Origin of the sequence: Acinetobacter sp. Z1, assembly GCF_024296945.1 — a bacterium.
Classification (GTDB): Bacteria; Pseudomonadota; Gammaproteobacteria; order Pseudomonadales; family Moraxellaceae; genus Acinetobacter; species Acinetobacter beijerinckii.
This window is the reverse complement of record NZ_CP101115.1, coordinates 288,357-346,027: the sequence shown is the minus strand read 5'-3', so window position 1 is coordinate 346,027 and position 57,671 is coordinate 288,357. Positions and strand designations below refer to the sequence as shown.

At 39.4% G+C, this 57,671-nt stretch carries 49 protein-coding genes and 6 tRNA genes (2 of these 55 cut by a window edge); 20 read left to right on the top strand and 35 right to left on the bottom strand.

All coding sequences use genetic code 11. From position 1 onward, the window contains the following. The 5 genes in view from pilQ to NGC85_RS01585 are tightly spaced (at most 16 nt apart) and all read right to left on the bottom strand, a layout consistent with a single transcriptional unit that may run on beyond the window. On the bottom strand, positions 1 to 1,530 hold the 5' portion of the coding sequence (gene pilQ, locus NGC85_RS01605) for a type IV pilus secretin PilQ (RefSeq protein ID WP_254804634.1). Its footprint begins 648 nt before the window's first position; only the first 1,530 of its 2,178 coding nucleotides appear in the window; the start codon lies at positions 1,528 to 1,530; the stop codon falls past the left edge of the window. Positions 1,531 to 1,546: 16 nt separating this feature from the next. Further along, positions 1,547 to 2,074: a pilus assembly protein PilP gene (locus NGC85_RS01600; protein WP_169109293.1), complete on the bottom strand. Its 528-nt coding sequence runs from the start codon at positions 2,072 to 2,074 to the stop codon at positions 1,547 to 1,549. A gap of 2 nt (positions 2,075 to 2,076) precedes the next feature. Continuing rightward, a complete protein-coding gene (locus NGC85_RS01595; protein ID WP_005052213.1) occupies positions 2,077 to 2,811 on the bottom strand; it encodes a type 4a pilus biogenesis protein PilO in 735 nt (244 codons plus the stop codon). Continuing rightward, on the bottom strand, positions 2,808 to 3,452 hold the full coding sequence (locus tag NGC85_RS01590; protein WP_005059945.1) for a PilN domain-containing protein: 645 nt from the start codon (positions 3,450 to 3,452) through the stop codon (positions 2,808 to 2,810). The genes NGC85_RS01595 and NGC85_RS01590 overlap by 4 nt, the downstream gene beginning before the upstream one ends. Next, a complete protein-coding gene (locus tag NGC85_RS01585; protein WP_254804633.1) occupies positions 3,452 to 4,510 on the bottom strand; it encodes a pilus assembly protein PilM in 1,059 nt (352 codons plus the stop codon). Before NGC85_RS01585 ends, NGC85_RS01590 begins: the two co-directional genes overlap by 1 nt. 162 nt (positions 4,511 to 4,672) lie before the next feature. Between NGC85_RS01585 and ponA the strand changes: the two genes are divergently transcribed. Further along, positions 4,673 to 7,261, top strand: a complete 2,589-nt coding sequence (ponA, locus tag NGC85_RS01580; protein ID WP_254804632.1) for a penicillin-binding protein PBP1a — start codon at positions 4,673 to 4,675, stop codon at positions 7,259 to 7,261. Between the two features lie 14 nt (positions 7,262 to 7,275). Here ponA and NGC85_RS01575 read toward each other — a convergent pair whose 3' ends face one another. From NGC85_RS01575 to NGC85_RS01540, 8 genes are all read right to left on the bottom strand, one after another. Beyond that, entirely contained in the window at positions 7,276 to 8,094 is an 819-nt protein-coding gene (locus NGC85_RS01575) for a putative RNA methyltransferase (RefSeq protein ID WP_254804631.1), read from the bottom strand. A gap of 58 nt (positions 8,095 to 8,152) precedes the next feature. Next, positions 8,153 to 9,271 (bottom strand): phospho-N-acetylmuramoyl-pentapeptide-transferase, encoded by a 1,119-nt coding sequence (mraY, locus tag NGC85_RS01570; protein WP_005052225.1) that lies wholly within the window; start codon positions 9,269 to 9,271, stop codon positions 8,153 to 8,155. Continuing rightward, positions 9,272 to 10,681, bottom strand: coding sequence for a UDP-N-acetylmuramoyl-tripeptide--D-alanyl-D-alanine ligase (gene murF, locus NGC85_RS01565; protein WP_254804630.1), 1,410 nt, complete (start codon positions 10,679 to 10,681; stop codon positions 9,272 to 9,274). A 22-nt stretch (positions 10,682 to 10,703) separates the two neighbouring features. Beyond that, positions 10,704 to 12,203, bottom strand: coding sequence for a UDP-N-acetylmuramoyl-L-alanyl-D-glutamate--2,6-diaminopimelate ligase (locus NGC85_RS01560; protein WP_254804629.1), 1,500 nt, complete (start codon positions 12,201 to 12,203; stop codon positions 10,704 to 10,706). A gap of 7 nt (positions 12,204 to 12,210) precedes the next feature. After that, positions 12,211 to 14,040, bottom strand: coding sequence for a penicillin-binding protein PBP3 (gene ftsI / locus NGC85_RS01555; RefSeq protein WP_005052230.1), 1,830 nt, complete (start codon positions 14,038 to 14,040; stop codon positions 12,211 to 12,213). Between the two features lie 10 nt (positions 14,041 to 14,050). Then, positions 14,051 to 14,389: a cell division protein FtsL gene (ftsL, locus tag NGC85_RS01550; RefSeq protein ID WP_005052232.1), complete on the bottom strand. Its 339-nt coding sequence runs from the start codon at positions 14,387 to 14,389 to the stop codon at positions 14,051 to 14,053. Then, on the bottom strand, positions 14,389 to 15,312 hold the full coding sequence (gene rsmH, locus NGC85_RS01545) for a 16S rRNA (cytosine(1402)-N(4))-methyltransferase RsmH (protein WP_005052234.1): 924 nt from the start codon (positions 15,310 to 15,312) through the stop codon (positions 14,389 to 14,391). The genes ftsL and rsmH overlap by 1 nt, the downstream gene beginning before the upstream one ends. Positions 15,313 to 15,510: 198 nt before the next feature. Then, positions 15,511 to 16,506 carry a sulfate ABC transporter substrate-binding protein gene (locus NGC85_RS01540; RefSeq protein ID WP_254804628.1) on the bottom strand — a complete coding sequence of 332 codons (996 nt, stop codon included), beginning with the start codon at positions 16,504 to 16,506 and terminating at the stop codon, positions 15,511 to 15,513. Between the two features lie 410 nt (positions 16,507 to 16,916). On the opposite strand from NGC85_RS01540, the gene NGC85_RS01535 reads away from it, so the two are divergent. The 7 genes from NGC85_RS01535 (at position 16,917) to NGC85_RS01505 (ending at position 20,995) form a co-directional block, all read left to right on the top strand. Beyond that, on the top strand, positions 16,917 to 17,222 hold the full coding sequence (locus NGC85_RS01535) for a hypothetical protein (RefSeq protein WP_005052239.1): 306 nt from the start codon (positions 16,917 to 16,919) through the stop codon (positions 17,220 to 17,222). 105 nt (positions 17,223 to 17,327) lie between these two features. Further along, positions 17,328 to 18,836, top strand: coding sequence for a glutamate--tRNA ligase (gene gltX, locus NGC85_RS01530; protein WP_254804627.1), 1,509 nt, complete (start codon positions 17,328 to 17,330; stop codon positions 18,834 to 18,836). Positions 18,837 to 18,894: 58 nt separating this feature from the next. After that, positions 18,895 to 18,970 (top strand) — tRNA-Ala (locus NGC85_RS01525). A gap of 22 nt (positions 18,971 to 18,992) precedes the next feature. Continuing rightward, positions 18,993 to 19,068: transfer RNA gene (locus NGC85_RS01520), tRNA-Glu, on the top strand. 121 nt (positions 19,069 to 19,189) lie between these two features. After that, positions 19,190 to 20,596, top strand: a complete 1,407-nt coding sequence (locus NGC85_RS01515) for an amino acid permease (RefSeq protein ID WP_005052243.1) — start codon at positions 19,190 to 19,192, stop codon at positions 20,594 to 20,596. Positions 20,597 to 20,806: 210 nt separating this feature from the next. Continuing rightward, positions 20,807 to 20,882 (top strand) — tRNA-Glu (locus NGC85_RS01510). Positions 20,883 to 20,919: 37 nt separating this feature from the next. Beyond that, a tRNA-Glu gene (locus tag NGC85_RS01505) sits at positions 20,920 to 20,995 on the top strand. A gap of 42 nt (positions 20,996 to 21,037) precedes the next feature. Here the strand turns inward: NGC85_RS01505 and NGC85_RS01500 are convergent. Both NGC85_RS01500 and NGC85_RS01495 read right to left on the bottom strand, forming a co-directional pair. After that, positions 21,038 to 21,946 carry a hypothetical protein gene (locus tag NGC85_RS01500; RefSeq protein ID WP_254805524.1) on the bottom strand — a complete coding sequence of 303 codons (909 nt, stop codon included), beginning with the start codon at positions 21,944 to 21,946 and terminating at the stop codon, positions 21,038 to 21,040. Between the two features lie 208 nt (positions 21,947 to 22,154). Next, positions 22,155 to 23,774 carry a hypothetical protein gene (locus NGC85_RS01495; protein ID WP_254805523.1) on the bottom strand — a complete coding sequence of 540 codons (1,620 nt, stop codon included), beginning with the start codon at positions 23,772 to 23,774 and terminating at the stop codon, positions 22,155 to 22,157. Between the two features lie 207 nt (positions 23,775 to 23,981). Here NGC85_RS01495 and NGC85_RS01490 point away from each other — a divergent pair, with 207 nt between their 5' ends. Continuing rightward, the gene (locus NGC85_RS01490; RefSeq protein ID WP_005052250.1) at positions 23,982 to 24,320 is read left to right on the top strand and encodes a hypothetical protein; all 339 of its coding nucleotides are present in this window, start codon (positions 23,982 to 23,984) and stop codon (positions 24,318 to 24,320) included. Between the two features lie 30 nt (positions 24,321 to 24,350). Here NGC85_RS01490 and NGC85_RS01485 read toward each other — a convergent pair whose 3' ends face one another. The 9 genes from NGC85_RS01485 to ettA all read right to left on the bottom strand — a co-directional run bounded on the left by NGC85_RS01485 (position 24,351) and on the right by ettA (position 35,359). After that, a complete protein-coding gene (locus tag NGC85_RS01485; protein ID WP_254804626.1) occupies positions 24,351 to 25,298 on the bottom strand; it encodes a cation diffusion facilitator family transporter in 948 nt (315 codons plus the stop codon). Between the two features lie 126 nt (positions 25,299 to 25,424). Then, the gene (locus NGC85_RS01480; protein ID WP_254804625.1) at positions 25,425 to 28,589 is read right to left on the bottom strand and encodes an efflux RND transporter permease subunit; all 3,165 of its coding nucleotides are present in this window, start codon (positions 28,587 to 28,589) and stop codon (positions 25,425 to 25,427) included. Next, positions 28,579 to 29,811, bottom strand: coding sequence for an efflux RND transporter periplasmic adaptor subunit (locus tag NGC85_RS01475; protein ID WP_254804624.1), 1,233 nt, complete (start codon positions 29,809 to 29,811; stop codon positions 28,579 to 28,581). The genes NGC85_RS01480 and NGC85_RS01475 overlap by 11 nt, the downstream gene beginning before the upstream one ends. Positions 29,812 to 29,813: 2 nt before the next feature. Next, positions 29,814 to 31,226, bottom strand: a complete 1,413-nt coding sequence (locus NGC85_RS01470; RefSeq protein ID WP_254804623.1) for a TolC family protein — start codon at positions 31,224 to 31,226, stop codon at positions 29,814 to 29,816. A 55-nt stretch (positions 31,227 to 31,281) separates the two neighbouring features. Then, the gene (locus NGC85_RS01465) at positions 31,282 to 31,704 is read right to left on the bottom strand and encodes a cation efflux protein, CzcI-like (protein ID WP_254804622.1); all 423 of its coding nucleotides are present in this window, start codon (positions 31,702 to 31,704) and stop codon (positions 31,282 to 31,284) included. Positions 31,705 to 31,877: 173 nt separating this feature from the next. After that, a complete protein-coding gene (locus NGC85_RS01460) occupies positions 31,878 to 32,054 on the bottom strand; it encodes a hypothetical protein (RefSeq protein ID WP_254804621.1) in 177 nt (58 codons plus the stop codon). Between the two features lie 134 nt (positions 32,055 to 32,188). Then, positions 32,189 to 32,800 (bottom strand): isoprenylcysteine carboxylmethyltransferase family protein, encoded by a 612-nt coding sequence (locus NGC85_RS01455; RefSeq protein WP_254804620.1) that lies wholly within the window; start codon positions 32,798 to 32,800, stop codon positions 32,189 to 32,191. A 303-nt stretch (positions 32,801 to 33,103) separates the two neighbouring features. Beyond that, positions 33,104 to 33,511 (bottom strand): cation efflux protein, CzcI-like, encoded by a 408-nt coding sequence (locus tag NGC85_RS01450; protein WP_005403343.1) that lies wholly within the window; start codon positions 33,509 to 33,511, stop codon positions 33,104 to 33,106. Positions 33,512 to 33,697: 186 nt separating this feature from the next. After that, complete coding sequence (gene ettA, locus NGC85_RS01445) at positions 33,698 to 35,359, bottom strand: energy-dependent translational throttle protein EttA (protein WP_254804619.1); 1,662 nt, start codon at positions 35,357 to 35,359, stop codon at positions 33,698 to 33,700. Positions 35,360 to 35,655: 296 nt separating this feature from the next. On the opposite strand from ettA, the gene NGC85_RS01440 reads away from it, so the two are divergent. Both NGC85_RS01440 and NGC85_RS01435 read left to right on the top strand, forming a co-directional pair. Continuing rightward, positions 35,656 to 36,933 carry an O-acetylhomoserine aminocarboxypropyltransferase/cysteine synthase family protein gene (locus NGC85_RS01440; protein ID WP_254804618.1) on the top strand — a complete coding sequence of 426 codons (1,278 nt, stop codon included), beginning with the start codon at positions 35,656 to 35,658 and terminating at the stop codon, positions 36,931 to 36,933. Positions 36,934 to 37,182: 249 nt separating this feature from the next. Next, complete coding sequence (locus NGC85_RS01435; RefSeq protein WP_005052271.1) at positions 37,183 to 38,070, top strand: SDR family NAD(P)-dependent oxidoreductase; 888 nt, start codon at positions 37,183 to 37,185, stop codon at positions 38,068 to 38,070. A 141-nt stretch (positions 38,071 to 38,211) separates the two neighbouring features. Here the strand turns inward: NGC85_RS01435 and NGC85_RS01430 are convergent, their stop codons facing one another. Further along, entirely contained in the window at positions 38,212 to 39,309 is a 1,098-nt protein-coding gene (locus NGC85_RS01430) for an SDR family oxidoreductase (protein ID WP_254804617.1), read from the bottom strand. A gap of 94 nt (positions 39,310 to 39,403) precedes the next feature. Here NGC85_RS01430 and NGC85_RS01425 point away from each other — a divergent pair, with 94 nt between their 5' ends. Both NGC85_RS01425 and NGC85_RS01420 read left to right on the top strand, forming a co-directional pair. Next, positions 39,404 to 39,781, top strand: a complete 378-nt coding sequence (locus NGC85_RS01425) for a MerR family DNA-binding protein (protein ID WP_254804616.1) — start codon at positions 39,404 to 39,406, stop codon at positions 39,779 to 39,781. Positions 39,782 to 39,995: 214 nt separating this feature from the next. Next, the gene (locus NGC85_RS01420) at positions 39,996 to 41,288 is read left to right on the top strand and encodes an MFS transporter (protein ID WP_005059993.1); all 1,293 of its coding nucleotides are present in this window, start codon (positions 39,996 to 39,998) and stop codon (positions 41,286 to 41,288) included. A gap of 65 nt (positions 41,289 to 41,353) precedes the next feature. On the opposite strand, the gene NGC85_RS01415 is transcribed toward NGC85_RS01420, so the two are convergent. Together NGC85_RS01415 and NGC85_RS01410 are read right to left on the bottom strand one after the other, a co-directional pair. Continuing rightward, complete coding sequence (locus NGC85_RS01415; RefSeq protein ID WP_254804615.1) at positions 41,354 to 42,115, bottom strand: HD domain-containing protein; 762 nt, start codon at positions 42,113 to 42,115, stop codon at positions 41,354 to 41,356. A gap of 101 nt (positions 42,116 to 42,216) precedes the next feature. Next, entirely contained in the window at positions 42,217 to 43,101 is an 885-nt protein-coding gene (locus NGC85_RS01410) for a LysR family transcriptional regulator (RefSeq protein WP_254804614.1), read from the bottom strand. Between the two features lie 108 nt (positions 43,102 to 43,209). Between NGC85_RS01410 and NGC85_RS01405 the strand changes: the two genes are divergently transcribed. Next, positions 43,210 to 43,965 (top strand): SDR family oxidoreductase, encoded by a 756-nt coding sequence (locus NGC85_RS01405; protein ID WP_254804613.1) that lies wholly within the window; start codon positions 43,210 to 43,212, stop codon positions 43,963 to 43,965. 46 nt (positions 43,966 to 44,011) lie between these two features. Here NGC85_RS01405 and NGC85_RS01400 read toward each other — a convergent pair whose 3' ends face one another. The 3 genes from NGC85_RS01400 to NGC85_RS01390 all read right to left on the bottom strand — a co-directional run bounded on the left by NGC85_RS01400 (position 44,012) and on the right by NGC85_RS01390 (position 45,943). Continuing rightward, positions 44,012 to 44,329: an AzlD domain-containing protein gene (locus NGC85_RS01400; RefSeq protein ID WP_005052287.1), complete on the bottom strand. Its 318-nt coding sequence runs from the start codon at positions 44,327 to 44,329 to the stop codon at positions 44,012 to 44,014. Then, the gene (locus NGC85_RS01395) at positions 44,326 to 45,036 is read right to left on the bottom strand and encodes an AzlC family ABC transporter permease (protein ID WP_254804612.1); all 711 of its coding nucleotides are present in this window, start codon (positions 45,034 to 45,036) and stop codon (positions 44,326 to 44,328) included. The genes NGC85_RS01400 and NGC85_RS01395 overlap by 4 nt, the downstream gene beginning before the upstream one ends. A 76-nt stretch (positions 45,037 to 45,112) precedes the next feature. Next, positions 45,113 to 45,943: an AraC family transcriptional regulator gene (locus tag NGC85_RS01390; RefSeq protein ID WP_254804611.1), complete on the bottom strand. Its 831-nt coding sequence runs from the start codon at positions 45,941 to 45,943 to the stop codon at positions 45,113 to 45,115. Between the two features lie 226 nt (positions 45,944 to 46,169). On the opposite strand from NGC85_RS01390, the gene NGC85_RS01385 reads away from it, so the two are divergent. Genes NGC85_RS01385 through NGC85_RS01375 form a run of 3 tightly spaced genes read left to right on the top strand, consistent with a single transcriptional unit; the run spans position 46,170 to position 48,965 of the window. Beyond that, positions 46,170 to 47,042 carry a sce7726 family protein gene (locus NGC85_RS01385; RefSeq protein WP_254804610.1) on the top strand — a complete coding sequence of 291 codons (873 nt, stop codon included), beginning with the start codon at positions 46,170 to 46,172 and terminating at the stop codon, positions 47,040 to 47,042. Next, a complete protein-coding gene (locus tag NGC85_RS01380) occupies positions 47,011 to 47,913 on the top strand; it encodes a sce7725 family protein (protein ID WP_241339611.1) in 903 nt (300 codons plus the stop codon). The genes NGC85_RS01385 and NGC85_RS01380 overlap by 32 nt, the downstream gene beginning before the upstream one ends. Before the next feature lie 5 nt (positions 47,914 to 47,918). Then, on the top strand, positions 47,919 to 48,965 hold the full coding sequence (locus NGC85_RS01375; RefSeq protein WP_241334584.1) for an RES family NAD+ phosphorylase: 1,047 nt from the start codon (positions 47,919 to 47,921) through the stop codon (positions 48,963 to 48,965). Positions 48,966 to 49,019: 54 nt separating this feature from the next. Here NGC85_RS01375 and NGC85_RS01370 read toward each other — a convergent pair whose 3' ends face one another. Further along, entirely contained in the window at positions 49,020 to 51,377 is a 2,358-nt protein-coding gene (locus NGC85_RS01370) for a Tex family protein (RefSeq protein ID WP_254804609.1), read from the bottom strand. Positions 51,378 to 51,697: 320 nt separating this feature from the next. Here NGC85_RS01370 and ompR point away from each other — a divergent pair, with 320 nt between their 5' ends. The 3 genes from ompR to NGC85_RS01355 all read left to right on the top strand — a co-directional run bounded on the left by ompR (position 51,698) and on the right by NGC85_RS01355 (position 55,596). After that, positions 51,698 to 52,462, top strand: coding sequence for a two-component system response regulator OmpR (ompR, locus tag NGC85_RS01365; protein ID WP_004678831.1), 765 nt, complete (start codon positions 51,698 to 51,700; stop codon positions 52,460 to 52,462). 17 nt (positions 52,463 to 52,479) lie between these two features. Continuing rightward, positions 52,480 to 53,934: an ATP-binding protein gene (locus NGC85_RS01360; RefSeq protein WP_254805522.1), complete on the top strand. Its 1,455-nt coding sequence runs from the start codon at positions 52,480 to 52,482 to the stop codon at positions 53,932 to 53,934. 147 nt (positions 53,935 to 54,081) lie between these two features. Beyond that, positions 54,082 to 55,596: an acetyl-CoA hydrolase/transferase family protein gene (locus NGC85_RS01355; RefSeq protein ID WP_254804608.1), complete on the top strand. Its 1,515-nt coding sequence runs from the start codon at positions 54,082 to 54,084 to the stop codon at positions 55,594 to 55,596. Positions 55,597 to 55,650: 54 nt separating this feature from the next. Here NGC85_RS01355 and NGC85_RS01350 read toward each other — a convergent pair whose 3' ends face one another. The 4 genes from NGC85_RS01350 to NGC85_RS01335 form a co-directional block, all read right to left on the bottom strand. Continuing rightward, the gene (locus NGC85_RS01350; RefSeq protein WP_254804607.1) at positions 55,651 to 56,910 is read right to left on the bottom strand and encodes an OmpP1/FadL family transporter; all 1,260 of its coding nucleotides are present in this window, start codon (positions 56,908 to 56,910) and stop codon (positions 55,651 to 55,653) included. A gap of 192 nt (positions 56,911 to 57,102) precedes the next feature. After that, a tRNA-Phe gene (locus NGC85_RS01345) sits at positions 57,103 to 57,178 on the bottom strand. A 140-nt stretch (positions 57,179 to 57,318) separates the two neighbouring features. Then, a tRNA-Phe gene (locus NGC85_RS01340) sits at positions 57,319 to 57,394 on the bottom strand. Between the two features lie 104 nt (positions 57,395 to 57,498). Then, on the bottom strand, positions 57,499 to 57,671 hold the end of the coding sequence (locus NGC85_RS01335) for a GNAT family N-acetyltransferase (protein ID WP_005052309.1). Its footprint extends 205 nt past the window's final position; the window shows 173 of its 378 coding nt (coding positions 206-378); its start codon lies off the right edge, out of view; its stop codon occupies positions 57,499 to 57,501.

The following is a 57,671-nucleotide window of genomic DNA, read 5'->3' as shown; positions in this document are numbered from 1 at the left end:
TTTTTTAGGCTCCCTTAAATTCCACAGCGTCGTGTCACTCCCACCCACCAATAAATCATTATTTCTGCCAATCCCTTGCGACAAAATACCCCACTTCACCCCCATTTCTTTGGTAAAGTCAGTACTCGCACTTACAATTCTAGCTTCAATCATGACTTGCTTTACTGAAACATCAAGCAAATCCACCATTTTTCTTATTTTATCAATATTCTGAGCAGTATCATTTACAATCAAAGTATTTGTTCTTGTATCTGCGACAGCACTACCACGAGGACTTAACAAACTTTCCAAGGCAAGAGAATCTGAGTTCGATGTCCGATTTGCCATCGCCCCTTTACCATCACGAGAATCTTCAATTAATTTCAATATATCGGCTGCTTTCGCATAACTTAATTTAATATACTCAGATTGAATCGGCGCCAACTTGACACTCTGTGCAATGGCTTTGGCTTCTTCTTCTTCAGATTTTATCAACTCAGAAACTGGAGCAATCCAAATTACGCTTCCATTACGACGTTTATCCAAATTTTTGGTTTTAAGCACAATATCTAACGCTTGGTCCCAAGGCACATCTTTTAAACGTAGTGTAATATTACCCTGTACAGTGTCAGCAGCCACCATGTTGATACCGGTAAAATCAGCAAGTAACTGAAGAACTCGACGGACTTCAATATCCTGAAAATCTAGGGAAATCTTGTTTCCAGTATAGATTTGAGATTTTGCTTTTGCAGGCGACTTATCTTCAGGGCGTTTTAGGCTAATGGTTAATTTATTTTCAGCCTGATAAGCCATATATTCATAGCTACCTGCAGACTGAATAGTAATAACGCCATTACCTTTATCATTATAAGCATCAATACTGGCAACAGGCGTTGCAAAATCATTGGTATTCAAACGACGTGCAAGATGGGTAGGAATTTTATTTCCCATGGTTCGAACAACAATCTTACTACCTTGCTGCTGTACATCAACTGGTGTGTTACCACCCAATAAATCAATAACAACTAAACCTTCACCTTGATTTCCTCTCTGAAAACCAATATTAGAAACCCCTTGCTGAGACTGCCGCGCAATTGTCTGAGTTGCACTTGTTGCTGAAGGTCGAGCCGAATTGATTTTTAAAACAAAGGTATTACCTTCGACACGTGTTGTAAATGCACCCGCATCTTTCAAATTCACAATAACACGTGAGCGTTGATCATCAGCAGCTACCTCGACAGAACTCGCTTCTGCCGTAGATACAGGGATTGAACTTTGTTTCAATGTCTGTTGTGCTTTATCAAAATCTAAAATTAAGCGTGCAGGTTGTTCCAGTTGATAAGCTTGTGGCTGCGGAGGCAAGCCATTAAACATGACTCGAATTTCCGTTCCTTGCTCAGCTAAATTCATAGGTACAATATTCGTCATACTGACCTGTGCGGATGCTATTTGCATCATAGCAATAGCGACAGCACCCATAGAAAATTGACGGAATGCATGATTCATGGTCTTCGCTTCCCCAAATAAAGAATCTTTAAACTGTTTTTTCATTGTTATTCCCTTAATCTTACGGTGCTGGCCCGATTAAAACGAGTGTTCTTGGTCTCTCCACATAACCTTCTCGCCCATCTGGAACAATTTCAACCAAATCTATCTGAGTCGGGCTGATTTTAATAATTCGCCCTTGATTCATCCCCAAATAACTTCCGACCTGTACACGCTCAATTTGTCGATCAGGTGTTTGAATTAATGCAATCGTGTCATTTCCTTTGCCACGCATACTACCTTTCATATTTAATGATTCAAGAGCGTAGCTTTCAAGTGGCTGTGGTTGACGATTAAAATTCGGATAAACACGTTTTCCTGCCATGATTTTCAATTCTGCGGCTAAAGAGCTTGGCATAAATGGGCTTTTTAACTGATGAGCAGAATAATTAAATAACGGCACAGGAGTGAAAATTGGCGCAGGCTCAATCGGTAATGGCGGTTGATTACGAATATCAGCCATTTGTTGATTGACCGCATCAATACGCGAGTCACAACCAACCAAGCCAATCCCAACGAACAAAGCAAGTAATAATTTATTTTTATTCATTACTATTTTCCTCCTTGAGCAGGTGGATTTGTAGCAGGTTGAGCTGCAACATCAGCATTCGCTTGTTCATCAGCACCGACATAACGATAGGTTTTAGCTTTTATTGAATAATTAACAACTGGAATATCAGACTTTTTCTCTTTATCTGCTGATGCTTCAACAGTAAAGTCATGCAGAGTTACAATACGTGGTAATGCTGCAATTCCTGTCACAAAAGCACCAAAAGCATGATAATCACCTGTAGCATCAATACTAATCGGCTGCTCGATAAAAAACTCTTGCTTCACTTCATTTTCTAAGCGGATATTCTTAAATTTCAGCCCAGAATTAACACCTGTCAAATTAATGTCTTCGACTAAACTCGGAATCTCAGTTTCTTTAGGCAGCTGTTCGAGTTGCTGATTAAAGTTCGCTTCCATCTCTTGCAATTGTGCTTGATATTGTTGCAAATTACGCAACTTAGATTCTTTTTCACGAAACTCATTGAGTAAGCTTTGTTCTTTCGCTTGCGCGTTCGCAATTGATTCTAATTGCGACTTAATCACTACAAAATAACCGAGAGCGCCAACAGCTAAGAAAATAAAAATCCAAGTGGTAATTTTGACAGATAAAGGCCAACTGCCATAATTATTCATATCCAAAGTATTAAACTGTTGGAAGAACTGCTCCACCGTCATTTTCTTTTTCTTTGCAGCAACGGTGTCTTGATTTAAATCATCTGATTTATCTAGGTTCATTTCGCCACCCCTACTGTCCCTGATGCAACGGCTTCTAATGCAGGATCAGCTTGTTCCGTCGTACCGATCTCCCCCAAATCTACAGTGACAACAAAGCTTCCATAGTTTTCTTCGACGCGAGGAACCAGTGAGCTTGCGGTTTTATCTTTTTTCTCTTCCGCCGCTAAAAACGAGTTCATAAACGCATTACGATACCAAGGCGAAGCCTCTAAATTACGTAGTAATTCAGCGACTGTATTTGGACTTTCCGCTTTTCCTTCAATCGAAAATTTATCACCTGTCCGACTAAATTTCGTAATGTACATTGTTGGTGGTGTTACTCGAACCAACTCATCTACCAAACGAACAGTAACAGGACGTTGACCTTGTAAACCTTGGATTAATTTCATTCGCTCGATAATTGCATTACGACGTTCTTGCAAACCATCCAGCGCTTTTAATTGTGTATCTAAGTTTTGATTTGTACTGACAATCAGTTGATTCGCCTGCTCTTGATCATTCAATTTATGATCAAAATACATCCACCCAGAAAAGACAGATGCAACCCCTAATGCAGCGACCCCAACACAAAATGCGACAAACTGTTTCTTTCTTTGTTCTCTTAGCTCATCACGCCAAGGGAGTAAATTAATCTTTGCCATTAATCAAAACTCCTCAATGCTAAACCACATGCCACCATTAATGATGAGGCATCGTTTTCAATTTTTTTAATATCAATTTGCGGAGAAAAGCCCATTTGTAAAAATGGATTGGCAATCGTTACGCGGTAACCGAGTTTTTGTTGTAATAACTTCGCTAAACCAGGAATATTTGCATTACCACCAGCCAGCAAAATATGATCAATTTCATTAAATTGTGACGAGGAAAAGAAGAACTGTAGTGAACGGGCTGCTTGTTGTACAACAGCATCTAAAAAAGGCTCAAGAACTTCAGTATCATAATCATCAGGAAGCGTTCGTTCTTTTTTCGCTCGACCCGCTTCCTCAAAAGACAAACCATATCGAGTTTGAACATCTTGGGTCAATTGTCGACCACCAAAGACTTGTTCCCGCGTATAAATGATTTTGCCTTTCTGCATCACAGATAAGGTTGTCATGGTATGGCCAATATCTAGGATACCAACGGTATTGGCGCCCATTGGAAGTGTGTCTGAAAACACACTAAATGCGCGCTCCATGGCATAACTTTCAACATCAGCAATTTTAGCAGTCAATCCCGCAAGCTCTAAAACTTCTACTCGTGTATCTACATTTTCAGTGCGTGTTGCCACCAAAAGTACATTCACTCGGTTTGGATTGGCTAATTTGTCAGATAAGACTTCAAAATCAAGACTAACTTCATCTAATGGGAACGGAATGTATTGCTCGGCATCCATGCGAATTTGAACTTCTCGTTCATCTGCTGTCATGTCAGCATCCATCTCAATGATTTTATGAATCACCATTGAGGTAGGTACCGCAATCGCCACATTCATGGTGTGAGGATTCGCAAGATTCACCACTCTTTCAAGGGCATCACCTACTGCTTCTGGATTTAAAATGCTTTTTTCGACAACACTGTTTTCAGGCAGCGGCATCACAGCATAACTTTCAACCCAATATCTACCGTTCTTTACAGAGAGCTCCAATAATTTAACAGTTGTCGAACTAATATCGACCCCCACTAACCCCTTATTTGGTTTACGATATAACCTGAGCACAGTACTTTCCTATTTATTTTTTTATCCCCAAAAATACAACCCACTAATTTGTTTTGGTCTTTAATTAATACGGATACAATATCTCATCTAACAATCCGTATGTCTAAAGGATATACTGACCACAATTAGTTTGCCATTCGCTCTTATTAAAACTCACTTATTATGAAAAAGCTATCCAGTTCTGGTATTGTTCGCCCATTTTTTTTGATCATTATTATTATCTTAGTCTCACTTCCAATGGGATTTTATGGCATGTATCTCTATCTCGCGCCATCACTGCCAGATATGAGCTCATTAAAAAAGGCGCCTTTATTAAAACCATTACAGGTATACACGGCTGATGAGAAGTTAATTGCAGAGTATGGGGGAAAACTTTCTATTCCTGTCACCTATGAGCAAATTCCACCAACATTTATTCATGCATTCTTAGCAGCTGAAGATTCTTCCTTTTTTGAGCATAATGGCATTAGCTTTAAAGGACTCGGGCGGGCTATTACCGAATCAGTAACAGGTTCTGATGTCCAAACTGGGGGCTCAACCATTACCATGCAGGTGGCAAAAAACTATTATTTAAGCCCAGAACGTACATTACGACGCAAACTCACTGAAGTATTTCTTGCTCGAAAAATTGAACAAAATCTAACAAAACAAGAAATTCTAAGCTCATATGTAAATAAAATCTTTTTAGGTAAAAATGCTTATGGGATTGCGGCAGCTGCACGAATTTATTACAACAAAAATATTAATCAGCTTACGATTGCACAAATGGCAATGATCGCGGGTCTCCCTAAAGCACCCTCAAAATATAATCCTGTAGTTAATCCTGAAAGAGCGCTGGAACGACGAAATTGGATTTTAGGTCGCATGTTACAACTGGGTTATATTAATCAAGGGCAATACCAAAAAGCAGTCGCTGAACCTATTAATTTAAATATGATTGATCGCTCAGTCAGCAATGTGTTTCCTTACGTAGGTGAAATGGTTCGTTCTGAACTGGTTCAACATTTCGGTGAGCAAGCAATTGATTCTGGGTATAAAGTCTATACGACTATTGATAGTAATCGTCAACGTTATGCGGAAAAGTCTATACAGGATGGACTTGAAGCCTATGATCGTCGTCATGGTTGGCGTGGTCCTGAAGCACATGACAAACCCTTGAATGAGTTTATGGCGTATGCGAATACCTATCCTGCACAAGTGGTAAAAGTAAATAAAAATTCTTTTGATGCACTCATGCAAGATGGTTCAACTGTTACTGTAAATTGGTCTGGCATGTCATGGGTTCGCCCTTATCGCAATGCCAATAGTGTGGGTGGCGGTCCATCAAATGCATCCCAAATTGTCAAAGTAAAAGACATTATTCGCTTACGCCCAAATGAAAACAAAACAGTATGGTCTTTAGTTCAGGTTCCTAAAGTTCAAGGACAATTGATTGCCTTAAATCCAAATGATGGTGCTATAGAGGCCGTCGTCGGTGGTTATAATTTTTATCAATCTAAATTTAACCGTGCTATTCAAGGATGGAGACAACCTGGCTCAACCATTAAACCTTTCGTTTACGCATTGGCTTTAGAGCGTGGCATGACACCCTATAGCATGGTCAATGACAGCCCGATTACCATTGGGAGATGGTCACCAAGAAACTCAGATGGTCGCTATCTTGGCATGATCCCTTTGCGACGAGCTTTGTATTTATCTCGAAATACGGTTTCTGTTCGCTTATTACAAAATGTTGGAATCGAACGTACACGTCAGTTATTTATGGACTTTGGTTTGCAAGATGAGCAAATTCCACGTAACTACACAATCGCGCTAGGTACACCACAGGTACTTCCTATTCAGATGGCAACAGGTTATGCCACTTTCGCAAATGGTGGTTATCGCATTCAGCCACATTTTATTAAACGAATTGAAGACGCGGCAGGCAAAGTCATTTATGAAGCAAAACCTGACTATGCATGTATTCCTTGCATAAGTAATCCAGATGCTAATTCACAAGCATCTTCAGAATCAGAGCAAGGTACTGTACAAGAAATTACCAATCAAACATTAGAGGGGCAAGCAGCTGTTTCAGAGCCTACAATTACAACCTCTAGCATCGAGAATACCAATAAAACAAATAGCGACTATCGCCAAGCGCAACGCATTCTTAAATCAAGTTCCGCTTACGATATGGCAAATATTTTACGTGACGTGATTCAACATGGTACAGGTCGTGCAGCACTTAAAATCGGTCGTGATGATTTAGGTGGTAAAACAGGTACAACCAACGATGCAAAAGATGCATGGTTCGCTGGATTTAATGGAAAATTGGTTGCCGTTGCCTGGGTTGGATTTGATCAGCCTAGAACATTAGGTCGCAGAGAATATGGTGGTGTTGCTGCGCTCCCAATTTGGACAAATTTCATGGCGAGCTCACTCAAAGATACGCCTTCGGCATGGGTTCGCTTGGATAAAGATGCTAAAGATCCAATTTCTCGTGATCAAGTGCAAGTCCAACAAAATGAAGATAAAAAAGAATATCGTGCTTCACCACCATTGGCTCGCCCACTCTATCGTCCAGCTCCACCAATAGCACCACGCTCAACTGAAAATGACTTTTCAGATCTACCTGGCACAACGCCTTCTGCTAATGAAGAAATTATTGTCCCATCAAGAACCCAACCACCAACGATGGGATCTGGTGCTCAACCAACCAAACCCCAAAAAGAAAGAGATGGAATTGAAAATCTAATCAACGAAATCCAGTAACACAAAAAAAGCCATCAATTTGATGGCTTTTTTCTTTTTTCAAATACATAAATCTGAAATGCAGCAGTCACAGCAAATTGCTGCTTTTGCTCCAGTGCTTGTCTTTTTTCCAAACTCGCTTTGTATGCATACGGAGTCATTGCAATCAAATTATTTAAGGCTTGATGATCTAATAACAATTCCGCTTCGACCAGCTTGGATTGTTTGATTTCGAATTGGGCATCAAGCTGTTCTACAAACTTCTGTGGTTCATGTAAATTTACCTGTTCAAATAGCGCTTCACGAAGATGGAATAAATGTGCTGGCGCTGGTGTTACCACAATTAAATGACCATTTTTCTTTAGCACTCTGATAATTTCATCTTGCGGGATAGGGCTAAATAAACTGGTGCATACATCGATTGAATGATCTTGAACAGGTAGAGTTGCTCCTGTTGCCACAATCCATGTCACCTTTGAATTCAGCTTTGCTGCTCTTTGAACTGCTGTTTTTGCAATATCTACTCCAATACAATACTGGGTATGCTGCTGCATCGCATTGGTATAATAGCCCTCACCACAGCCAATATCTAAAACGGCATGAGACTTTAACTCTTGTAGCAATTCAACGATCGCATGTTGTAAAGGCTGATAAAATCCTGCTTGTAAAAATTCACGCCTTGCCAGCACAGACTCTGCCGTATCGCCAGGGTTCTTACTGTGTTTATGTTGAACGACATGTAAATTGACATAACCTTGTTTGGCAACATCATAATGATGCCCTTTTTCACATCGCCACGAATTTTCAATTAAATTCAATGTCTGGCGACAAACAGGACACATCAATAAACTCATCTATTTTCTCCAAACAAAAAAAGCTGGTGATCACCAGCTTCTTTTTATGAATCTTGGTTTAACGTAATTTTAAGGTCATTAACCCCAATACAACGAGGAAAATGGTAATAATCCAGAAACGAATAACGACTTGGGTTTCTTTCCATCCCTGTTTTTCGTAATGATGATGTAGCGGTGCCATTAAAAAGACACGCTTATTACGCATCCGCAATGAACCAATCTGTAAGAACACAGAAATTGCTTCCATCACAAATACACCGCCCATAATTGCAAAAACAATTTCTTGGCGAACCATCACAGCGATCGTGCCCAGCATAGCACCTAAAGCCAATGCGCCGACGTCGCCCATAAAGACTTGTGCTGGATGTGCATTGTACCAAAGGAATGCCAAACCTGCGCCAACCATTGCTGAACAGATAACAACCAGTTCAGAAGTGTATTTCACGTAAGGAATATGCAAATAATTGGCAAATCGAATATCACCTGAAAGATAAGCAAACACACCTAACCCAGCCGCAACCATGACAATTGGCATGATGGCCAGTCCATCTAGCCCATCCGTCAGATTGACAGCATTAGATGCACCGTTAATCACTAGATACGTAAAAACAATAAATGCAAGTCCGAATGGAACAACAGAAAGTGGTATCGATAAATTTTTAAAGAACGGGATGAGCAAATCCAACATATTGGCTGTATGAACCATACTATCTTGCTGTTTTGCAATAACATATAGCGCAACACCTGCGCCTAAAGATGCTACAGATGTCCAGAAAAATTTCTTACGTGCGGGTAAACCTGCGTTGTCCTTATATCGTACTTTAATCCAGTCATCTGCCCAACCAACTGCACCGAATACAACCATTACACCCAACACGATCCACACATAAGGGTTGGATAAATCAGCCCATAACAATGTACTAATCCCGATCGAGAGTAAAATTAAAATCCCTCCCATCGTTGGTGTACCCATTTTTTTGGCATGATTCTCTGGCGCAAATGAACTAACTGCTTGACCGTATTTCAGGGCTTGTAACTTACGAATCATCACTGGTCCTAACACCAGTCCAATCGCTAAAGCCGTCAATAGACTGAGTAAAGAGCGTAATGTTAAATAACGAACAACTTGGAATGAGCTGTTATAGCCTGCCAATTGTTCAAATAACCATAACAACATTTAAATTTTCTCCATCAAATCAGCCATCAACGTTTCCATATGGGTATAGCGAGAACCTTTAAATAGGAAACTCATGTGCTGTGGTTGATGTGTTTCTACTAAACTAATCAAAAACGACAAAGCTTGTTCCTGATTAAGAAAAGCCTGTAATTTTTTGCCGTACTGCGTACTTCTCGCACCTTCTTGTGTTGCAGGTGAAAATTCACCCACCGCAACTACAAAGTGAATTCCTTGAAGCGAAACTAAATCTCGACCTAACAAATAATGTTGCTGTGCAGCCGTATCCCCAAGCTCACCAATATCCCCAATGATCATGACTTTAATCCCCGCTTGCTGCGCGAGCACTTCAGCTGCGGCACGCATTGAGGTGGGATTGGCATTATAGGTATCATCAATAAACAGGTGATTTTGGTGCTGAATAAAATTTAAACGCCCCTTAGCACCCTGAGCTTGCTCTAAGCCCTGTACAATATCTTCCAGCGCAATTCCAATTGCTAAGGCAAACGCGGTCGCTGCTGTCGCATTCTGCACATTGTGCGCACCTGCAAACGGAAGAGCTACTGTACGCATACCTTGTGGAGTGTGTAAATTAAATTTTGCTGATTGAGGCTGCAATTCAACATCCGTCGCAAATACATCCCCACCCTCTCCGAAACTTAAAATGGAATGGTTTTGAGCATTTTCACGAATAACCGTAGTGAAATCATCATCCGCAGGAACAATTGCAGTACCTTGAGATAGTATATGTGCATAAATTTCTGACTTGGCGTGGCAAATTCCTTCACGTCCACCAAACTCACCTAAATGTGCAGTACCAATATTCAGAATACCTGCAACATGTGGTTGAACTAAATGAGAGGTATAGTCAATTTCACCTTGATGGCTCGCACCTAATTCCATCACGGCATATTGATGTTCTCGACGTAATTCAAGCAGCATCATCGGCACACCTAAATCATTATTTAAGTTACCACGCGTAATTAACGTCGGTGCTAAACGAGACAAGATACTGCCCAACATTTCTTTGGTGGTGGTTTTACCACTGCTACCTGTGAGAGCAATCACTTTGAGCTGTGAATTTTGCTGACGACGATAAGCACCCAGATGACCTAAAGCCAAGCGAGTATCTTTCACGATCAGTTGCGCAATATCAGCATCGATTGGACGCTCGACAATCGCAATTTGACATCCTTGTATCGCCACTTGTGCTACAAAGTTATGTGCATCAAAGCGCTCACCTTGCAAAGCAAGAAAAACATCTCCAGCTTCAGCATGACGCGAGTCAGTCAAAATACGCTTAATTTCACCTTGTGGAATATTCTGTTGATACCACTGCCCTTGAGTTGCTTGCTGTAATTGTTCTGCTGTCCAAGGTTCCAATGGAACGGTACTGGTGGTTGAAGTATGCATACGCTTTATTTACCTTTTAACCTTATTGCGCAGGATAAGCTGAATCTACAGAGTGCGGCTGTGCATCAATTGCAGATTGCACCTCAACCACATCATCAAACCAATGCCGAACCCCATCAATTTCCTGATAATTTTCATGCCCCTTGCCAGCAATCACCACAATATCACCCGCTTGAGCTTGCGCTACCACAAATTTAATCGCTTCACGGCGATCACGGATTTCATGCACAACATGATCTGCAAAACTGATACTATTTTTCATATCTGCAAAAATCTGTTCAGGGTTTTCAGTTCGTGGATTATCCGAGGTGAGAACAACAGGATTGGCATGATCTAGTGCTGCTTGAGTCATGAGCGGACGCTTGCCACGATCACGATCACCTCCACAACCAAACACTGCCCATAATTGCCCATTAACATGACGTTTCAATGTTGTCAGCACTTGAACCAAAGCATCAGGTGTATGTGCATAATCCACGACAAATAATCGTTCAGCATCTTGAATCACCTGCATTCGACCGGGTGCACCTTTCAATTGCGGAACAAACTCGACTAAATCAGCCAAGGCAAAACCGGTATATTCTGCTGCAATCAAACTTGCCAATAAGTTCTCTACATTAAAATGTCCCAATAAAGGACTTTGTACTGCATAAGAACCTGTCGGACTAATCAGTGTGAAACTTGCCCCACTCAACCGATATTGCAAATCTGCGATATGATAATCCGCAGTCGTCTTCGTCAATGAATAAGTCAAAATTTTAGGTTGTGATGGATTCGCTTGAGCCGCATTCAACATCAGATGGGCATGCGCATCATCCAAATTGATCACGACTACCTTTAAAGTGGTGAATTTGAATAATAAGGCTTTGGCTTCAGCATAAGCTTCTAAAGTACCGTGATAATCTAGATGATCACGACTTAAATTACTGTACACTGCAATTTCAAGCGCACAACCATTAAGGCGCCCTTGTTCCAAACCATGTGAGCTAGCTTCTAATGCGACAAAACTTGCGCCTTGTTTGGCATAGTCATGTAAGGCATGCTGTAATTGCAGCGCATCCAAAGTAGTATGCGTAGATGGCGTTAAATTCGGTAAAATACCGTTACCTGTAGTCCCCATCACTGCACAGCCTTTGCCTTGTGAGCTAACTAGCTCCGCAATCAGACGTGAAATCGTAGTTTTTCCATTGGTTCCTGTCACCGCAATACCACGTAATGGCTGAACAGGATCGGTCCCTTGTAAATATTGCTTTTGCCATTCGCCCATTTGATAACGGACATCAGCACAAACCCATTCATTTACGAGACCTAATGGCGTTTCACTAATCACCGCCAATGCACCCGCTTTCAAAGCATCTTCGGCAAATTGGCGCGTTTTTTCTGCTTGGCTATAACTATTTAAAGCAATAAAAATTTGCCCTTGTTCAACTTTACGACTATCCAAACAAAAGCCATGAAAAGGCTGTGTATACCAAGCCGTATCTATGCTGATCGGATGTATCTGTTGAAAACTAATCGACATAATTTACCTACGGTTTGGATTGTATAGAAGTATCTAATGGTCTATCTAACGGAACATTCAACAAGCGTAATGATTCTTGCATGATACGAGCAAACACGGGTGCAGCAACGAGACCACCGTAATAACGACCTTGTGGATTTTCAACAACAATAATTATGGCTAAACGTGGATCACTAATCGGTGCAACACCTGCAAAAAGTGCACGATATTCATTACTCGAATATCCTTTACGGTCAGCACGTAATTTATGTGCTGTGCCCGTCTTACCACCGACACGATAACCAGGAATGACTGCTTGTTTCGCTGTTCCCCCAGGCATGGTCACTTGCTCTAGCATTAATAAAACTTCGTCAGCAATCTTTGGACTAAGCACCTGTTTTCCTTCAGGTGCTTTATCTAACTTGCGCAAACTGAGTGGCATTTCCACACCATGATTTGCCAACATTGCATAGCCCTGTGCAAGCTGTAAAATCGTTGCGTTAAGACCATAACCGTATGCCATCGTACCCAATTGTGAGGGATTTAATTTATCACCAGAGTACAACAAACCAGCACTTTCACCGGGAAATTTTACGTCAGAACGATGACCAAAACCGACACGTCTAAAGAAAGAAGGAACCGTATCTTTAGGCAAAGACAAAGCAAGTTTTGCCGAACCGACGTTGGATGACTTAACAATAACGCCTGTCAGGGTAAGCGCGCCATAATTATGTGTATCACGAATCGTATGCCATCCAAGCTTCATAGAACCTGGTGATGTGTTCACAATACTATTTGGCGTGTATTTTCCACTTTCTAATGCAGCGGCTACCGTAAATGGTTTCATGGTTGAACCAGGTTCAAACATATCAATTGCGCCACGGTTACGCATCGCATCTTTATTGGCTAAACCATTTTTATCATTTGGATTATATGAAGGCCAACTGGTCATCGCTAAAATTTCACCAGTTTTCACATCAACCGTAATCGCTGTCGCCGAACGTGCATTATTTGCAACACCTGCGGCAGTAAGCTCACGATACATAATGTATTGCAAACGAGAGTCGATACTTAGGGTAATATTTTCGCCAGACTCAACCTCTTTGATTACTTCAGAAACTTTTAAACGGTTGCCTTTTTTATCGCGAATAATTTTCTGCTCACCATCCATCCCTGACAACTGTTTATTCAGCTGCATTTCCAAACCTTCGATGCCTGTACCTTCACTATTGGTTAATCCAATAATTTGAGCATTCGGTTGAGGTTGCGGATAGTAACGCTTATAACTTTTCTCAGCATAAACGCCTTGAAAGTTTCGCTTGGTAATTAAATCTGCTTGCTGTGGTGGAATCTCTTTTTGTAATACCAAATAACGTGAGCGCGGACGATCATTCATTTGTTTTTTCAAACTTTGGCGATCAATACCAACTGCATCGGCTAACTCATCTAAATTTAGATTTTTGTCAGGCAATTGACGCTTAAGTTTACGATTGGTGGGATCTTTTTTGAGTTCGGCTGTGATCTCATCGTATAAATGTTTAGTTTCCCAATAATCTCTTGGATCAATCACAATTTTCATGATCGGTGTACTAATCGCTAAAGGCACGCCATGCCGATCACTAATCACGCCGCGCATTGCTTCAAGGCGTTCTGTACGCAAAATATTGGCATTGGCTTTATTTTGCAAAAAGTCTTTATTCACAACTTGCACATAAAAAGCACGAGCAACCAGCACCACAAAACAAAGAAGCACCGTTCCCCAAAGCAGGTAAAAGCGCCACATATCCAAGGCAAGGGTTGGCTTTTCCGAAATGGACTGCTGTTTTTTTCGTATTGGTTTAGTTCTCTTATCAGCCATACAGCATGCCTTATTTATCTTGCTTTGAAGTCATAGGTAAAGAAATCACAACGGTTTGCGCAGCAGGTGGTGAAAACATCCGCAATTGCGTGACGGCGCGTGACCCAATCTGAGCAGTTGCACCAAACGTCTGTTGCTCGATCAATAAACGCCCCCACTCTGCATTTAAATCATCTCTTTCACGCATATATCCACTTAAATCACGATAGTCATGGCGATATTCAAACACCTGAAAAACCACCATCATCGCGCTGACAAACACCAGTGCAAGCAGTACAGCATAAACAATAACTTTTTTCAGTCCCTTTTTGCTGTTGGGTAAAACGTCGTCATCATTTTTATTGTTCATTATTTGCCTTTTTGCTCTAAACGTTCCGCAACTCGTAACCAAGCACTACGTGAACGTGGATTTGCTTTAACTTCTGCTTCACTCGCACGAATACGAGACACTTTCTTTAAACGTCGAGTATCCACCTGTGCTTGTGGCATTCCCCAACCATGATCTTCCGCTAAGCTAGATTCTTTTTGAATGAACTGTTTGATCAAACGATCTTCCAATGAGTGGAAGCTAATCACTGCCAATTGTCCCGTAGGTTTTAATAACTCTACAGCTTGCGGCAAAAAAACCTCGATATCATCAAGTTCTTTGTTAATGGCGATACGAATTGCCTGAAAAGTACGCGTTGCTGGATGTTTATGTTTTTCCCATTTTGGATGGGCTACTTTTACAATTTCAGCAAGCTGTGCAGTAGTGGTGATTTCTCCAGCAAGCTTAATCGCTTTGGCAATACGACGGCTATAACGCTCTTCCCCGTATTGATAAATAATATTCGCTAATTTTTCTTCTTCAATTTTGATTAACCACTCTGCTGCCGTTAAACCTTGCGAGTTATCCATCCTCATATCCAATGGACCATCATGCATGAAACTAAAACCACGTTCTGCTTGATCAAGCTGTGGTGAAGACACGCCCAAGTCAGCCATAATGCCATCGACTTCAGTGATACCAATCTGATTCAATTCAGTCTGAATATCTGCAAAGCTCGCATGAATAATTTTAAAACGTGGATCTTCTTGTTCTAATTGCGCCGCAACTTCAAGCGCTTGTGGATCTTTATCAAATGCATATACACGTGCGTTATCATCTAATTTTGAAAGCAATAACTTGGTATGCCCACCTCGACCGAAGGTTGCATCGACATAGAGACCAGTATCGCGACCTGCCAATACGCCATCAACGGTTTCATGAAGTAAGACAGAAATATGCGACATAAGAAATGAATCAACAGCTAAAAATGTAACTGCACATTATCACCTTGTTTTATGCCAGTACCAAACGACTTTTTGTAGAGAATTCTTAACTTTTCATAGATAAAACCGTTTTATTTTCATTTTTCATCCAATAAAAAAGCAAATACACGATGTATTTGCTTTTTAATCTCAAAACGTCGCCGTTATCGCTTTTTTTATCTAAGGTTTTTCAGCGTAAATCTGATCAAAGATCGCACCATTCACAAAGTGAGTTTTTTGTGCTTTTGCCCAACCTCCAAACACATCATTAATCTTGAACAATTTAATTTTTGGAAATTGTTTTGCATATTTCCCAGCAACTTGAGGATTTCTCGGACGGAAATAATGTTTAGCAGCTAACTCTTGACCAAGCGGTGAATATAAGAAGTTTAAATAGCCACGAGCCAAATTACGATTACCGTTTTTATCAACCGTTTTATCAACAATAGCAACTGATGGCTCAGCCAATATCGAAATAGAAGGATAAACAATATCGAACTTATCTTTGCCTAAACCTTGCGTTGCTAAAAGTGCCTCATTTTCCCAAGAAAGCAATACATCGCCGATGCCACGTTCAGCAAAGGTTGTTAATGAGCCTCGAGCACCCGAATCAAGTACTTTGACATTTTGGTAAAGCTTTTTCACCAATTCACGAGCCTTGGTATCATTGCCCCCTGGTTGTTTTAAGGCATACCCCCAAGCAGATAAATAAATCCAACGCGGTGCACCACCTGTTTTTGGATTTGGCGTAATAATTTCCACACCTTCTTTGGTTAAATCATTCCAGTCCCGAATATTTTTTGGATTACCTTTGCGTACAAGGAAGACAACCGTAGAGGTATAAGGTGCAGAGTTATCTTTAAATTGTTTTTGCCAATCTTTTCGAATAAGACCAGCATTGGCAATTTCATCAATATCATTTGCCAACGCCAAAGTCACAACATCAGCCTGCAAACCATCAATCACCGATCGTGCTTGCTTACCCGAACCACCATGCGATTGTTTAAAATCAACCTCTTGGCCTGTGCGTTGTTTCCAATATTGACCAAATGCTTGGTTGTATTCTTGATAAAACTCTCGAGTTGGATCGTAAGAGACATTTAAAAAAGTCGTAGCCGCCTGTGCCACACCATTTAACCCCAAAGCCAATAAAGCAGCCGCAATCACAGTTTTCATTTAATTTTGCTCATTTGTTACTCATAGAGTCCACTATATTTATTTAAAATTAATTTACAATCATGCACTTATATCAATATTATTTTTACTATTCGCTTTTTAAGATATGCAAATATTATGCTTTTATTGCAGAAAAAATGCTAAAGCTTATATTTCTTAGTCAAAAATAAGAGAAAACATCAAACTCCACTTTTTCTACACATTTGCTTGCTAAATTCAACTTGCATACAAAGTAGCCAAACAGTTATAAATAGTGAGTATTTATAGCTCAAAAACTTATGATTTTTGTAAAAAGTGTGACGTAGTTCTACTTTTTTATTAAGATTTATGTTTGAATCGTATTATTAAAGCAATAGTATGTTTGCTTAGTTAGTCTTGTAGACTCAGGGTCATAAAGGGGAATGTTGGCAATGCGAGCATTAAAATTGAAAAAAACATTATATTTAAGTTTATTTCTTGTATGTTCTGTACAAGTTGGACACGCTGCTGCGATTAAAGAAAGCAGTAATATCAAATCATTTGATAAATCTTCACCGAATTTGATTGTAAAAGCACTTGATCAACAAAAGCGTAACACTGCAATGTTGCCATCAAATGATGATGAATTGAAAATGCTGAATACGATTCGTACGAATCCAACACAAAACTTTTTTGCAAGCCAACACGAGCGTTTTTCACGTTTCGTGCAAACGATATTCCAACCTCATACCTCTTAAATTTAAATATGTATCCCCTCTCATGTTTAAATGAAGCCTAGTCATGCTGTGATTAGGCTTTTTCGTTATAATAAACCCAATTCTTATTTGCTCCCCTCATAATCTATGAAAGTTCGTACTCGTATTGCACCATCTCCTACAGGTTTTCCGCATGTAGGAACTGCCTATATCGCTTTGTTTAATTTATGTTTTGCTAAGCAACACGGCGGTGAATTTATTTTACGTATTGAAGATACAGATCAACTCCGTTCAACTCCAGAATCTGAAAAAATGATTTTAGATTCTTTACGTTGGTTAGGTCTCAATTGGTCTGAAGGTCCTGATGTCGGTGGTCCGCATGCACCTTATCGTCAATCAGAACGTATGGGCATTTATAAACAATACGCACTTGAATTGGTTGAAAAAGGTCATGCTTTTTATTGCTTTGCAACCGCTGAAGAACTCGATCAAATGCGAGCTGAACAACAAGCACGTGGCGAAACACCCAAATATGATGGTCGTGGCTTAAAATTATCACAAGAAGAGGTACAACATCGTCTTGCTGCGGGTGAACCACACGTCATTCGCATGAAAGTACCAGAAGATGGTATCTGTAAAATAAATGATTTACTCCGTGGCGAAGTTGAAATTCCATGGGTTCAAGTCGACATGCAAGTTCTTTTAAAAACTGATGGTCTACCGACGTATCATTTAGCCAACGTAGTCGATGACCATTTAATGGAAATCACTCATGTATTACGTGGGGAAGAATGGTTACCATCCGCACCAAAACACCAGTTACTTTACCAATACTTTGGTTGGGTTATGCCAACACTGTGCCATATGCCTTTATTGCGTAACCCAGATAAATCAAAATTATCTAAACGTAAAAACCCAACTTCGATCAATTATTATCGTGATATTGGGGTGCTGCCTGAAGCATTGTTGAACTATTTGGGTCGTATGGGTTGGTCAATGCCTGACGAACGTGAAGTCTTTACTTTACAGGACATGATTGAAAACTTTGATGTGCAACGTGTTTCGCTAGGTGGGCCTATTTTTGATGTTGAAAAACTCAATTGGCTCAATGGTCAATGGATTAAAGGCTTAACACCGGGGCAACTTTTAGACCGATTATTAACATGGAAAAGTGACCGTCAAACGCTTGAAGATATTGCAGCTGCCATTCAACCAAGGATTAATCTACTGTCTGAAGCAGTCAATTGGGCGGGCTTCTATTTCAACCATATGCCACAAATCAGCAAAGAGCAATTTGAAAGCAAGAAATTGACTGATGAGCAGGTTCGTCAAAGCTTACAATTTGCGATTTGGCGCTTAGAGAGTCAGTTTACTTGGAACAACGACACCGTGAGCCAAACATTGATAGATTTGGCTAATCAAATGGAAATCAAACTGCGTGACTTTATGCCAGCGTTCTTTATTGCGATTGCAGGCTCAACCAGTTCAACACCAGTGATGCAATCGATGGTGACTTTAGGGCCAGATTTAACTTTTGCTCGCTTACGTCACGCACTTGAGCTTGTGGGTACACCAAGCAAGAAAGAACTGAAAATTTGGGAAAAGTTAAATGAATCACTTAAATTGCCGAAAAATGATGCAAATAGTGAGACTTAATTCAGTTTAATCATTGACGTGTGAGCGCAATCCCCCTAATATTGCGCTCACACAAACTGGGGTCATAGCTCAGTTGGTAGAGCGCTACAATGGCATTGTAGAGGTCAGCAGTTCGATCCTGCTTGGCTCCACCAAACTTTTTGTGTTGCCTCACCTGTCCCTATCGTCTAGAGGCCTAGGACATCGCCCTTTCACGGCGGTAACCGGGGTTCGAATCCCCGTAGGGACGCCATATTCTTTATCTAATAACAATGAATAATTATATTTTTCTCTCAATCTTTCTCTTAATCAGATTGCACATTTCATAATTTTCCATAAAATAGCCGCTTCTCTATGCTTGGACAAATTGTCGTATGCAATCTTCCAACTCAAATGCGCATTCAGAATCTAAAACCTTAAAACGTGCAATGAGTACTCGCCATTTAGTTATGCTTTCCTTAGGCGGTGCAATTGGTACAGGTTTATTTTTAGGTTCTGGTGAAGTGATCGCACAAACAGGACCTATTGGTGCAATTCTTGCCTATATCTTAGGCGGTCTGATTGCATATATGGTGATGCTTTGTTTAGGTGAACTCGCAGTCCATATGCCTGTCGCTGGATCTTTCGGTGCATACGCTCAAAAATACATTGGTCCAGGTACAGGTTACATGATTTCTTGGGTGTACTGGCTGACATGGACAGCGACACTAGGAACAGAATTCACCGCAGCCGCGTTACTAATGCAAGAATGGTTCCCTCATATTTCGATGTGGATCTGGACCATCATTTTTGCTATTACAATATTAGGGCTTAATCTTAGCTCAACGCGAATGTTCGCTGAGTCTGAGTTTTGGCTTGCACTGGTCAAAGTGATTACCGTCATTGCCTTTATCATTTTAGGCTTAATGGCTATTTTTGGATTTATTCCATTCCACGGTTACGAATCGGCACCGCTTTTTCACAATCTCACTGCACATGGTTGGTTCCCACAAGGTTTGGTTCCAATTTTTACGACAATGTTGATTGTAAACTTTGCTTTCTCAGGAACTGAATTGATTGGGGTTGCCGCTGGTGAAACCAAAGATCCTGCTGAAAATGTACCAAAAGCCATCAATGCTGCGATTTGGCGGTTATTAATTTTCTTTGTTGGTACCATCATCGTGATTAGTGCCCTGCTTCCTTTCCAAGTTGCTGGCTTAGGTGGTGAAGGGGTTAGTAGCAGTCCTTTTGTTACTGTATTTAATTACATCGGTATTCCCTATGCCGATGATATTATCCGTTTCGTGATTATTACTGCATTGTTGTCTGCGGCAAATTCAGGTCTTTATGCTGCATCACGCATGATGTGGTCATTGTCAGATCAGCGTCAACTACCAAGTGTGTTCTCTAGACTCTCTAAAAGTGGCACACCAATCATTGCGCTTGTGGTAACAATGTTCGGTGCTATTCCTGGGTTACTCTCAGAGCACTTCGCTCCTGAAACAATTTTTAAGAACTTATTGGGTGTTGCTGCATTCACGATGGTTATCGTGTGGATGAGTATTTGTTGGAGTCAATTTAATTTTAGACGCCAATGGTACAAGGCTGGGCATACCGCAAAAGATTTAAAATTTGCTGCACCTCTTTATCCAATTGTGCCGATCTTAGGTTTTGTATTCTGTTTTATTACGGGTTTAAGTATGGCAGCAGATCCTGAGATGCAAGCTGGCTTTATTGGATGTTTGCTGTTTATTGCAGGCTGTTATTTAAGTCACTATGTTTTATATCGAAATCGCAAATAATAGTGCTTCATAAAAAATGCAGCGTTAGCTGCATTTTTTATCTCAACAAAAAACATTTTCAACATGATTTTAAACTTAAATCCTTATTTTTGATTATTTATTCTTCGATATGTTTTATTTTTAAACACTCACCCAGTTTTTTTAGATTTTCTATAGAAAAGTGTTTGACACCCTATCTAATTCACCCTAATATACGCCCACCTCTGAAACGTCCCTATCGTCTAGAGGCCTAGGACATCGCCCTTTCACGGCGGTAACCGGGGTTCGAATCCCCGTAGGGACGCCAATATTTATTATTGTTTTCAGATGTATGCCTCATATAAGTCCCTATCGTCTAGAGGCCTAGGACATCGCCCTTTCACGGCGGTAACCGGGGTTCGAATCCCCGTAGGGACGCCAAATTCTAAAAAGCCACTGCATTGACAGTGGCTTTTTTATTGCTTATTCAGTTCCAATACCAACTTGAACTTCTAGGCGTCCAGACTGTACCCGCAAGCCACGGATCTCAAATTGATCCACCAATTGCTGAACCAATTCACGACTTTCTTGCAGAATATTCAATCCAGGCAAAATACTAAAATCTGTCAGACTTAAAAGTTTATCGACCATCCATGAACGGTTATTAATAAAATCAATAAAGCCTGCTTCTTCGAGGTCGATATACCAGAGGCGATGTCCTTCTTTTTGAATCCCAGGGACATCACGAATTAAATGATTAATCAAGAATGGTATCGGTAATGAATTAATCACTTCGAAACTGACATTACCAACACGACGCGCAGCCCAATTGGTTAAGGTTCCACCATGACGAATTTGTAGATCAAGATGCTCATCGACCTGACGTAAACGCAGATATTTTTCCTGCCCAATACGACACTCTAAAACGTTAAATTCAAGTGAAAGACGATATAAAAACCGACGATAATGTCCATCTAATTCGATATGAAATCGATCATTACCACATTCAATTTTAATATCATCAATTTCAGAGCGATCCATGCGCTTACGAATTTGATTATTTAATAAGATTTCAGGCAAATATAAGGTTAGGCTACTTTTCCCCAAAGAAGCACGCGCCATAGCCAATGAAACTTGTCTCGCCGCTTCACTGGTCTCAGAAACCATATCTCGAACGGTATTTCGCATCCCCTCCACACCACGTTTGGTATGATGAGTCACCTGATCTAGAGCGTCTAAAGCTGCATCTGCCACACCTGCAATATTACGCGAGGTATCACTGGCAAACTCAACGGCATCTTGCGCGTGTTGCAGCGTTTTATTAATTAAACGGCGTGATAACGATGGTTTATCATCAGACGATTCTATGTCAGCTGGCATAATATCGAACATTGCCTTTTTATCATCTTGTCGATTCAAGATGCTCTCCCTCTTTCTCTTTCCTTACTTGCTCATGTTGATGTATGAGCTAAATCTACTTTCTGAACTTATTAGACATTTTTAACTAGATTAGCATGCTCTCTACAGCAATTTGCGTCTTTTTGTTGCTCACTCTCAAATTAATCAAACCCTAGCTTGATTAAATTTCACTCAAAAAATGTTACTTTTCATCTTCTTTATAATCCGATATTTCTTTCGAATCAAAACTTATTAAGATTTGATTATTTCGAATAGTTTTGTATTGCATTAGCGTATTCTGTAATGCATTGATTTTGTCTTGAGCCATTTCAGACTCAAAACCAGCAACTTCTCGTAATGCTACCCATGCCGCATTTACCCGATCAAAGTCATTTCCTTTTTCTAATTTTATTTTCATCCAGTTCGATAAATCTTGAGCTCTTTGTTGTATTTCATATTGATAGATGAATAATTGACTCGTAAATGCAATATTGTCCAATTGAAGCAATATAAGTTTCATTTGCTGAAAAAGTGCAGTTTGTTGATGTAAATAAGGTTGTAAGCATTCTTGATAAAACCAAGATGCAAACGCCGTCATTTCAGTAACAACCATATCTCTTTGCGCATACAATATATTTCTCTCTGCATGAAATTTGTCTAAACGTTCTTCTCCCAAATAATTCAGTAATCCATGTTCGAGTATCTGTTGAAATTGCGCTAAATTTAATGGTTTTTTAGTTTGGAAATACGTATTCGGCAACGTTTCAAACCACGCTTTAGACTGACTTGCTGTGATCAATCTTTTTAAAAGTTCTGGTTCAGTTTGCACAGACAACCAAAATTGTTGCAATGCTGGTTCAAATTCAATGGTAGTCGTCAATTCATTATTTTTCAGAAGCGCTTGCACAGCAGTGCGAATTGCTTCGTTCTGAGCAAGATGTTCTAAAATAATTTCACTATGCAATAATTGAGGTGCGTTGGCTATTACCTCTTTGCTAAAAGGCAAGTCAAACTGTTTCACTTTTAAAATATGATTTAAACTTTTCCCAAGCGAATTTAATCCTCGCCCAACATCAGCCAAAATATTGGTTTGTACCGCCCGTGTTTTTAAAATACTATCCGGCAGTAATGATTTAACACCAGCCTGTAATAGCTTTGCATAAGCTTTCTGATCAATTGGTTTCAAATACTGAATCAGCAAATGGATTGCATACTCCACATCACTCATCTGTGGCTTATATTCAAGCTGATTGCGGTGAATTAAACTTTCAATATAACCGAAAAACGCAACTTCATTGACTTGAGAGGATTGCTGAGCTGCCCATTCATACCATTCAATTGCTTTCGTGTATTCAGAAGCACCCGCATAAGATTTCGCAAGTGCATTTGCATGCTGAGCACTAGGATACTGCTGCTGAAAATGATGAAGTAGCTCAATTTTAGGCTGTTGGTCCAGACATTGATCCAACTGGCGCAAGTAACCATTAATTTGTTGCTGACTCGGTTGCAGTACAACAAAATTGAGTTGATACATCAAACATTGCTCATACCAAGCATACTTTCGCGCATGAAACTCATAAGCAGGAATAAAATCAGTTTCAATTAGTTCAATCAATTGTTTTGAATAATGGATATCTTCATCGTCCGCATGCTTAAATTTCCATTGTTTGGGTAATGAAACTTTAAATAATCGCAGCAAGAAATTTGCACTTAGGTCTGGGCTTTCCATTGTCACCAACATCAGTTTATCTTGTGTCGATAAATGCTCTTTTCCCTTCTGTATACGTAACAACCGTAATTTTAGAATTTTGGTAGCTAACATACGGTTCCTTGCGCGATATTCAGCAGATGTACTCATCAAATTATCATGACTGATTATCTTTGCGCGACTAGGTTTAGACGAACTGTATCGGCTTTATTAACACCGCATACAGCCTATGAACAAGTTGAATGATGCTTTTAAATCTTTCAAAATTTTAGCTTTTGCAAAAATTTCGCTAAAATAGCCAAAACACAACAGGAACCATCCATGCAATACCGTTGCCCTAAATGCCAAAGTGTGAAAATTATGCCTGCAAGCCAAGGCGCAAATAGCCCGCGACCAAATGTACCTAAAAGTTTAGTGCTCTTAGTTCCTGCTATTTTTATTCTATTGGTCTTGGTCTTGATTAGTGTTGCCTTGTGGATTTTTGGGAATGGTGCTGGTCAAGGTCTGCAAATCGCAACGATTGTAGTATTTGTTGTCTGTATCATTGCAGCTGTTTTATTTTGGCGCGATCTACCAGACTTTAAAATTTCCATGCAAGCTTTTATGCAAGCACAAAAGCATTGGAAATGCCGTGATTGTAATCATGAATGGCAGAATTAATTTATAAAAAGTACAAAAAATCACATCAGCTTAGTGCTGATGTGATGCATGATTATGTTCTGTTTCTGGTTCATATTGATGGGTATGTTGACAGTTCATTTCCGCATCATCTTCGATCTGGAGGGTTACCTCAGCAATACCATGTTCATGCGACAACATTTCTGTAGCCGCTAGATGTAGTTGTTTTCGATCTGCGTTGGGTGCAAATAAATGAACAGTTAGGTGAATATTTTTTGAAGTAATCGCCCATACTTTGAGTTGATGAATATTCTCAACACCTTGCAGTGACAATAAATCATTACGCAATTTTTCAATATCCACTTCTTCAGGTACGCCCTCCAAAAGAATATTGATACTTTGTCGAAGTAAAATCCATGTTCTCGGTAATACCCAAAAGCCAATGGCAACCGCAATAATCGTATCAACCCAATACCAGTTGGTATAATAAATAACGATTGCACCAATAATCACACCGACAGACCCAAGCGCATCACTGAGCACTTCCAAATAAGCGCCTTTCATATTCAAACTTTCGGCTGCACTCGACATCAAAATCTTCATGGAAATAAGATTAATGACAAGACCCAAAGACGCAACAATCAGCATTCCTACACTTTGAATTTCTGGAGGTTGCGTAAAACGTTGGTACGCCTCATAAAGAATATACATCGCAACGAAAAACAGCATTGAAGCATTAAATAATGCTGCCAAAATTTCAAAACGCTGATAACCAAATGTGCGTTTGTTATCTGCTGGGCGTTTGGCAATCTTGATCGCTGCTAATGCAATCGCTAAAGCTGCTGCATCGGTGAACATATGTGCAGCATCTGATAGTAATGCTAAACTTTGTGTCATTAAGCCTGCGATGACTTCAACGATTAAAAATGTTGATGTGAGCACCAGTGCAATCGTCAATTTTTTTGCGTTGCCTTCTGTGACCACAGCATGACTATGATCATGCCCTTGATGTCCACTCATGTTGGACTCCTTATCATTATCAGCATAAAACCCATCAGGTTTTACAAGTCAGCCAAAGTTGGGATACCTTGGCTGGTTCAGATTCTTCTTAGTAAAATGTCTTACTAAGAAGATACCATAGATAGATTAAATGGTGCTTTCCTGACTTTTGTTGTTTTTCAACTCATTCATCCAACGATAAACAATGGGCAAAATGAGTAAAGTCAGTAAAGTAGATGAAATAATCCCACCAATCACCACAGTTGCTAATGGACGTTGTACTTCTGCACCCGTACCAGTTGCAATTGCCATTGGAATAAAACCGAGCGAAGCGACAAAAGCAGTCATTAATACAGGACGTAATCTCAGAATTGCGCCCTGCCACGTGGCTTTATGTACATCAAACTGCTCACGGAGTTCTTTAATAAAGCTCAACATCACCAAACCATTCAACACGGCGACACCTGAAAGGGCGATAAAACCCACGGCTGCAGACATTGATAAAGGAATGTCTCGAAGCCAAAGTGCAACCAAACCACCAGACAATGCAAATGGCACACCGCTAAACACTAACAAGCTTTCTTTAAAGTTATGGAACACGGCCATCAGTAAAACAAAGATGGTAATTAAAGCGAGTGGAATCACAATCTGCATACGTGCCGCAGCAGAAGCCAAGTTCTCAAACTGCCCACCGTATTCCAACCAATATCCCGCAGGTAAAGGTTGCTGTTTAAGGCTTGCTTGTAACTCTTGAACAAATGAACCCAAATCACGCCCTTCTACATTGGCAGTCACAATGACACGACGTTTACCATTTTCACGTCCGACTTGGTTCATACCTGAAATGGTTTCCACCTTGGCAATATCTTGCAACTGAATCAAACCACCATTCGGTAGTTGGATAGGTAGTTGAGCAAGGTTTTGTGCTGTACGTTGACTATCAGGCAGACGGATTTCAAAATCAAAACGGCGGTCACCTTGTAAAATCTGACCGACATTCTGACCACCGACACTCGCTGCAACGACATCTTGAATCGATTTCACAGACAAGCCATATTGCGCTGCGAGTGCATTATTGATATCCACATTTAACACAGGTAAACCACTGGTTTGTTCAACTTTGACCGCTGTTGCACCTGAGATCTTTTGTACTTTCTGAGCGATCACTTGTGCTTGTGTATTCAGCACATCCATATCATCACCAAAAACTTTGATGCCGACATCGCTACGTACACCCGAAATCAATTCATTAAAACGAAGTTCAATTGGTTGTGAAAATTCACTATTATTTCCTGGGATGGTTTCCAGAAATGCCTGCATCCGCGTCCGTAATTCATCAATGGTTTCTTTTGGATCTTCCCATTGATCTCGTGGTTTTAACAGAATCACTGCATCGGAAATATTGGGTGGCATCACATCCGTTGCAACTTCAGCCGTACCTGTTCGAGCAAACACAGCTTTAACTTCAGAGAAATTCTTTAAGATCAGTTTTTCTGTATTTTCCTGCATTCTTAAAGATTGTTCCAAACCTGTACTTGGAGAGCGCATTTGCTGTAGGGCAAAATCTCCCTCACTCAATTGAGGTGCAAACTCACTACCAATTTGCGTGGTCAACACACCCGTTAAAACTAAAATACTCACTGCTAAAGCCACAACCACCATCTTAAATTGGTAAGCCCAATCTAGGATTTGTTGATATTTTCTTTTCAGCGCTTGCATCCAACGAGATTCTTTTTCTCTCACCTCACCTGTAATAAATAATGCGACTGCCGCAGGGACAAAAGTCACCGATAAAATCATCGCACCAAGCAATGCCATCACCACGGTCATCGCCATTGGATGGAACATTTTTGCTTCTACGCCTGTTAAAGCAAAAATCGGCAAGTACACCACCATAATAATCGCCTGCCCAAACAGGAGTGGTTTTCGTGCCTGTCTAGCTGCAAGAAAAACTTCTTTAAAACGTTCTTGTCTTGTTAATAATCGCCCTGCATGATGTTGGGCTTCTGCGAGCCGTCGAATACAGTTTTCGACAATCACTACCGCACCATCGACAATAATCCCGAAGTCTAATGCACCTAGACTCATCAAATTGGCACTAATATTTTGCTCAGCCATTCCTGTTAAGGTAAACAACATCGAAAGCGGAATGACACAGGCAGTAATTAAAGCCGCACGAAAATTACCTAAGAAAACAAAGAGAATCACGATGACGAGGATCGCACCCTCAACTAAGTTCTTTTGAACAGTTTTAATGGCTTTATTGACTAGACTGGTACGATCATAAACGGTTTCAATTTCAACCCCTTGTGGTAGAGTCGGCTGAATTTCTTGGATTTTTGCATCTACCGCTTGGGCAACGGTACGGCTATTTTCGCCCATCATCATCATGGCGATACCCAATACCGTTTCTTCGCCATTATAAGTTGCAGCGCCAGTACGTAGATCATGCCCAATCGCAACCGTTGCAATATCGGCTACACGTATGGGTAAACCATTTTTGACACTTACAGTAATATTTTGAATATCTTCAACAGTGCTCAACATGCCCGGAACACGGACAGTAAGCTGCTGACCATTTTCTTCAATAAAACCCGCACCACGGTTTTCATTATTTTCCTGTAGAGCTGTTTGAAATTCAGTCAGTGAAATTTGAAGCTGCTGCAAACGTTTTAAATCAGGAGAAACGATATAGGTTTTGTTATAGCCGCCAATACTATTGATTTCGGCTACACCTTTCACTCGCTGCAATTGTGGGCGTACAATCCAATCTTGAATTTCACGCAAATCCATTGCGGTATAAGGTGTACCATCTTCTTTTTTCGCATCAGGTTTAGCTTTAATCACCCACTGATAAATTTCGCCCAAGCCTGTAGAAACAGGTGACATGAGTGGATCAACTGCATCTGGCAATTGCCCATCGGCTTCTTGCAAGCGTTGATTAATTAACTGTCTCGCCCAGTAAATATCAGTTCCATCTTTAAAAATAATGGTGACTTGAGATAAGCCATAACGTGAAATCGAACGGGTTTGCTCTAAATTGGGAATCCCTGCCATCGCAGTTTCAATCGGATACGTAATCCGCTGTTCAACTTCTAAAGCAGTATAACCATTGGCTTGGGTATTAATTTGCACTTGGGTATTGGTGATATCGGGAACGGCATCAATCGGCAGTTTTTGATAACTCCACACCCCGACCGCAATCCATGTCATCGCAAACAGCATCACCCAAATCGCATTACGGATCGCAAATTGAATAATGCGATCAAACAAACCCTCAGGCTTTGGTAATTGAGAGGAATTAGTGTCCATGTGCAGCCTCTCCTTTTTCAAGCTCTGATTTCAGCAAGAAACTACCTTCAGCTACATAAGATTGACCTGCCGTTAAACCTTGAGTGATTTCAACCCATTGCCCATCCTGTGTACGCTGTCCAACTTGCACAGGGACTGCAACAAAATCAAAGCCTTTGTTTTGATTTGCTTTAGCAACAAAAACGTTATCTTTACCTTCAACCTGTTGAATCGCCTGTGCATTCACACGGATAGCTGACTGTTTTGAGCCTGCTTGTAACTCTACATTCACCATCAAATTTGGACGTAATTCGGCTGCATTTGACAGAACTTTAGCGCGCACTTGTAAACGCCCTGTTTGTGCATCGGCTTCAGTGGTGAGACTTTGAACTTGCGCGTTAAATTGATTACCTGTTTGCAGAGACTTGAAGCGGATTTGTTGATTTGGCTGAACATTGACGTTAGCGATTGTCGGCATAACAAACTCTAACCAAAGCTGATCAAGTTGATCTATGGTGAACAACTGATCGGCAAGCTGAACATTTTCTCCAATCACAATATCTTTGTTGCTGATCACACCATTCATTGGTGCTGTGAGGATATACCGTCCGTTAGAATTTGAACCAGCACCGAAAGCGGTTAACCGTGAGCGAGCAGCTTGTACCTGAATTTGCGCTTGACGATAGGCATTATATGCACGCTGATAATCTTGTTTTGCAGAAATGCCCTGTGACCACAAACTGCGTTCACGTTCATAATCTTGTTTCGCCAAATCCAAATTTGTTTGCGCAATTTGTAGATTGGCTTGTTGATCGACGAGATCTGGAACCAACAAATTGGCTAAAGCCTGACCTCGTTTGACTTGCTGACCCAGTTCAACAAAAACTGACTCCACACGCCCCGCAAAACTCGGCGAAACGTGTGCTTGACGATCTGTATTGACCACCAATTTGGCTGGAAATGTTTGAACTTGATTGACTTCACCTAATGCAACTTGCGCAAGTTTGACATTTTGCTGTTGCATTTGCTCATTGGTCAGGGTGAGTTTTCCCTCTTCTTCACCCTGCTCTTTTTCACCTTCATGCCCTTCTTTTTCATTTTCCTGATGAGCGTGCTCTTGCTCAGCATTCTCGGTATTTTCAGCTTTTGAACCCCATAACAAAGCACCTGCGAGAATCCCCGTGACAACAATAATGATGCTAATCCAAACCCATTGAGAACGTTTCTTTAATGTGTTGCCCATGTTTATTCTCCTAATTGGTTCGGAAATGAATTACTTTGTTGCCAAACACGTTGATTCAATTGCATCAATGCATCTTTAGCAGTGATTTGCTCGATAGGAAGACCCATACGTGCACTTTGAACTTCCACACTCAACTGCCATGCTTGTTTGAGGAGTTGCACTTTACGTAAGCGGACATCTTGTAATTGAGTAGTGGCTTGCTGCACGTCAGTCACAGCAAATTTACCGAGACGAAAACCTTCTAAGGTTTTTTGCTGAACTTGGATTGCCAAGGGCACTTGCTGATCATTTAACTGTTTAAATTGCGTTTGTAAGCCACGTATTTCTGCAAGGCGAACATCGATATCCATCTGATTTTGCTGACGGTAAAAGCGTTGCTGTTGTTGAATCAGTGTTTGTTTGGCTTCAGCGATTTGAATGCCATATTTTTGTGGATTAAAAATATTAAGAGGAATCTCAACACCTAAACGAATTTGATTTTCAGTATTTTGATCTGCTGATCGGGTCCGATTTACCCCTAAAGTCATAATGGGCTGAGGACGAGATTTTGCTCTGAGCTGCTCGATATTAGCCTGTTGACGTTGCGTTTCTAATTGCAAACTGCGTTCAAACAAATTTTCAATTTTTTGTTGATCAGTTTTCACTTGTGTTGCACGAGACCAAAGCTCATTCGCACTTGGAGCAATCACAAATTGATTGCTATCACTACCTACAAAACCTGCTAACTGCTTTTGTGCAACCTGTAATTGCAAATCTGCTTGCTGAAAAATGCGTTGATTTTCTAAATGAGCCATACGCACACGCTCAACGTCAACTTGAGCAATACTGCCAGCTTGATAACGTTTTACAGTGGCATCTAAATTTTGTTGACTCACTTGCAACTGTTCTGCGATCAATGACTTTTCCAATTGGAATAAAGCCACTTGTGACCATGCGTATTGCACAATCAAATCAAGTTCCGCATTGTAACGTTGCTGTTCAAGGTCAACTTGTGTTGAGGAAAGTTGAGCAACTTTTTGTGCTGCTCGACGCTGACCAAAAAGATCCAAAGCTTGCGAAACACCAATTGCTAACTCTTGATCTTTGTTACTTTGTAAGCCTGTTTGTTCAACAGAAATACTTGGATTCGCCCACAAAGCACTTTGTTTAAGCTGCGCACTCGCCATTTGTTGCTGTGTTTGCCAACTTGACTGATTCGTTTGATAGTTACGAATCTGTTCGAGAATTTGCTCAAAGTTAGCATTTGATTGCACTAAGCGTGCTGCGTTTTTATTTGCATTCAATGACGACTCAGCAGAAACAGCTTGACCAACAGCCATCACAGTTAAAGCTGTAGCCAATATCGACCATTTGAATGCTGACAATGAAACTTGATTTTTTAGCGCCTGAGTGCGCTGATTTAAACTTAAAGACATTTTAAGCCCCGCAAATAAATGAAGATTGCGGTGGGCTATTTTTCGGCTACCCCACCTATAGCGGGGTGTAGAGCGGCGGTGGATTTATTCCAGATAAATGCGGGGATTGATAAAAATTTGACCAATAATATTGTTGTTCTGACTGCTGAACTCGTAAAACAGGTGTATCAAGCAGTTGTTGTGCTTCAGTAACAACCACATGAAAACATGATGGTAAATGATCGTGATGATCTTGCAAGCTCAAAGGCATTGGTAAATCAGTCGTATCCTGGTTAATCGAATGAATATGCTGTTTCGTTACAACTTCAGCATTCGCAGGAAGATGATGACCAAAATGACTATCTAAGATTGACTGTTGACTAATATTTTCATGTCCACAATACGCAGCCGCCACATTCCAAAGACTTTGGAATATGAACAAACTCAGCAAGACGGAAATGAAAAGACTAGAACGGCGCAAAAGTTTCTCTTTAGACAAAAATTGCTCAAATGGACTATAGCAAGTAAGTTCGATGTAATAAAATTACATTTAGCAAGATAAAAATAGAAAACAAAGTAAATCTGACTGCTTTAAAAAATAATTTAACTCATCAATATATTTATCTTCATGAATAGGAAACTGATTATTTAAATAATCAGTTTCCTAAAAAATTATTTACATTCACAACTTAAGTGAGAATGATGATGCTGCTTTGTAGTCTTGGTTTTCATTTCTTGCTGAGACTGAATATTTTTTTCTAGAAAAATTAATCCGCCATCTGCATTTGCGAGGGTTGCAGAAAATAATAAAACCATTAAACCTAATTTTACATTTAATTGAATAGACATACTCATTACCTCATTTAAATATTTCAGATTTATTTAAGGATGTAATCCAAAATAAAATTAATTTGACTTATGCTTTCATCAACCGACCTAAGTACTCATTAAAAGGTCTAAAAAACATAAGGATATCTTTGTTACTAAAACCAACTGAACAATGAAGGAAGCACACCATGTAAACGTAGCTCTTCAAAAAGCTGAACTAAAGCTGCAACCCAGATAAACCAAACCACTTGCCCCAAAAAAATACGGAAATGTTTTGGAGATACTTGATAAAAATCAGGCTCTTTAAAGTTTTTGAAGCTTGGTAAAAAGCGAGGGGTTGTGCTTATATAATCTGAATATCTTGTTCCATATTTTTTACTCAAGAACACTTCTTCTTGACGCATAACATAATGGTAATAACCAAGAAAATAGATCGTAAATAAGATTGGGAAGACAAACGTCTCTGTCAGAAACATGATGCCAACGCCGCCTAAATAACTAAATAGATATAGTGGATTTCTACAAAGAGAATATGGACCTTCGGTCACTAATTTTGCATTCTTAAATCCTGAAATATAAAGACTGCACCATATTCTCCCCATCACACCAATGCCTACAAATAGCCATCCGAAGAACCATAAAATATGTTCTATAAATGAAGACTGGAAATGCCATTCACTAGAACTCAATGCAAGAATAATCGCCAATGTAAATCCAATAACTCTTGAACTCACAGTCCGAACACGTGGGGAAAATAAAATATTCATTTTATAAACCTCAATGACTGCAAATCATTAAAGATGAAATAGGAACTTCATTAAAATGATATTTTTGCTGATGAGGAATGGAGGATGAATACTGGAACAAATTGGATTCATGAATGAAGGAAACGTTCCGTAAAGATTTACAAAATCTTGATAAAACTGTAGATAGCATCGTCTTATCAGCATAAGGATGTGGACGTTTCAGTGAGTAATCTACAGAGAAGATCGTTGTACTGTATTTACAAGTATAATTAAGCATAGAATAACCCTTTGAAATAGATATATTTCTAGTGGGTTATTTTTTGGCTACCCCACTAATAGCGGGGTTGATTCAGGTGGTGGATTAAATTCAGATAAATAAGGGGATTGGTAGAAATTTGCCCAATAATACTTTTGTTTTAATTCATGTGCTCTGAAAATTGGCTCATTTAGTTGTTGTTCTGAAGCTAAAACGACTACATTCGTACAGGTTGGCAGATGATCATGATGATCGGTGACATTAATAGATTTCGATGTATCTGAAACCTTTAAAACAACCTCAGCATCACTGCTATTTTTGGTTGAGCTTTCAGAAAAATGATGACCAAAATGCGAATCTGAGATAATTTGTTCAGTTGGATTTTCGTGCGTGCAATAAGCTGCAGCCACATTCCAAATGCTTTGGAATATGAACAAACTCAATAAGACTGTCATAAATACAGCAGAACGTCGCACGTTTGATCAACTGTTCAAAATTTATTGAAGCATAGCAACGAAAGCTTATGTAATAAAATTACATTATTAAGTGAGATTGTTTTAATTACGTAACCAATCTTATAAATCCATTTTTTGTCCTTCAAATGATAATCTAAGCAATAAAAAAACCAGCCCGAAAGCTGGTTTCTTTTAGTTTACGGGCAATTAACCTGTAATCTTCTTATATTTGGTGCGTTTCTGGGCCGCATCTTCACCTAAACGTGACTGACGGTATGCTTCATATTCCGCATAGTTACCTTCGTAGAACTCAGGCTGTTCATTTTCAAACGACAAGATATGCGTAGCGATACGGTCTAAGAACCAACGGTCATGCGATACAACCATTACCGTACCAGGGAATACAAGAATTGCATCCTCAAGCGCACGTAAAGTTTCAATATCCAAATCGTTTGATGGCTCATCCAGTAAGATGACGTTTGCACCTAACTGTAAGATTTTCGCAAGTTGTAAACGGTTACGTTCACCACCTGACAATTCACCAACACGTTTTTGCTGATCTTGACCTTTAAAGTTAAAGCGACCGATATAAGCACGTGATGCAATTTCATAATCGCCGATTCTTAAGATATCTAAACCACCAGAAACTTCTTCCCAAACGGTTTTATTGTTATCCAAAGTATCACGAATCTGACCAACATAAGCCACTTTAACCGATTCGCCTAAAGTCACAGTACCTGTATCTGGTTGCTGTTCGCCTGTCATCATACGGAATAACGTGGTTTTACCCGCACCGTTTGGACCTACGATACCGACAATCGCTGTAGGCGGTACAGTAAAGGTTAAGTCTTTATAAAGTACACGACCATCAAATGATTTACTGATGCCTTCAACTTCTACAACCTTATTACCTAGACGCGGACCAGGTGGAATGTAGATTTCAGAGGTTTCATTACGTTGTTGGAACTCACGCGAGTTAAGTTCTTCAAAACGCTCCATACGCGCTTTGTTTTTCTTTTGCTGACCTTTGGCATTTGAACGAACCCATTCCAGTTCTTTTTTCAATGCTTTAGCAAAAGATTCTTCTTGCTTGTTTTCTTGCTCTAAACGCGCATTCTTTTGTTCTAACCAAGAAGAATAGTTACCCTGATAAGGAATACCCATGCCACGGTCAAGTTCAAGAATCCATTCAGCCACGTTATCCAAGAAATAACGGTCATGCGTAATTGCAACAATGGTACCTGGGAAATCTTTCAAGAAGCGCTCTAACCAAGATACAGATTCTGCATCCAAATGGTTCGTCGGTTCGTCAAGAAGCAACATATCTGGCTTAGAAAGCAATAAACGACATAAGGCAACACGACGACGCTCACCACCAGATAGCAATGATACATCTGCATCCCAAGCCGGTAGATTTAATGCACCTGCTGCTTGTTCCATTTGGTTATTAAGGTTGTGTGCATCCCAAGCATGGATGATTGATTCTAATTTTTCTTGCTCTTTTGCAAGTGCATCAAAATCTGCATCTTCCGCTGCATATTCAGCAAAAACTTCATCTAAACGAGCAAGCGCATCAAGCGGCTCACGTAGACCATCTTCAACGTTACCACGAACGTCTTTGCTTGGATCTAATGGCGGTTCTTGTTCTAAGTAGCCGATTTTGATTCCTGGTTGTGCACGCGCTTCACCTGAGAAATCTTTATCTACGCCAGCCATAATACGGAGTAAGGTAGATTTACCAGCACCGTTCAAACCAAGCACACCAATTTTTGCACCTGGGAAAAATGATAAAGAGATGTCTTTTAAGATTTCGCGCTTCGGCGGAACCATTTTAGACACTCGATTCATCGTATAAATATATTGGGCCACGCAGGACTCCTCAATTGAAAAACCAATAAATCGCAAAAAGCGAAAAATAATCGCACGTATTATACGCTGAAAACCCGATTAACATGAAGTTAAGATCATATTTGTTTAGCTTAATCAAAGGATTTTCTTTTTCAATGGTTTAGCGTATGCAGAAAAATTCCATAACAAAAAATAGAAACAATTCCGCTTTTTCTGTATATGAATAAAAACGCAATAAATCGCATAAATTATGCACCATTATGGATAACTTTTAAGCTACACTCGACTACGATTTAACTCACGTAGATGATGTAAACATGACCTATAAAGATGAAACTTTAGCTATTCATGCGGGATATTCACCAGAAGCCACCACCAAAGCAGTGGCTGTACCTATTTATCAAACCACGTCTTATGCCTTTGATAATACGCAACATGGCGCAGATTTGTTTGATCTCAAAGTTCAGGGGAATATTTATACACGTATCATGAATCCAACCACAGCAGTGCTCGAACAACGCATAGCAGCACTTGAAGGTGGTATTGGTGGATTGGCTTTAGCATCAGGGATGGCAGCGATCACCTACTCGATTCAAACCATTGCCGAGGCAGGCGATAATATTGCTTCTGTTTCAACTTTATATGGGGGCACCTATAATTTATTTGCCCACACACTGCCGAAACAAGGCATCGAAGTTCGTTTTTTTGATTATCAAAATCCAGAAGCACTACGCTCAATTATCGATGACAAAACCAAATTGGTTTTTGTCGAGTCGATCGGCAACCCTCTAGGCAATATTATCGACTTAGAAGCGATCTCAAAAATTGCACATGAATATGGTGTACCTGTGATTGTCGATAATACCGTGGCAACCCCTGCATTGCTTAAACCATTTGAATTTGGTGCAGATATTGTCATTCACTCCCTCACTAAATACATCGGCGGACATGGCAATAGTATTGGCGGTATTATCGTCGATAGTGGCAAGTTTCCTTGGGGTAAATATCCAGAACGTTTTAAAGCATTAAATACACCAGATCCGAGCTATCACGGCGTAAATTATGTTGAGGTTCTTGGTGAAGCGGCATATATCGCTCGTGCTCGTGTGGTGCCATTACGTAATACTGGCGCGGCGATTAGTCCTCTGAGCGTGTTCCTCATTTTACAAGGTTTGGAAACTTTAAATCTGCGAATGGAACGTCATACTGAAAATGCCATCAAAATTGCAGAATACTTAAAGCAACATCCAAAAGTAAAATGGGTGAATTATGCAGGACTCAAAGATCATCCACAGCATGATTTAGCTCAAAAATATGTGAAAGGTAAACCTTCTGCAATCCTCTCCTTTGGCGTTCAAGATGGAATCGAAGGGGGAACACGCTTTATTGATGCATTACAACTGTTTACTCGCTTGGTGAACATTGGCGATGCGAAAAGCTTAGCTTGTCATCCTGCAACAACAACGCATCGTCAACTTAATGCCGAAGAGCTAAAATCAGCAGGTGTAAGCGAAGACCTAGTCCGCTTGTCTATTGGGATTGAGCATATTGACGACTTAATTGCTGACCTTGGGCAAGCCCTCGCTCAAGTTTAAATTCAATAAAATCAGAAAGCCTCTCATGTAGAGGCTTTTTTTTATTCAAAAAGATATAAATATTATTGCATTTTCAACTATTACAATATCTTATTTTAGAGTATTTGCTCTAAAAATATTATTATATTTCAAATATTTACACTAGACAAACAAAAAAAATCGGTTAATATTAGTACAAAATAAAGTGCAGTGTTTAAGCGGAATAAGAAGGCATTGCAAACAACAGCTTGATTAATGTAGGTAACTTACATGAACGCAAAACTCAAAAAACTTTTTCAACAAAAAGTCGACGGGAAAACTATCATTGTCACTGGTGCTTCAAGTGGTATTGGTTTAACGGTTTCAAAATACCTTGCTCAAGCAGGTGCACATGTCTTATTACTCGCTCGTACTAAAGAGAAGTTAGATGAGGTTAAAGCTGAGATTGAAGCTGAGGGTGGAAAAGCAACAGTATTTCCATGTGATCTCAATGATATGGAATCGATTGATGCAGTTTCGAAAGAAATTTTAGCTGCTGTTGATCATATTGATATTCTTGTGAACAATGCTGGACGTTCAATTCGTCGTGCCGTACATGAGTCAGTTGATCGTTTCCATGACTTTGAACGTACTATGCAACTCAATTATTTTGGTGCTGTTCGTTTAGTCTTGAATATTTTACCGCACATGATGCAACGTAAAGATGGTCAAATCATTAACATCAGTTCGATTGGCGTACTTGCAAATGCAACACGTTTTTCAGCTTATGTTGCATCTAAAGCTGCACTAGATGCATTTAGTCGTTGTTTATCTGCTGAGGTTCACTCACATAAAATTGCGATCACTTCGATTTATATGCCTTTGGTCCGCACGCCTATGATTGCGCCAACCAAGATTTATAAATACGTTCCAACGCTTTCACCTGAACAAGCCGCAGATTTGATTGCATATGCGATTGTGAAACGTCCGAAAAAAATCGCTACTAATTTAGGTCGCCTTGCATCGATCACTTATGCAATTGCACCAGATGTAAATAACATTTTGATGTCAATTGGCTTCAACTTATTCCCAAGCTCAACAGCTTCAGTTGGTGAACAAGAGAAGTTAAACATCATGCAACGCGCTTATGCACGTTTATTCCCAGGTGAACACTGGTAATCAACTCAAGTTAATAAAAAAAACCTCTCGCCATGAGAGGTTTTTTTATGAAACAAATTCTCTTTAAAAGTACACAAACTAATCAAAAAATGAATGTGAATAAGTTTAGAGTTATCCACAGCCTGCTGATTTAAACCACAATTATGTGTGTTGGAATATCCACAGACTGGTTTTTTCTAAGGATTTCTTCAAATCTGATTCTTGGATATGCCAGTGCTGGGTGAACTGTTTTAACTGAGAAATATTTAATGGTTCTGTTCGAATAAAATCCAGCATTTCTACAGACATTTCTAATTTCTGCGCCAGCCATTTCCATTTCAAAATCATTCTTAATAAATCTAACGAAACATATCGAGTAGGAGCTTTTTGCCCCACTTGCGTAGCCATAATATTAAACATGTCTGCAAGCATTAAACGCTGTTCATGAGCAACCAATAATTCAGATTGAGCTAAACCAGTTTCAGTCGCTGCATAACCTATTACTTTCACTAAATAATCAATACTAACCAAAGGCAAATAATGTTGTGCTGTTGCCGGTATTGCACCCATTTTCTTTCGCTTTAATAGACTAATCATGTGTGCAATCGGTTGATTAACAGGTATTTCCCCAGTGACTTCATCACTAATCACCGTTGCAGGATGAATAACGGTCCAGTCTATATCCAAGCTTTGTGCTTGTTTAATCCATGCATAATGCGACTCGATTTTAGATGCTTCATACGCACCTAATTGCTGATAAACCCTTTGCCAATTGGTTTGTTCAGGTTGATCAATACATACGCCAGCTTGGCGTAAATGATCTTGTAATGTCAGCATATAACCTGAAACATGAACTGCACGATCTAGACGACAATGCTCACTGATACATTTTAAAAGATTTAGTGCACCCTCAACATTAACCTGTTGCGCTTGTTGCATTGTCAGATTCCATGCAAAAAGTGCACTGCTGTTGTATAAAATATTCACTTTAGCAAGTTCAATCCAATTTTTTTGGCTAATCGCAAGATTTGGCTGAGTAATATCCCCTTGAATAAACGTTAATTCAGTTACTGAAACTTGTTTATCTTTCAACCAATTTTCCAACTGATGTTGTTGCGCTTGTTTATCACGTACTAAGGCATAAACCTGATGTCCTTGCGTGAGCAACTCAGCAATCAAAAAGCGTCCAATAAAACCTGTTGCGCCTGCAACAAATGCGATCTGTGGTGAATAATTTAAAGCAATCTCTTTATTGTCCATTATTAAGCACTCTTTATTCGCAAGATAGGCATAGGCTAAAGGATGGAGTACACTCAATGGTCAAGCATTATTTTAAAATAATAAAAGGTCAGCTATGTTAATTGGAACACTCGCAAAACAAGCAGATATCAGTCGCGATACCATTCGTTTTTACGAAAAAATCAATCTTATTCAATCAAATACACGCACTAATGGCTATAAAGATTATCCTGAACAAACACTACAACAACTACAACTCATCCGTACCGCTAAAAATCTAGGTTTCTCTTTAAGTGAAATTAAACAAATTTTAGATATGACCGCACAGGATGAAATTCCTGCGTCACAAGTACAAAATATCTTCTTTGAAAAGCTCGCAATGATTGATGAAAAAATTAATCAATTAAATCAAATCAGAAGCATGTTAAGTCGGTTTACCCAAGGTGAGGCATGTCCATTAAGAAAGGATTGTCCTATTCCACAATTAAATTAATTGATTTTCATAAAATTAACTTTTCTCAATTGACTATATTGCCCACAACATTGTTTTTTAAACCGTTCTTAACAAATACATCCTATTCTCGCCATCTAAAAATACAGTCATAAAAAGCATACAAAATAGTGTCATTTTCATGCTTTTTTAGCGGTATATAACATTCTGTAAAGATTCACACACAGAATCTTGCTTGGTTGAGAAAGGAACATATATGAGTCAGACATATAGCAGGGAAGAAAAAAAGAGCCGTATCAAAGGTATTGTTGGTGCGGCATCAGGGAATTTAGTTGAATGGTTCGATTTTTATATTTATGCCGTTTTTGCTGCTTATTTTACTCATGCATTGACCGCTCCAGATATGGATTCAACCACCAAAGCCATTTATGTATGGGGAGTGTTTGGCGCGAGCTTCTTCATGCGACCTATTGGTAGTTGGTTATTCGGACGCATTGCCGACCGCCAAGGTCGTAAACAATCCATGGTTATTTCGATTTGCTTAATGGCACTCAGCTCATTCCTATTTGCAGCATTGCCGACCTATGATCAAGTTGGAATGTGGGCGCCATTTTTACTGTTAATGGTTCGTTTACTGCAAGGTCTATCTGTTGGTGGTGAATATGGCGCTGTTGCCACCTATATGAGCGAACTTGGATTAAAAGGGCAACGGGGTTTCTTCGCATCATTCCAATATGTAACCTTGTCAGGTGGACAACTTCTAGCCAGTTTACTTGGGGTGATTTTGCTTGGTTTCATGACGGAGCAACAATTAAATGATGGCGGTTGGCGTATTCCATTTGTGATCGGTGGTGTCGCTGCTTTGCTTTCTCTTGCTGCGCGAAGTCGCTTAGAGGAAACTCTTTCTCATGAAGATGCGGAACGTGAAGAGTCAGGTAGTTTAATTGCATTATTGAAGCAACATTGGAAAACCTTTCTATTGGTGGTGGGATACACCTCAGCAGGTTCACTCACCTTTTACGTGGTAACAGTTTATTCAAAGACCTATCTCACCAATATCGGCATGGATGGTAAAACTGTAGGCTTTATCATGACCACTGCGTTATTTGTGTTTATGATCGCGCAACCTTTGTTTGGGATGTTATCGGATCGAATCGGTCGTCGTGCTTCAATGTTAGCGTTCAGCTTACTCAGCGCAATCTTTATTTATCCCGTGATGGTGACAGGAATGCGGAGTTTTGCCGATTCACCCGTCATCATCACCTTATTACTCATTTTCTTGATGATGTTGCTGAGTTTCTACACCTCAATCAGTGGTTTGGTTAAAGCAGAAATGTTCCCTCCTCATGTCCGCGCCTTAGGTGTCGGTTTCTCCTATGCGGTGGGTAATGCCCTATTTGGCGGTTCAGCGCCATCAGTTGCCCTGATATTTAAAGATGCAGGCATTGAAAATATCTTCTTTATCTATGTCATTTTCATGCTAATGATCTGTTTCTTGTGTAGCTTGGCGTTACCGAAAAAACCTGAATATTTGGAGCATGATCACTGATAAAGTGAATGATTCATTTAAACCACTTTTGTTCTCGCAAAAGTGGTTTTTTTATTTCTGACCGTTTAATCAAGATAAGGATTCAAACGAACCAATTGCTTAAACCCACTCTTTACCACCATTGCTGTTCGAGATTTTGAGCGAATACGTGCCTCTTCTTGAGTAAATTCAATCATGTGCTGATTAAAGTCTAAACGAGGATATTGCTCAAATAATTGTTGTCTAAATAATGTAGAAAATTCAAAACCACGGCTGCCAATGACATCACAACTGGCTGCTTGCTGTAGCAAATGTGCCTCAACACCCTCATCAACCGCAACATAAGGATTCATGTGCATACTGATCACATCAAACAATTGATCTGCCCGTGGTAGTTGCCATCCTTGCGCTAAAGACCAGTCTTGAGCAGCATAAGCCCCCTGTCCTGCAAAGCAACGACAATTTTCGTGATGCTGATAATGTTGCTCAGTCATGCCTAAATCATGGAGTAAACAGGATACCGCCAATAATTCAGCATCAGGTTTTAGATTCTGCATTGTGGAAAATGCAACGGCATAATGCCAAGTCCTTAAACAATGATTCTGTAAACTCACTGAACTACAAGATTGCATCTTTTCAATTGCCTGTTTGACATCATTACTATCAGGCAAATGTAAATCATCCACACTCAAAAACTGAAGATTCTGCTTAGAGCGACCTGCTAAAGCATACATTTTTATACTTTGTTTGAGCACAGGGAATAGGCTATGACTCAATAAGGTCATACGATCTTTTAAAGACAAATCACCTGAAGTTTGGGCCATCCATGCTTGTCGACCAATCTGCATTTTTATCCACCTATAGAAATTAGAGTAATTACTCTAATTTCTAGTTTTACTGTAAATTTATGCTGATGTCAAAGTGAGCTAAGATATTGTTCTGATAGAAGCTAAAGTAGTTTTTTTAAATGTTGCTCTAACCAGTCAATAAAGTCTTGAAAATACTTTGGGCGATATTGTCGATCCGTCAGCAAAATATTTACAGGTAATTCCAAGCTTGGAATATCTGAGAATAATCGCTGGAGCTGCCCTTGCTCTACATAAGTTTTCGCATCGAATTCAGGGATCTGAATCAAACCGATGCCTGCCAAACCTGCTTGGATATAGGCTTCTGTATTTTCAACCAGTAAACGATAAGGCATCTTGACACGATGATTTTGAAAGCTTAATTCACTTAGTTCTCGATAATGCTTTGCCACATGATAATCCACAGCAAAATGCCGTTCTAACTCATCAAAATGCTTTGGTTCACCATATTCCGCCAAATATTCAGGCGAAGCTAATGTCCAAATTTGAGTGGTTTTAATGGGTCGAATCAGTAAGTATTCATCCTGAACCTGCCCAACCCGCACCACACAGTCCAGTTGTTGTTCAATCAAATTTGAAAAATCATCACTGCCATTAATCAACACTTTGACTTTAGGATAGCGTTGATAAAATGCAGATAGATGAGGGATCAACACTTGTGTTGCCAAACGTTTCGGCATACCGATACTGATCTTGCCCTCTTGGCTACGTACCTGCGTTTTAAAACGATTTAACTCTTTCAGTTGGGCAACCAGACGTATTGCCTCCTCATAAAACAAACTGCCTTCATGCGTTAACGCAACTTTACGCGTAGTGCGATAAAACAGTAAAACTTCATATTCTTTTTCCAAAGCCTGAATCGCATAAGTCACATTTGAACGAGGCAAACCCAGTTGCAGTGCGGCTTGGGCAAAAGACTGTTTTTCAGCGACCAGACAAAAAATCTTTAACCGCTCAATTTTATCCATTTTATTATTCAACTTTTTTGCACAATCAATTCAATACTAACAACTATTTCAAACAAATAAATTCAATTAGGATGTTTTCAATGCAAAAACAACATGAGGAATAAAGCAATGTCACAACATAATCTAAAAGGAAAAACGGTACTGATTACCGGCGGTGCAAAAAACTTAGGTGGATTAATTTCACGTAAATTTGCTGAACAAGGGGCAAATTTATTGATTCATTACAACAGTGCCGCAACACAATCAGATGCTGAAGAAACTTTACAAGCGGTACAAGCACTGGGGATTAAAGCAATTTTGGTACAAGCAGATTTAGCCAATATCCAGAACATTGAAGACTTATTTATTCAAGCCAAAACAGAATTTGGCGGTGTGGATATCGCAATTAATACCGTCGGGCGCGTGCTCAAAAAACCGTATTTAGATACCACCGAACAAGAGTTTGATGACATGAATGACATCAACAACAAAATTGCCTATTTCTTTATTCAATCGGCAGGTCGTCATCTTAATCCAAATGGAAAAATCTGTACCATTGTTACTAGTTTACTTGCTGCATATACAGGGCTTTATTCAACTTATGAGGGCTTAAAAGCCCCTGTAGAACACTACACGCGTGCTGCATCGAAAGAATTTGGTGAGCGTGGTATTTCTGTCACTGCTGTGGCACCTGGTCCAATGGATACGCCTTTTTTCTACGGTCAGGAAGCACCAGAAGCTGTGGCTTATCATAAATCAGCATCAGCGTTGGGCGGCTTAACCAAGATCGAAGATATTGAACCCTTAGTACGTTTCTTAGTGACTGATGGCTGGTGGATTACAGGACAAACCATTTTCGCCAATGGTGGATACACCACGCGCTAAGGTATTCATAATCAAGATTGGGTGCATGATCTGTACACCCAATCTTTTAATTCAACCAAAACACCAATCCATAAAAACATGCCAAACTCAAAATAATCGTCAACAAGGTATGACGGACTTTATACGCAATCAAAATCGTTAAAATCGTGGCAAGAAAATAAGGATTAAGTAATGTTTCACGAAATACACCATGTTCATCCATAAAAACAATCGGTGTTGCAATAGCCGTCAATAAACACGGTGCAGAATATTGCAAAGACTGTTGAAACCATTTGGGTAAACGCAAAGGCAGATTCGGTTCAAGTAGAATATAGCGATTCATAAACACTACAATTGCGAGAATAATCAGGAGAAACCAAGTCATGCTGTGCGCTCCCTAAAATTCTGCGTGTAAGTTGCCGCAAACATTCCAATCACACCTGCCATGATCGCAGCACTTTTAAAACCTAAGCTTAGAAAAACAACAGTGAGGATCACTGAAACCAATACCCCAACCAAAGTATTTAAGTTTTTAATAAATGGAATCACGATTGCGATAAATGTCGCAACAATGGAAAAATCGAGATGATATTGATCTAAATTAGGAACGGCTGAGGCAAGGAAAACACCACAAGCACTAAACAGAACCCAACATAAATAAAAGCAAAGTCCAGCGCCTAACAGATAGTGAATATAATGCTGTTGCTTTTTAATACTCACTGCAAACAATTCATCAGTTAGTAAAAAGCCCAACATCAACCGATCTTTTAAAGGCTGTTTAGAAATATCTTCACGTAAATACAGTGCATATAAATAATGCTGCGTGGTAATCAAAAAAACGGAAATGATAATTGTGATTGCAGGCGTTCCTGCCATGACTAAACCTAAGGTCATTAATTGTGCTGCACCAGCAAAGACCAGTGCTGACATTCCAATCGCTTGTAAAGTCGTTAGCCCTGCTTGAATTGCCATAGAGCCTGCGAGTAAACCCCACGGCAACACCGCAAAACATAATGGCAGTATTTTGATCACCCCGTTCAAAAATGCCTGTGATTCGGTCATCGGAGTGTCGTCTATGCTTTCACCTAACATTAGCATCACAATTATTTATTAACGAGAATAGACTATGCCAAAAATGCTTCCATGAAGCTTGTATAAAATTGCTGTTTTATTTGAGAGAGGCAGTGTAACCACCCGGTGTAATTCCAAAAGTTTGGCGAAAATGTCGATTAAAATGACTTTGATCCGAGAAACCACATTGCTGTGAAACCTCGGATAAATTCAGACCTTGTCTTAATAGTTTTTGTGCCTTCTGTAGACGTGATTGAATGAGCCATGCATGCGGTGAGAGCCCGACATGCTTTTTAAATTGGCGTAAAAAATGCCACTGACTGAGATTTGCCATTCCCGCCAGTTCGATGAGTGAAAACTCTTGCTCAGGCATACTCGCCATTAATTCTTTAATATTTAAAATGCGTTGTTTGGCATTGCTCTGATCATTGGCTTGAGGCTTGGTTTGACTATATTTTGAGATTAGCCAAGCAATTGTCGATAAAAATAATGTTTGTTTAAGTAGCTTATTATTTGGTTGCTCAAGTAAATCAAAAAGTAACCGTAATTGCTGTGCCAAACCTTCATCATGCAACACCGCTTCTCTAAACCACGGTGCTGTGCCGTGTACAGTGGTGAGATCACGGGTTAATTCATGGAAAATTTCGGGAGTCGGATAAATCGCGCGGTAACGCCAACCTGTTTCCACCGCTGATGAGCCTGTATGCACTTCATCGGCATTCACTAAAATAATATCGCCTTGTGGCGCAACATGATTCCCACCTGTGCGATAGAATCGCTGTGCTCCTTCTTCGATGACACCGATACAAAATCCTTCATGGACATGTCGTGAAAACTCCTGTTGAAAGTAACTGGCTTTCAACATTTCTAAACCACCCAATTCTTCAAGGTGTAAGTAATCGACTTGTTCTCGAGGTCTGCGCGACATCACGACCTCCTAAGGCATGTATGCATCATTTCAGGTTAACGCGATTTAGATAGATTTATAGAACAAAATTGCTGTTCATAGCTTAAGCTATATAAAACAACTTACTATAAATTTATGTTCAAAAAAGTTAACTCATTCGAGGTAAAAATTATTTTTCAGCTTTTTTTCTTATTAGATTACTAGGTACAATAAGAATAATCTAATTTATATAAGCTATCTTAATATTGTGAGCACTACTGAGAGAGAAATCGCCAAACTATTTACAAGCAATAGCTTAAGAGCTATTGCTTCTGGTGACGTTTCATCTCTTGAAAAAATAATAAATAACAAATCCTTAAGCTCAAATGTAAATACATCCAGTATCCTTGATATATATTCATCTGCATTTGAATTTTTAAGTCAAAATTATAGAAATGAATATGTCTATAAAAATTTCATTGCTCGCAAAATTTTAAGAAGCAAACATTCACTCCAGTCATCCGTTTTACTTTCAGAATTCAGAGTAGGTCAGAATAAAGCTGATTTAGTCTTACTAAATGGCTGTTCAACTTGTTATGAAATCAAAACAGAATATGATTCATTAAACAGATTAGAAGACCAGCTACAGTCATATATTCAATTATTTGAAAAAGTTTATGTCGTTTGCCCTACTTCCCTACAAATAGATGTAGAAGCTATCATTCCTCATAGTGTTGGTATTATGGTTTTAACCGACAACAACACTTTACGGACTATAAAAGAAGCTATATCTAATGATATTTTTGATATTAACCTTATGATGAAGTCATTAAGAAAAGAAGAGTATTTAGATATTGCTGAAAATATATATGGGTTAAAAATTGATGTTCCTAACACTCAGGTTTTTGATCTGTGCTTTAAAATTCTAAATAAATCTGATAGAGATGTTGTGAACAATTTATTTTTAAAAACTTTAAAAAAACACAGAAAGAATAATATTGAAGCAATAAATACTCTACCACACCCTTTGACTAATGCTTTGATAAGCTTTAAATTCAATAAAAATGATATTAAAAACCTAATTAGCTTTTTCTCGGAGAAAGACCTTAATGTATTATCCAATTTTAAGAGGAAAACTTAATGAGCTTTTAGCTATTCGAGAACTATCAGAGCTAGGACTTAAAAACTTTATTCCTGTTATTGAACCTGTGAAAAATGATATAAAAGCACTCTGTAAAACCATTGAGGTCCTAAATAAGAATGGTATTGTACCTTATATAATCATTAACCCAATAATTGGTGACTTTAAAAAATCACAGACTGAGTTTAGTGAACTCATAACTAAGATAGAGAATATCGAGTATACACCACTCTACTCGATCAATGAAAAGACGAATTTATACAATGATTTTTTAGAATTAAATAATTTTGGTTTGTTTATTCAGAAAGGCATTGATAAAGAACTGATTGATTTTACAAAAATCTCAAGAATTAATTTTATTCAAAATGATAATAGTCCACAAGTTAAAAGACTTATACACAATAAAGTTGTCTATGAGGACTTTTTTAAAAGACAACTAAGAAATGCAGATTATCCTCAAGAATCATCATTCTCAGCCTTACATAGTTATTATCATGAAGAAAATAATATAGGTTTTGGTGATTACACTATTACGGGCGATGATTTTATTGAAGGTGGTGGTCCAGCCTATGTTGTAACAGTTCATGCATCGTATATTGATTCTCAAAGATTTGATGAGTTATTCATTCGTCACTATTCCTCAGAAGACGATGGAACACCCACTAATCCTGGTGCTAAATTTAAGGAAGCGTTAACGAAACTTATTTCTGATTTCCAATCAAAGAAAATCCTTTTCGAAGAAACCAAAGGACTACAAGAGTTCATTTTTTTATACAAAATAGGACATTTCCCAGGGTTAGGGCAAGTTAAAAAAAATTCAATAATGCACCATATTGAAACAATAAATATATATTTAGAATCAAAGGATTAAGACTAATGGTTCGAAAATGTTGTAGTAACTGTTTTTCAGATAAAGCTTTGAAGTTACAAATTAACTCAATAGGTAGAATTTCACGTTGTCATTATTGCGGAACAAATGATGCAAGTACTATAAATATAGATCAATTGTATATGCTAATCTCACCTCTTATTGAAGTGATTGATAGCATATTTGAAAAAGATACAGATGGTTATAGTTTATTCCATATCCTATCAAGTGAATTTAAATTATTTACTAGTAACGTTCAAGAGCAAATAATTGAAGATGCTCTACAAAATAAACAAGAGTTCATTAACAAAAAATATAAAAACTTTCCAACTAATACTCAGAATGAATGGGAAGCCTTTAAATATGAACTAAAACATAATAATCGTTTCTTTCCTCAAATTGAGATATACAGAGATGCTTTTCTTGAAACTGGAAACCTATTTGAGAAATTTACAGAGGTAATTGAGCAACTAAATTATGAAATTACTACTTCTGATACACTTTTTCGTGCTCGAATATCGGATAATATACTTAAACATCAAGAAATGAACAAACCTCCTTTAGAAAAAGTGACTATAGGTAGAGCTAATCCAGATGGTATTTCTTATCTATATACAGCTCAGTTAATTGAAACTGCATTAACAGAGGTTCGTCCAAGTAACGGGCAAACTGTTTATATTGCTTGTTTAAAAGTCAAACAAGATATTAACGTTATTAATTTATGTGATCCCAAAAAAGATATTTCATTCATATCTTTAAGCTCTACAGATGATTTTCATAAGATTATGAAATTAGTTAATTTATTAGATCAATTCGCCAAAGAGTTATCTTTACCTGTTTTGCCTAATCGTTCACATCTCGATTATATACCAACTCAATTCATTACTGAGTTTTTTAAAAATTTAGGTGGGATTGATGGATTAATGTTTAATAGCTCTTTTGGAAACGGTTACAACTTAGTCATATTTGATCAAGATAAAATAGATATTCCAATTGATATACCCTTGAAACAATTGAGAATTATGGGTATACAGCCTGATTATACTGAATTATAAAAATAACACACTTAAAATAAAAGCCTCAGAAGAGGCTTTTATTTATTTGATCAGTTACTTAGAACCCTTAATCCCTGCTTGTAATAACAAAGCACCTAAACCACCGATTTTTTGCTCTTGCGGTTTTTCAGTTTTTGGCTTGTTATTTTGTGGACGCTTAAAGTCACCTTCTTTACGTGGCGGACGTTGACCTTGAGGCTTACGCTCTGAACGTTCAGTTCGCTCTTTCTGTGGACGCTGTTGCTGACGTGGCGCTTTAGCAGGTGCAGAACCTTCTGCACGCATACTTAAGTTTACACGATTACGTTCCACATCAACTTGCATCACACGCACTTGCACGATTTGACCTGGTTTCACCACTTTATGTGGATCAGAAACAAATTCATTCGCAAGTTCAGAGATATGCACTAAACCATCTTGATGTACACCCACATCGACGAATGCGCCGAAGTTGGTCACATTGGTCACTACACCTTCAAGCTGCATGCCTTCAGTGAGTTGTGCAACTTCCGTAATATCTTCACGGAACTTGGCTGTACGGAACTCTGGACGTGGATCACGAGCAGGCTTTTCAAGTTCAGCTAAAATATCTTGAATCGTCGGCAAACCAAATTTGTCATCGACAAACTCATCTGCTTTGACTTGGCGGATAATTTCAGTATTACCAATAATGTCTTTTACCGTCGTTGCTTTTGCCGCAACAATCTTTTCAACCACGCCATAACTTTCTGGGTGAACTGCTGATGCATCCAATGGCTCAGAACCATTTTGAACACGTAGGAAGCCTGCTGATTGCTCAAAAGTACGCTCGCCTAAACGTGGCACCTTTTTCAAGGCTTGACGGTTGTCGAAACGACCATGTTCTTTACGATATTCAACGATTTGCTGTGCAATAGATTTATTTAAACCTGCAATATACGCCAAGATCGCTGGAGATGCTGTATTCACATCGACACCTACTGCGTTTACACAGTCCTCAACCACAGCATCCAGTGTTTTAGCCAAACCAGTTTGATTCACATCATGCTGATATTGACCCACACCAATTGATTTCGGATCAATTTTAACAAGTTCAGCCAATGGATCTTGTAAACGGCGTGCAATTGAAACCGCACCGCGAATTGAAACATCAAGCTCTGGCAACTCTTGAGAAGCGAGTTCACTTGCCGAATAAACCGACGCCCCTGCTTCACTTACAGTAATACGTGTCAGATTCAAATCCGTATTGGCAGCCATCATTTCTGCTACAACCGCTTCGGTTTCGCGACTTGCAGTGCCATTACCAATCGCAATAAGTTCCACGTGGAACTCTCTGCATAAACGAGCTAACTCAGCAATTGAACCTTCTTTATCTTCTTTCGGTGCAAACGGATAAATCGTGCTATGCGCGAGAACATCACCTGCATCACTCACCACAGCAAGCTTCACGCCAGTACGGATACCAGGATCAACACCTAAAGTGGTACGCCCACCCGCAGGTGCAGACAATAATAAGTGACGGAGATTTTCAGCAAAAACATCCATTGCTTCAGCTTCAGCAGCTAAGCGCTTATCAGTCAATAATGAATGTTCAATTTGCGGACGAATCTTGCCAAGCCAAAATAATTTTGCAGTTTGCTTTAAATAATCCTGACGGCTTTGTGGTTGAATTTGTTCAAGATTATATTCAGTTTCGATGCGTACCAATGGCGCATCATCTTCACCATCTACTTTTAAACCCAGTACATTTTCTTGACGACCACGTAACATCGCCAATAAACGATGAGAAGGTAACTTGTTTAAATTTTCTGAAAATTCAAAATAATCACGGAATTTTTTGCCAACTTCTTTTTTCTCTTCAGAAGCGACGGTACTTTTCAATAATGCTGTTTTAGCAAAAGTTTGTTTTAATTCAGTGGTGAGCGCAATATTTTGTGCCCAATCATCAATCAAAATATGCTGAATTGCATCGAGTTGACTTTCAAGGTCTGGATAGTCTTCATGACTAAAATCAGCCAACGCTTCTGCTGGATCAATTTGATCGTTAATGATTTTCTCAGCAATCGGACCTAAACCCGCTTCTCTTGCTTTAAAAGATTTACTAGTACGTTTTGGGCGATAAGGCGCATAAATTTCTTCTAACGCATTCTTTGTTTCAGCCGCATTTACACGTGCCAATAAATCATCGTTTAATTTATCTTGTTCTTGTAAAGACTGGATTACTTTCTCACGACGCTCGTATAAATCACGCAAGTAAGTTAAACGTGTATCGAGTTGACGTAATTGCGTATCATCTAAGCCTTGTGTGACCTCTTTACGGTAACGAGCGATAAAAGGAACACTAGCGCCTTCATCAATTAAACGAATAGCAGCTTCTACTTGGTTTGGACGTACGGCGAGTTCATTTGCCAACTGCTGAACTAAGTCAGTCATCGTGATTGATTCCACTAGGGTTAAGTCTAAAAGCACTGATTATAAAGTCCATGACTATAAAATCCACTATTGTTTTTTTGAATATTATTTCAATAGATAATGCTAATTCACCAATGTTTCTAAAATACCAACAGTTTTTTAGCTAAATATTGAAAAAATAGATTGATTGTCATGATTTTACCTGTATACATTTGGTATCTATCTCTTGATTTTATTGGCAATATTTGTTGCTTTATAACATAGCCAAAACCGTGCAATGAACCTTATACTCCCGATCATTGCATAAGACGATGACAATAAACGATAAAGGAGCACACATCATGAGTTTAGTTGTACCTGCCGAATCGACGGAAACCGTACACCATGAAACAGATCGAGTCGAACGCATCTTAGTCGTCGATGATGATGTGCGTTTACGTACGCTTTTACAGCGCTTCCTTGAAGATAAAGGCTTTGTGGTCAAGACTGCCCATGATGCTACGCAAATGGATCGTCTGCTTCAACGTGAGCTATTCTCACTGATCGTTCTTGATTTCATGTTGCCTGTCGAAGATGGTTTAAGTATTTGTCGTCGTTTACGTCAGTCGAATATCGACACACCTATTATTATGCTTACTGCTCGTGGCAGCGATTCTGATCGTATTGCAGGCTTAGAAGCGGGTGCAGATGACTATCTACCAAAACCATTCAACCCAAATGAACTTTTAGCGCGTATTCGTGCTGTATTACGCCGCCAAGTCCGCGAAGTGCCTGGTGCTCCAAGCCAACAAGTTGAAGTGGTCAGTTTTGGTCCATGGGCATTAGATCTTTCTACACGTACTTTAACTCGTGAAGGTCAAGTGGTCACGTTAACCACAGGTGAGTTTGCGGTACTAAAAGCCTTAGTTCAGCATCCACGCGAACCATTAACTCGTGATAAATTAATGAATTTAGCGCGTGGTCGTGAATGGGGTGCAATGGAACGCTCAATTGATGTTCAAGTGTCTCGCTTACGTCGTTTAATTGAAGACAATCCAGCTCGTGCTCGCTACATTCAAACGGTTTGGGGTGTAGGCTACGTTTTTGTTCCAGATGGTGCTGAATAAGCTTAGGAAGCAAATTGTTGAAACTTGAACCAATCGATCCGCAAGCATTTACTGATTTCGTGGCTTATTCAGAACGGCCACGAACCAAGTGGGAACGTTTTTTAGATAAAATTAAGCCGCGTTCAGCCGCAATGCGTACCACAATTTTGGTACTTTTTACGGTGTTTTTTAGCCTTTTTATGTCCTTGTGGTTCTTTTGGCGAACTTTATATTTACCAGAATTACAACAACATGCGCGTTATCTCGCCATCGAATTAGAGTTAGTCAATAATCCTGATATTCGGATTCTACATCGTGATACTGAAGTCGATGTCGACACTTGGCTTAAAAACCGTATTGGTATCGAGTACATCACTGATCCTAAAGAATTCCCAGTCGTCGAAGATAAGTTCTTAGCGGAACTGTTTACCAATCAGATTGAGGCAAAACTAGCTAAAGAACTAGGTGTCGATAACGTTACCGTTTATTTTAAATTTAAACCCATCCCTCGAATTTGGATTCAAACACCAGAGATGAATGGCAATTGGGTGCGAGAACCGTTAAAAACTTATACTAACTACAGTGTTGAATTGATCTCTGCTTGGTTATTTGGTGTCCCAATTTTTTCATCCATTATTATTCTCATTTTAGTTCGACAAATGAATCGACCATTGCGTCGTTTACAGAATGCCGCCAGCAGTTATAGTAAATCAGGAAAAGCACCTTATTTAGATACTAATCATGGTCCTTTTGAAATTCGTCAAGTTAACCAAGCCTTTAATCATATGGTCTATACACTTGAACAAACCGAACGTGATCGACAAATCATGTTGGCGGGGATTTCACATGATTTGCGCACACCTTTAACACGCATTCGACTCACCGCAGAAATGCTGCCTGATGAGTTTTTCCGCGAAGGTCTGATCTATGATGTCGATGATATGGATGCGATTCTAAATCAATTCATTTCGTATATGCGTGATGGTTCTGATGAGGAATTGACCGATACCAACATCAATACGTTATTGCAAGAATTAGTCATACAGTTCAAGCCACTGGATATACGTTTTGCAATGCAAGAGCTACCCATCATTCAAGCTCGAAGCTTATCTTTAAAACGTTTAATTGCAAATCTGATTAACAATGCGAAACGATATGGAGCCGAGCCGATTGAGCTTTCAGCCAGTCATGTCGATGAACATATATTGATTACAGTTGCTGACCACGGCGAAGGCATTCCACCTGATCAAGTCGAGGAACTCATGCAGCCCTTTGTTCGTGGTAATTCGGCACGAACCGTTCAAGGAAGTGGTTTAGGACTCGCTATTGTGAAGCGAATTGTGGAGATCCATCAAGGACAAATCAATATTCGCAATCGAGAACAAGGTGGTTTAGAGGTCGTGATCTCTCTGCCAATTACGACAGCCACAGAAGAAGAACCTCAAAATAATACACTTGATAAAATCAGACAGACTCTAACTGGGCATTTTTAAAACAAAAAGTGGCAGATTAAAATGCCACTTTTTCTACTGTAAAAATATCACGGATTTCACATATTAGACCTTAGCCGTAATCCAATTCCCTTTTCACTTTTTAACGTTAAAATCCATATCTATTAAAAAGTATATTGAGAATGGATCATGTCTTTAAGTCGTATTCGCCTTGCTTCCCTACATGACAAAGTAATGAGTGCTGAACAAGCAGCGCGCTTTATTGAAAATGATATGACGGTTGGTATGAGTGGTTTTACTCGTGCTGGAGAAGCGAAAGCTGTTCCACAAGCACTGGTTGAACAAGCCAAAAAAAATCCGTTAAAAATCACGTTAATTACAGGTGCAAGTCTAGGTAACGACTTAGACAAACAGCTCACTGAAGCAGGCGTTCTTGCGCGTCGCATGCCATTCCAAGTTGATAATACTTTGCGTCGTGCGATTAATAACGGCGAAGTGATGTTTATCGACCAGCATTTGTCTGAAACTGTTGAACAAATGCGTAATCAGCAACTCAAACGTCCAGATATTGCGGTAATTGAAGCCGTTGCAATCACTGAAGATGGTCACATTGTTCCAACAACGTCTGTAGGTAACTCTGCAAGTTTTGCCATTTTCGCGGAAAAAGTAATTGTTGAAATCAACACCTCTCTCAGTGAAAACTTTGAAGGCTTACACGATATTTATATTCCAACCTATCGTCCAACGCGCACCCCATTGCCTTTGACTCAAGTAGATGATCGCATTGGCTCAACCGCAATTCCAATTGATCCAGCGAAAATTGTCGGTATCGTGCTTAATGATACTGCTGACTCACCATCAACTGTGACACCACCAGATGATGAAACTCAAGGCATTGCCAATCACCTCATCGCTTTCTTTGAAAAAGAAGTTGCTGCAGGTCGTTTAGCGAAAAACTTAGGTCCGTTACAAGCAGGTATCGGTTCAATTGCCAATGCAGTTTTAACAGGTCTGAAAGATTCAAACTTCGAAGATCTGGTGATGTACTCAGAAGTATTACAAGACTGTACTTTTGAATTAATCGATGCAGGCAAAATGAAATTCGCGTCTGGCAGTTCAATTACACTTTCTGCTCAATGTGGCGAGCGTGTATTTGGTAATTTAGAACACTACAAAGATAAATTAGTATTACGCCCACAAGAAATTTCAAACCATCCTGAAATTGTGCGCCGTTTGGGTATTATTGGAATTAATACTGCACTCGAGTTTGATATTTACGGCAACGTCAATTCAACTCATGTTTGCGGTACCAAAATGATGAATGGTATTGGTGGCTCAGGTGACTTTGCTCGTAATGCACATTTGGCTATTTTCGTGACCAAATCAATTGCTAAAGGTGGTGATATTTCATCAATCGTACCGATGGTCAGCCATGTTGACCACAATGAGCATGATGTTGATATTTTAGTTACAGAAGTCGGTTTAGCAGATTTACGTGGTTTAGCACCTCGTGAACGCGCACGCGTGATCATCGACAACTGTGTACATCCTCTCTACAAAGCGGCATTAAACGATTACTTTGATCGCTCTTGTGAGCGCGGTGGTCATACACCTCACATTCTTCGTGAAGCATTGTCATGGCATGCTAATTTTGAAGAAACAGGTCATATGTTAGCTGCTGAAAAGCTCGCAAAAACTGCTTAATTTATTATTTTAAAAATAAAAAGCTGAATCTAAAAAATTCAGCTTTTTTTTAAATTAGAATTTCAAACCATAAGATAATCCGAGAATATGCTGATCCATTTCTAGGTTAGCTTCACCGCCTCCGAAAGCTGTAGGAATTGATTGATTACCTTTTACCTTTTTCTTCAAGCCATAAGTATAAGCAACACTCAACTCCTGTCTCTGATCCACACTCCATGTTGCACCCAAGCTTAAATGATCTTGAATGACGCCAGGTGCTAAGATATTTAGAAAAGTTTGATCATTCGGAATGGGTTGATCATTATGGCTATATCCTGCTCTCAAGGTTAATTGTGGATCAACTTGATACGTTGCCCCCAATTTATAGATATTAATATCTTTCCAGCCAAAGCCCTGCCCATTTTCCGTTCCAAAGGCATTACCCGCCATCACTGACGCTAAACTAAAAGGATGACCAACTGAATCAACATCCGAATAATTAATTCGTTGAGCATCCGCTAATATTTTCAAGGCTGGTGTGATCTGAAAACTTGCGCCAATGGCGTAACTTTCTGGAACATCAAAACTACCCGCTTGCGCAAATAAACCACGGTACTTATCAAATTTATCCGCTTCAATTTTTGAAGAGTAATTTGCTCCTACCGTTACAACATCATTTAATTTGGCGCTCCACCCGATCCTCACACCAATACCTGTTGCTGAGTCCTTACCTTGGTTACTTAGTTTTTGTGCATCACTTGAAAACGGTGCAAAACCAGAAATACCTTTCGCTTCAAAGCGTTGGTAAAGAATATTAGTTGCAATACCAATGGATTGATTTTCGCTATAGCGCCATGCGACCGCAGGTGAAATAAAGACTTGAGCTAAATCAACACCTGCTTCTCCTGTATTACCAAATGCTGCATAAGGGTTGCGTTTATAAGTCGTGTTCATTCCCCCATTGCCATAAATCGCTAAGCCTAGAGCAACGGTATCATTTACCTTCTTATTGATCGCAAATTCAGGTAGTACAAAGTATTCACGACCATTACCACTATATCGTCCGTTGGCACCTGCCAAGTTTCCTTCTATTTCCGCAGAGCGTTTAGGATTAAATAAAGTTGCTCCCACATCAACTCGGCTGTCAATCCAACTTAAACCAGATGGATTACTTGCGATGGTGAGTGCGTCGTTAAATGAAGCTATAGAAGCGCCTGCATTGCCTTGAGATTTAACCCCATAACCATGCATAAAATAGCCTGTAGTTGCAAATACATGCTGCGTGAGGGTCGATAAAATAATCACGGGCAGTGCCACCCCAATAAATTTTTGCATAACTTATCTTCGATAAAAATAATATATACACAAGCATATTGTTTTTCTTTTATTCTTATAACCAAATAAAACTGAGAAACATATTCTTATTATTCATAAAGAATCTTTTTTAAGTGCAGTTTTACTCTTAAATAAATTGGGTTAAATTTTTCCATAAAAAAACCCCAAACTTGAGTTTGGGGTTTTTGAATATGGTGGCGGGACCCAGGATCGAACTGGGGACACACGGATTTTCAATCCGTTGCTCTACCGACTGAGCTATCGCGCCAATGGGGTGTATTAAGCCGTATCTCAGCGCAATAGTCAATAATTATCATGAGCTTTTGATTTAACTGCCCATTTTTCACGCAACAAACTTTAAGACAAAAAAAATCCCTGATGGGATCAGGGATTGAAAATACAAATTTATGGTGGCGGGACCCAGGATCGAACTGGGGACACACGGATTTTCAATCCGTTGCTCTACCGACTGAGCTATCGCGCCAAAGTGGGCGTATTAAACAATGTTTGTCAAAACACGTCAAGCAAATTTGCGTTTTTTTCTAACAAGCGATTAATTTTGCTACACATCCTCAAAATTCGGTGTTTTTAGATTTTACCTAAGTGCGATAAACAACGATGAATCGCACCACAACCTGGCTCAAATTGCTTTACGCCATGCTCTTCTTCCATTCGACACACTTCTTCGACTAAACGTTCAGCCACACCACGACCACGGTTAGAAGGATGCACCACAATATATTCTAAAACACGGCTTTCAC

Coding starts and splice junctions, on each gene's coding strand:
- NGC85_RS01600 (WP_169109293.1), bottom strand. CDS start 2,074: ATGAATAAAAATAAATTATTACTTGCTTTGTTCGTTGGGATTGGCTTG.
- NGC85_RS01595 (WP_005052213.1), bottom strand. CDS start 2,811: ATGAACCTAGATAAATCAGATGATTTAAATCAAGACACCGTTGCTGCA.
- NGC85_RS01590 (WP_005059945.1), bottom strand. CDS start 3,452: ATGGCAAAGATTAATTTACTCCCTTGGCGTGATGAGCTAAGAGAACAA.
- ponA (WP_254804632.1), top strand. CDS start 4,673: ATGAAAAAGCTATCCAGTTCTGGTATTGTTCGCCCATTTTTTTTGATC.
- NGC85_RS01575 (WP_254804631.1), bottom strand. CDS start 8,094: ATGAGTTTATTGATGTGTCCTGTTTGTCGCCAGACATTGAATTTAATT.
- mraY (WP_005052225.1), bottom strand. CDS start 9,271: ATGTTGTTATGGTTATTTGAACAATTGGCAGGCTATAACAGCTCATTC.
- murF (WP_254804630.1), bottom strand. CDS start 10,681: ATGCATACTTCAACCACCAGTACCGTTCCATTGGAACCTTGGACAGCA.
- NGC85_RS01560 (WP_254804629.1), bottom strand. CDS start 12,203: ATGTCGATTAGTTTTCAACAGATACATCCGATCAGCATAGATACGGCT.
- ftsI (WP_005052230.1), bottom strand. CDS start 14,040: ATGGCTGATAAGAGAACTAAACCAATACGAAAAAAACAGCAGTCCATT.
- ftsL (WP_005052232.1), bottom strand. CDS start 14,389: ATGAACAATAAAAATGATGACGACGTTTTACCCAACAGCAAAAAGGGA.
- rsmH (WP_005052234.1), bottom strand. CDS start 15,312: ATGTCGCATATTTCTGTCTTACTTCATGAAACCGTTGATGGCGTATTG.
- NGC85_RS01540 (WP_254804628.1), bottom strand. CDS start 16,506: ATGAAAACTGTGATTGCGGCTGCTTTATTGGCTTTGGGGTTAAATGGT.
- NGC85_RS01535 (WP_005052239.1), top strand. CDS start 16,917: ATGCGAGCATTAAAATTGAAAAAAACATTATATTTAAGTTTATTTCTT.
- gltX (WP_254804627.1), top strand. CDS start 17,328: ATGAAAGTTCGTACTCGTATTGCACCATCTCCTACAGGTTTTCCGCAT.
- NGC85_RS01515 (WP_005052243.1), top strand. CDS start 19,190: ATGCAATCTTCCAACTCAAATGCGCATTCAGAATCTAAAACCTTAAAA.
- NGC85_RS01500 (WP_254805524.1), bottom strand. CDS start 21,946: ATGTTCGATATTATGCCAGCTGACATAGAATCGTCTGATGATAAACCA.
- NGC85_RS01495 (WP_254805523.1), bottom strand. CDS start 23,774: ATGTTAGCTACCAAAATTCTAAAATTACGGTTGTTACGTATACAGAAG.
- NGC85_RS01490 (WP_005052250.1), top strand. CDS start 23,982: ATGCAATACCGTTGCCCTAAATGCCAAAGTGTGAAAATTATGCCTGCA.
- NGC85_RS01485 (WP_254804626.1), bottom strand. CDS start 25,298: ATGAGTGGACATCAAGGGCATGATCATAGTCATGCTGTGGTCACAGAA.
- NGC85_RS01480 (WP_254804625.1), bottom strand. CDS start 28,589: ATGGACACTAATTCCTCTCAATTACCAAAGCCTGAGGGTTTGTTTGAT.
- NGC85_RS01475 (WP_254804624.1), bottom strand. CDS start 29,811: ATGGGCAACACATTAAAGAAACGTTCTCAATGGGTTTGGATTAGCATC.
- NGC85_RS01470 (WP_254804623.1), bottom strand. CDS start 31,226: ATGTCTTTAAGTTTAAATCAGCGCACTCAGGCGCTAAAAAATCAAGTT.
- NGC85_RS01460 (WP_254804621.1), bottom strand. CDS start 32,054: ATGTCTATTCAATTAAATGTAAAATTAGGTTTAATGGTTTTATTATTT.
- NGC85_RS01455 (WP_254804620.1), bottom strand. CDS start 32,800: ATGAATATTTTATTTTCCCCACGTGTTCGGACTGTGAGTTCAAGAGTT.
- NGC85_RS01440 (WP_254804618.1), top strand. CDS start 35,656: ATGACCTATAAAGATGAAACTTTAGCTATTCATGCGGGATATTCACCA.
- NGC85_RS01435 (WP_005052271.1), top strand. CDS start 37,183: ATGAACGCAAAACTCAAAAAACTTTTTCAACAAAAAGTCGACGGGAAA.
- NGC85_RS01430 (WP_254804617.1), bottom strand. CDS start 39,309: ATGGACAATAAAGAGATTGCTTTAAATTATTCACCACAGATCGCATTT.
- NGC85_RS01425 (WP_254804616.1), top strand. CDS start 39,404: ATGTTAATTGGAACACTCGCAAAACAAGCAGATATCAGTCGCGATACC.
- NGC85_RS01420 (WP_005059993.1), top strand. CDS start 39,996: ATGAGTCAGACATATAGCAGGGAAGAAAAAAAGAGCCGTATCAAAGGT.
- NGC85_RS01415 (WP_254804615.1), bottom strand. CDS start 42,115: ATGCAGATTGGTCGACAAGCATGGATGGCCCAAACTTCAGGTGATTTG.
- NGC85_RS01410 (WP_254804614.1), bottom strand. CDS start 43,101: ATGGATAAAATTGAGCGGTTAAAGATTTTTTGTCTGGTCGCTGAAAAA.
- NGC85_RS01405 (WP_254804613.1), top strand. CDS start 43,210: ATGTCACAACATAATCTAAAAGGAAAAACGGTACTGATTACCGGCGGT.
- NGC85_RS01400 (WP_005052287.1), bottom strand. CDS start 44,329: ATGACTTGGTTTCTCCTGATTATTCTCGCAATTGTAGTGTTTATGAAT.
- NGC85_RS01395 (WP_254804612.1), bottom strand. CDS start 45,036: ATGTTAGGTGAAAGCATAGACGACACTCCGATGACCGAATCACAGGCA.
- NGC85_RS01390 (WP_254804611.1), bottom strand. CDS start 45,943: ATGTCGCGCAGACCTCGAGAACAAGTCGATTACTTACACCTTGAAGAA.
- NGC85_RS01380 (WP_241339611.1), top strand. CDS start 47,011: ATGTATTATCCAATTTTAAGAGGAAAACTTAATGAGCTTTTAGCTATT.
- NGC85_RS01375 (WP_241334584.1), top strand. CDS start 47,919: ATGGTTCGAAAATGTTGTAGTAACTGTTTTTCAGATAAAGCTTTGAAG.
- NGC85_RS01370 (WP_254804609.1), bottom strand. CDS start 51,377: ATGACTGACTTAGTTCAGCAGTTGGCAAATGAACTCGCCGTACGTCCA.
- ompR (WP_004678831.1), top strand. CDS start 51,698: ATGAGTTTAGTTGTACCTGCCGAATCGACGGAAACCGTACACCATGAA.
- NGC85_RS01355 (WP_254804608.1), top strand. CDS start 54,082: ATGTCTTTAAGTCGTATTCGCCTTGCTTCCCTACATGACAAAGTAATG.
- NGC85_RS01350 (WP_254804607.1), bottom strand. CDS start 56,910: ATGCAAAAATTTATTGGGGTGGCACTGCCCGTGATTATTTTATCGACC.